The sequence below is a fragment of the Paenibacillus woosongensis genome (assembly GCF_009725165.1).
Taxonomy (GTDB): domain Bacteria; phylum Bacillota; class Bacilli; order Paenibacillales; family Paenibacillaceae; genus Fontibacillus; species Fontibacillus woosongensis.
Map to the genome: position 1 here is coordinate 1 of NZ_WNZW01000020.1, position 57,671 is coordinate 57,671.

Consider the following 57,671-nt stretch of genomic DNA (forward strand, 5'->3'; position numbering starts at 1 on the left):
ATTGCAGCAGCGATGGCCGCGACGCTGCAGACGAAGCCTCGCCTGGATCAGCGACATTCTGTCTCGCTTTCTCCATGAAGCGCTGAAACCAGCTCTGAATCGTCCCCTTCAGGGTAAACGTCGCTGACTTTTTCACCCCGGTCGCCTTTGCCGAATCCTTCTCTGCCTTTATGTAAGTATTTTCCGCATAACGTAAAGCCTGAACCTTCCTCCTCATCTGCTCGTCAATCCGCTCGGCCAGCTTGTCAATTTCCCGCAACAGGCCGCTAGCCTCACGCGCCGCGGAACGCACGTAGTGCTCGGACGGATCGGAATAGGCCGCCTCCACATCGCTTATGAGTCGGTTTAATTCCCTGGACATTCCCGTGATTCCGTTCTCCATCGTGCGCTCCAAACGCTCCAGGTCGCGTGCCAAGCCCCCGACCCGGCCAGGATCCACCTTATTCAAGCTTGTCCAACCTCATTTCAGGAAAATATTAGTGTCTGATATTTTACCAAAATGCCTACTTTTAAGGAATAAACCGGTATACCTATAAGGGACAGGATGGCGATAGGCTAATGAAATCTATATAAATCACTAATATGAAATAAATGGCAGACGGGAACCGCGAAAGGTGCCTTTAATCATAATCCGCCTATGAACTGCCTAGGAGCCCCCTATGAACATTTCCAACTTTAGGCCTTAAGAATTAGGCAATTCCTCCAACTACAGACATGCCGGCCATGTTCAAACCTAAGCAAAAATTCCACCCAATGATAAACAGCAAGCCAGAATCAGCATCATCACCTCGCAAGCTCCCGCACAAGCTTGATCCCTGACCTGATCCGGGGACGCCGCAGCTTCTTCTGTACGTAGCGATAGTCCACCAGTTCCACCTGTGCATCCTGCATCGCGTAGGCAAAATCATCGTCAAGCAGCAAACGAAACTCCCATACCCGCTTCTCCCATTCCGGAATATGCGCCAACATCCATGAATTCTCTCTTCCCGGGTGAAAATACATCTCGCTTACGCCGGACGGAAGCCTGTAGAGCTTGCCAATGATCGACTGCTTGAAGCTGTCGTACGTCTCCCCAGCCTGCAAGCCAAAGGAATGCGATAATAAATAGTCCGGGATCGGCACTCCCAGCGCATCTGCAAGCGCTGCAGCAAGTGCGACCGGACGTTCAATGCCGGACAACGAACTCAACAGCGGGTCATCAGGAACAATGCAGCGAAAAAACCGCGCAGGCACTTTCCACCGCGATGCCTTCCAGAACATGAGCGGCAGCAGACTGCGTCCCGTTGCTATGCCGTACAGGCTGCCCATGTGATTATCGATATGGCTGATCGTTATTCCGGCTTTCTGAACCCGCTCGTATTGGGCGTCCAATTCTTTGGCTACCGCTCTGGTTCGCGCCTTTTGCTCAAACTCCCTTATAGTCTTATGCATACGGCCGCTCTCATCCTGGAGCGAAATATCGCCGGTTAAGCTTCCCCAGGGCAGCGCCTCGAATTCGCTCGTCAATGTTAAGTGAAGGCCGATATTGGGCTGCCCCCGGCGGGCGCTCCAGGCTGCGGCTTCTGTAAAGCCGGGGGCTGCGGCCATGATCGTCGCCGATGACACTTTGCCTTCCTCCAGCAGGTGCATGATCGCCTCATTCATAGCCGCGCTTTGTCCGAAATCGTCGCAGTTGATGATCAATTTTCTATTCATGGCTGCCACGGCTCCCTTCCGTATGATTTTCCCGAAAATCGAATTTTATCGTATAAGATATGATGACGGATATGAGCAGCAGGCATAGCGGTACGACGCTGATTAAGCATTGAAACGCCAGCGCCGGTTCAGGCCCCGGACGCTCTCCGCTCTCATACCCGAAAATAAGGCCCACCACGAAAAAAGCCAGCGCCGAGATCAGCCCGCTCGAACGCGTTATGAACCCGCTCACCGCCGTATAGATGCCTTCCCGTCTTAAGCCGGTTTTGGCGGCATCCTCATCAATAATTCGGCCTCCCACCAGCGCCGGAGTCACCAGGAAGCCTGCGAGCCCAAAGCCAAACACGATGCCTGCCAGCAGACCGCTGGCCAAATTATGGCCGAACCAAAGCGGGATAACGGATAAGCCGTACGCAATCAGCGACAGCCGCCAGGCTCTGACACCGTCCATGCTGCGAATGATCCAGTACCATAGGAACACCATCGGAATGACCGATACGAACACAGAAGCCAGCAGGATCGATACGGAAGCCTCTGGAATCCCTAGTACGTATTTGGCGTAAAAGGGAATGATCGAGCTGACCAGCCCGTTCACCGTTTGGGCAAAAGAATTGGCGATATTGAACACCCAGAACTTTGTATTCCGCAGCGTCTCCCGAAATGCGGCCAGCAGCCGCAGCGGCTCTCCTTCGCCCGTTTCTCCCTGTTCCCGCACGCTCATCATGCAGAGGAACATAAATACAGCGAATACGCCCGCATACAGAATAGCCATCTTGGAAAAGCCAACTGCTGTAAAAATAAGAGGCGTTAATGCCGTACCGACAAGCAGCGCCGCAACCTGGTAGCCCTGCTGAATTGCAGAGGCTTTGGCGCGGAGGCGGTCTCCGCGAAACAGCTCCGGGAACAGGGCCCCGTAGTTCACCCACAACACCGTAGCCACGGCCTCGAAGAGAACAAGCATAATAAGAAACCAGCTAAACAGCCCTCGCTCCGCGAGTCCATCTGGAGGGGAGAATAGGAGTACGAAGCACAGCATGAACAGAGGCATCGCCCCGAACACCCATGGCCTGCGGCGGCCGTAACGGGTATGCGTCCGGTCCGACCAGTACCCGAATAACGGATTATTGACGGCATCCCAGATAAGAAAAACCATTCGCGCCAAAGTAGCCAGCCCAATGCCCAGCCCCAGCTTCTCCACATAGAAGTAGCTGTAAAACGAGCTGAAGGCCTGGCTCGGCACCATCATCGCGAACATCCCCAGCGCATAAGCATACGGAGAATTGATCCACTTTCCTTTGGCGCGCATGTCTCTCTCACACTCCCGCAGAGCAAATCGCCCCGTTAATTACACCTTGAGAAACCAATCAAGCGATCCTGAGGCAGGATCGCTTGATTGGTGAATGATTCCGTATGGAGTATGCTTCATATTTATGCGTGCCATTTTATTTCCAGAACCGGACAATCCCATCAAATATCGTATAAAGGCACATGAGGGCTGGGCGGCTCCCCGTCATCCCGAGCCAATACCCGGTCAAGAATGATCTGTTCAAAATGGGCAAAGCCCGCATCCCGAGGGCGCGGCCGGGCCAGCGTAATTTGCAGGTCCAGCGCAATCTCCCCCTGCTCGATCAGAATGACCCGGTCCGCCAAAGCCACTGCCTCGCTCACATCATGCGTAACCATAACGGCTGTAAAGCCCCGCCGCTTCCATAAATGCTCAATCAGGCGCTGCATCTCGATACGTGTCAACGCGTCCAGCGCGCCAAGCGGTTCATCGAACAGCAGCAGGCGCGGATTCCCGACCAAGGCCCGGGCCAAAGCGACCCGCTGCCGCTGGCCCCCGGACAGGACGGACGGCCATTCCTCAGCCCGATCCGCCAGCCCGACCAGCTCAAGGGCTTCATAGGCTCGCCGCCGCGGATCGTTGGAACCCGAGCCGGTCAGACCCAGCTTCACGTTGTCCAGCACAGTATTCCAAGGCAGCAGCCGTGAATCCTGGAACATGAACCTCGTTGCAGGGTGAATGCCCTGAACCTCCTGCCCCTGCAGCCTCAAGGATCCGCCGCTCGCCTGATCGAGCCCCGATAGAAGGCGCAGCAGCGTGCTTTTGCCGCAGCCGCTCTGGCCGACGATGGCCACGAAGCTGCCGGGCTGCACCGACATTTGAATGTTCCGCAGCACCTGCTTGCTGCCGAATTGCTTGGACACCGCGTCCAGCTCAATCGATACGCCGTTAGTCGCAGTGTTATCCTGCGCAATTTGCTCCCGGTTCTCGTCCGCTTCGGCCTGCAGGGAGGGTTCCTTCGGCGGCGCATCGAGGTATGGCTCCCGAGGCGTATCCTTTCTTAGACGCTCTTGAATCGCGAGCCTTCTTTGGCGAAATGCGGATGCCATCGCAGCCACCTCCTTTCAAACCCTTTGGCCATCAGATCTGATAATTTGCCAAGCAGTGCATACAGTAAAATACTAAGCACCACGACGTCCAGCTGGAAGAACTCCCGCGCATTCATTGCCATATATCCGATGCCGGAATTGGCCGCGATCGTCTCGGCCACGATTAGCGTCAGCCACATGATGCCGAGAGCGAAACGGAAGCCCACCAGAATCGACGGCAGCGCGCCTGGCAGTATAACGCGCCGGTACAGCTCCCAATGGCGCAGCCCGTACACCTGTCCCATTTCAATCAGGCTTGGATCGACCGAGCGGATGCCATGCAGCGTATTAATGTAAATCGGGAAAAATACGCCCAGCGCGACAAGAAAAATTCTGCCCTCTTCCCCGATGCCAAACCAGGCGATCACGAGCGGAATCATCGCCAGATGCGGTACGTTTCGGATCATTTGGATCGTGGAATCCGTCAGCTTCTCCGCCAGCGGGATGACTCCATTCAATAATCCCAATACGAAACCCAGCAAGCCGCCGATGATAAAGCCGATCAGCGCCCTCCACGTGCTGATGCCGATTGCCGCCGCCAATTCCCCGTTCGTCGTGAGCTTCCAGCCGGCCTGGAACACCTCCACCGGCGACGGCAGCGTGCGTTCGGGCATCAGCCCCGTGCTGCCGAGCACCTGCCAGACGATCAGAATGAACAGGGGGATGTACCAAGGCAGGGCCTGTAAATGCCAGTTCTTCTTTCCCATTCGTATCGACTCCTCTTAATGTGCCGATGCCTTCGGCGTTGGCCGCACATTGTTTGCTATAAGCTCGCCAAACGGACTGATGGATGACGGCCCCGCCGCCTCGCTTCTTTGCTGCAGCGGCAGCAGCGGGAACAGCAGCTCCGCCACGCGGTAGGCCTCCTCCAAATGCGGATAACCCGAGAATATGAACGTCTCGATCCCGAGATCCGCATATTCCTGCATCCGCTCAGCGACGATGTCCGGACTGCCGACCAGCGCCGTGCCTGCGCCGCCGCGGACAAGGCCAATCCCTGCCCATAGATTCGGGCTGATCTCCAGCTGCTCCTTGCTGCCGCCATGCAGCGTGGACATCCGCTTCTGCCCGACCGAATCGAAACGGGCAAAAATTTTCTGCGCCGCGGCGATCGTCTCCTCATCTAGATGCTTGATGAGATCATGGGCCGCAGCCCAGGCCTCGTTCTCCGTCTCGCGAACGATGACATGGAGGCGGATGCCGAACCGGATCGTGCGTCCCCGCGCTTCGGCCAGCCTGCGCATCCCGGCAATTTTCTTCGCTACTTCGGCCGGTGGCTCACCCCAGGTCAAGTAGACGTCGACATGATCCGCAGCCACCTGCTGCGCCGCCTCCGACGAGCCGCCGAACCAGAGTGGCGGATAAGGCTTCTGAATGCCGGGATATAGAATATGCCCGCCTTCGACCCGAAGATGCTTCCCTTCATAATCAACGGTCTCCCCAGAGAGCTCCCGGCGCCAAATATCGAGAAATTCACTCGTCAGCTCATAACGCGCGGAGTGATCAAGAAACAAGCCGTCCCCGGCCAGCTCCACGGGATCGCCACCGGCCACCACGTTCAGCAGCAGCCTGCCGTCCGAAATACGATCCAATGTCGCGGCCATCCGCGCCGCAAGCGTCGGCGAGGTCAGCCCCGGCCGGAGCGCGACGAGAAACTTCAGACGCTGCGTAACAGGCACTAACGACGAAGCGACTACCCACGGATCCTCGCAGGAGCTGCCCGTTGGAATCAATACGCCCTCATAGCCGAGCCGGTCGGCCGCGACGGCAATCTGCTGCATATAATGAAGATCCACCGCACGCGCGCCTTGACTGGTACCTAAATAACGCCCATCTCCATGGGTCGGTATGAACCAAAATACTTTCATCACTTTTCTCCTCCTCATCTATGTCCGTGTCCGTTATACGTGTTTATTTTAAAATGGCATCATGGATGTCCAGCTTATCCGGGATCAATCCCAGCTCATGGAAGGTATCGGCAATCGACTGTTGGGCCTGCACCAGCTCCTCGTCGATCCGCTGAATGCCGTAGGCTCTGCGGCCTGCGGCCAGCTCCAGAGATTCGACATCAATTCCGAGCTGGGGCGACAGCTTTTCCGCGAGCTCTCGCGGATGGTCTTTGGACCAAGCGTCGATCTTATCCGCCTCTTCCAGCAGAATCTCTACGAGATCCGGATACTTCTCGGCAAATTCACGGGTGGCCAGGTAGAATTCATGATTGGAGATAACGCCCTCCCCATTGGCAATCACCCTGCCCCCCGTGGCGGTCTCCGCAGCGGCGAGGAATGGATCCCAGATGACCCAGGCATCCACGCTTCCCTTCTCGAATGCGGCGCGGGCATCAGCGGGCGGCAGGTATTTTACATCGACATCTTTATAATCTACACCGTTCTCCTCCAGCTGCTCTACCAGCAAATAATGAACATTAGAGCCTTTGTTGAGCACAACGGTTTTCCCTTTCAGCTCGGCGACGGATTGAAGCGGCGAATCCTTCGGCACGATAATCCCCTCGCTTCGGGGACTGGCCGGCTCATGCGCCAGATAGACGAGCTTGGCACCCGCAGCCTGAGCGAAAATCGGCGGCGCCTCTCCCGTATGCCCAACGTCGATGCTCCCTACGTTTAGCGCCTCAAGCAATTGCGGCCCACCCGGGAACTCCGTCCATTCGATTTTAATGTTGCGTTCTTCCTCCAGGCGGCGATCCAGCGCTCCGTCTGCTTTCAGAATATTGATCGTCCCGTATTTCTGATATCCGATGCGGATCGTAATATCCCTCGTCTCGGACGGCGCATCCGCTGTCGCTGCTTCTAAGGAGGGCGTGGCTGCTGCTCCCCCCGAGGCCGAGCGGCCCTCCGCCTGGCCTCCGCTGCCGTTTGCACTGCAGGCGGACAATGCCACCGCCAGCAGCAAAGCCGAAGCCGCCGCGATAACTCCCTGTGCTGCCCGTTTGGACTTTCTCTTTTCCATATCAAGCTCCCCCTTCTCTTCCTTTCACCAATCCTCAAAAAGTCCCTAAGAAAACACAAAGGTCCCCCTGATCGAAAGGCATATTACATGCCACTGTTCGATAAGAGAGACCCTCCGGCGGTCCGGTGAAGTCAATTTAATTCTGTTAATTCACATCAACTAACTTGGATTATTTTGTATATTATCATCGGGGCAGGATGGTGTCAAGAATTTTTCTCTACGCTATAGCGTTTCACTTTCGCAAGTTGAAGTATTCTTTATCCACTCTTAATTGCTGTTTTAGTATACGGTTAAACAACCCCTTACCAATTTCACCCGTACCTTTAGATACGGCAGACCGTAATATCTGACCGTCTGGCAAAGTTTTCTGATAAATTTTATCACGGCCCGTTTGCCGAATCATCACCCAGCCGTCACGTCTTAAAAAATTCTCTAAATCACTCCAGCTAGGCATGGAACATTTGCTTAACCGACTCAATATCGTCTTCCAGCAGTACACGCAATACATACGGGGCATGCTTACGCCGGTTCGGCGTATTGTAATATTGCGAATAATTATTCTCATAGTCCAGAGCATATTCAATTAACTGTCGCGCTAATTCACCTCTAAGCTCTTCGAGTGTCTCGCCATCGGCAACGATATCTTCGATTTGCTCGATTGAACCAGCGTATCTGCCATCTTCATCTTGTTCGTACTCAAAGGTCAATTCATATATAGACAGCAATTCCTTCGTTTGTTGTTTGGAGAATGCCATGATCACATCTCTGTTCCGTTTAATCGCCTGAGGCTTCTCACGCACGATAGTATCTATAAATCCACCAAAATTCGCTCTAACATCGGTTGCATTCAGAACAGTTTGCATATTCATCCCTCCTCACCCCCATTGTACAGAAATATGTACAGAATGTACACTCTGTAGTGTACTCATGAATCAATTAAAATATTCTTTCAATTCAAAAATACACTAAATACGGTGTCTTTACCTCCACCCCTCATGACACCCCCTACATGTTAACGCCATATGATAACGATAAGATAGGCAATTATAAATTAAGAAAGGGCTATTATTTCTATGATTTATACCGCTCTTGGCGACTCGATTACATTCGGGGAGAATGCTTCCTCTTTCACTAAAGCTTATCCGCAATTAGCCGTGTCCATGGCCAATGCATCTGGCTCCGGGAGGGTGGCCGGATATGTGCTGGCTCAGCCCGGCTGGAGCACCTATGATTTGCTGGATGCAGCGGTATGGCAGGGTTCTTCCATGATCAGCCATTCTGCCGTCGTCTCGGTCTGGATCGGTGGCGTGGATTTGGCAAATGCAGCTCTGTCTGCGCTTACCAGCAAGCAAACTCTAGATCCAAAACCATTTGTAGCTCGTTATAAACAAAATTTGCACGCGATTCTGACTCAGATTAAAAATACCAGCCATGCTCGAATTCTCTGCTGTACGCAATATAATCCTTTTCCGAGCAGCCCGCTGGCCGCCAAAGCGATCAGCGGCTTGAATCAAACGACGAAAGAAGTCGCGCGAAGCTACAATGCGAAAGTCGTCCCCACCCATCTTTGGTTCGAAGGCAAGCAAAGCCGACTGATCTACGGCTACCGCAAAGGGAAAATTGAGGATGCCTTGGGCGGCTTCCTGCCCATTCATCCCAATGACCGGGGCCATCATGTGATCGCAAAGGGCTTGACGCCTTATCTCGGGGCGGGGAAGTACGCCTGAAACGGTATGTGACTTTTCATGTACGACAGGCTTCAGGGTTCGAAAGTCTAATATCCTGATGCTGCTGGTTGACGAATAACGATAACAACGATATTGCTAAACGCCGTTTTCTCACGGCGTTTTTTTCATATGTTAGCGACTGTTCCCGATACTATTACCTAGTAAATAATGCGAAGTAATAGGTTTTTTTCTCAACCTGGATAGTCGCCCTTGCAAAATGAACCGCGTGTCATTATTATAAAAATAAATGACACACGGTTCATTTTACAGAGAGGAGCATGATGATGTCACCTAAAATTTCAGACAGCCAAAGAGAAAAGCGCAAGCAGCAAATTCTCGATGCTGCCAAGCGAGTGTTCTCGGAGAAAGGATACGGGGCAGCGACACTGAAGGACATTATCGAAGAAACCGGCATGAGCCGGGGCTGGATTTATTTATATTTCCAGACGAAAGAGGAGATATTCGAGGCCCTGCTCGACCATCAGGACGCAGAGCACGAACAGTACATTGAGGAATTGCTCGAAACTTCGGCTAGCATTTGGGACGTCATCACAACCTTATATTCGCAGCAGCAGGACGAACTGCTCAAGCCGCCCCGCGGAGGGATGCTGCCGGCCTTTTACGAATATTTCCTGATTGGCTGGCGGGATTCGGAACGCAGCGAGCTGCTGCTGCAGCGTTACGAGGAAGGGATTGTACGGTTCGCGGCGCTGCTGCAAAAAGGGGTAGATCAAGGCGAATTTTCCCCCGCCATGAGCGTATCTGACATTTCGAAGCTTGCCGCCTCTTTCCAGGAAGGCATTCTGACGCATACGATCACCGTCGGGCCGGAGACGGCCAATACGCAAATGCAGCAAGAGGCGCTGATTCAATACCTGCACCGCTTGCTGCATTCCTGAGCTTGACGCAGACCATATTAGGAGGATTGATGTGATGATCTCACTCTTTCGGAATAGAACATTCACCAAGCTATTCCTTGCCGCATTCGCCTCGCAGCTTGGCACCGTCGTGGGCAACATGGCCTTTGCCTACTATTTGGTAGATCTGTACAGTGAACGGCCCAGCTTTGGCAACCACGGCGGAGCTCATGTATTCTCTGCCGACCCTTGCAGTATTCTGGATCGTCGGTGTCATTGCCGATCGGCTCGACCGCAAATTCATCGCTGCTTACAGCGACTGGATTCGAGCTGGACTCACACTGCTGCTGCTTCTATTTGTCTATTACGATGTATTGTTCGCGTGCTTCTTGATTCTATTTCTGCGCAGTGCGATATCCAAGTTCTTCGGACCGGCAGAAATGGGCCTGCTGCAAGGCAGTATCCCTCAAGATCAATATGTGCAGGCCTCTGGCCTGAATCAGATGATGATGGGTATGTTCATGCTCTTCGGCATGAGTCTCGGCGCGGCGGCTTATCATTTCATCGGAATTGAAGGAGCAATCATGATTGACTGTGCAAGCTTCCTATTGTCCGGTCTGCTGATTGCCAAAGGCGATTTTCCTGAACATGCCCGCATGCCCAACGGCCGAAACCGTATCAGAGACATCCGCATCCCGCTGCTTCTCAAGGACTTTTGGCTGGGACTCCGTTATATTATGGGCAACCGGCTGCTTCTGGTTCTCATTTCCGGTTTTCTATTCTTTGGCATCGTGAACGGCGTGTTTGCCGTCCTGCCGATCTTCTCCATGAAATACAAGCTAAGTCCTGACAATTACGTGGTCCACTCTTCCATGATTACGATATTCCTCGGTGTGGGCTTCCTCCTTGGCAGTGTCATCGGCCCCAAGCTAATTCGCCGTTATACAAGAACCCCGATCCTCATTGCCGGGTTGTTCATCTCCAGCGTTCTTATTGGGGGCCTGGGTTTCACCGACCGGATCGAGGTCTATCTTCTGCTTGTGTTTATTGAAGGGATTGCCATCGCCCCCATCAACATTGCTCTCGGCAGCTGGATGCCGGAGCTCGTTCCCCCGCAAAATATGGGCAGGGTAAACGCCCTGATCGAACCTGTCATGATGCTCGGTCATTCATTAGCGTTAGGGTTTGTAGCCCTAGCCTTCCCGGCCTGGGTCTCCATTACCTGGCTGCACTATCTTCTAGGCATTTGTACGCTCGGCGTAAGCGCCTATTATCTGCTTGCTCTGCCTTCCCTGGTGCGCAAGCGTTCCAGGCAGGCGCACGAGCAGGAGCAGAAGCCAAATCCAACAGCATCTCACAGCTGACACGGTCGATCCAGCCGCGTCCATCGCGTTATTTTTTCAAGTGATAAGGCACGGTTGTGATGATGACATCCTTGCGGTAGAGCAGGTAGGTGCGGATCATTAAGCTGGTCTGGTTATGCAGGAAGTTGTGCCATCCCTTCTTCGGAATGAACTGGGGAATGATGACCGTCACCTGGTAATCGTTCTCGCTCGCTTTCCGGTGTACCGTGTCGATGAATTTGCCCAGCGGCGTAATGATGCTTCGATATGGGGAGTACAGCGTGACCAGCCTGATGTCCGGCCGCCAACGATTCCATTTCTCCTCAAAACGGGCGATATCCTCTCTCTCGAACGGAATATACACAGCTATGATCTGGTCCGGCGATAAAGATTTTGCGTAATTCAGGGAATGGTCAACGACGTGCGTAATTCCCGATACTGGCAAAATAATGACGTTCCCCGTAATCGGCACCGCCGGCTCGCAGGTTGTCAGCCGCAGCTGATCGCCCACCGCTTCATAATGCTTCTTGATCCGATAAAACAGCCAAACGATTAATGGCAGGAAGATCAGCACCGGCCAGACTCGTGTAAATTTTGTCAAAAAGAATACAAGTGAAACCGTTAAGGAGATCAGAGCGCCGATGGAGTTAATGATCAGCTTAGGGACCCAGCCCGCCGGTCTCTCACGGATCCATTTCATCATGATCCCTGTCTGCGATAGCGTGAACGGAATGAACACGCCGACCGCATACAGCGGGATAAGCTGCTCCGTCTGTCCCTGGAAGGCAATGATTAAGAGGATAGATAGCAGTCCCAGACTGATAATGCCATTGGAATAACCCAACCTGTCGCCCCGTACCGTGAACATTCTTGGAATAAACCGGTCGTTAGCAAGGTTCACGGCCAGCAGCGGAAAAGCCGAATACCCCGTATTGGCTGCCAGGATCAAGATCAAAGCCGTCGTGCCTTGGATAAAATAGTACACTACATTTCTGCCGAACGTATGCTCGGCAATTTGCGAGACAACCGTCTTCTCCGGATGAGGCGTAATCCCGTAATAATAAGCCAGAAATACGATACCTGAGAACAGAACGGCGAGCAGGGCTCCCATCGCCAGCAGCGTTTTGGCTGCATTGTCCGGCGCGGGCTCCTTAAAATTCGGGATAGCGTTGGAAATCGCCTCTACCCCGGTCAGAGCTGAGCTTCCCGAGGCAAAGGCCCGCAGGATCAAGAACAAGGTCATGCCCGCCACGGGTGTGCCGATCGGCGCATGCAGCTCCGGTGAGACATGGCCCATCGCAATATTGTAAAGCCCTACGGCCATCAGTATGAATAAAGCCACAACGAATAAATAGACAGGATAAGCCAGAATCGTAGCCGACTCAGTAACTCCCCGCAAATTCAGCAAGGTGAGGAGAATGACAAAGACAACTGCGATGATGACCTTATGCTCGTGCAGGCTTGGCAAAGCCGATGTGATCGCATCCGTACCCGCGGACACGCTGACGGCAACGGTCAGAATATAATCGACCAGCAGGGAGCCGCCGGCAATCAAGCCGGGGAAGATCCCCAGATTCTGCTTGGAAACGACGTAGGCCCCCCCGCCGTGCGGGTATGCAAAAATAATTTGCCGATAGGATAAAATAAGAGCAGTCAATAATACCAATACGCCGACCCCGATCGGGATCGAATACCAGAAGGCCGCTGTACTAACGGTAACCAGCACGAGCAATATTTGCTCCGGTCCGTAGGCTACCGACGATAAAGCATCGGATGAAAGAATGGCCAGCGCCTTCTTCTTATTCAGCTTTTGTTCCCCTAATTCCGTCGATTTCAACGGCCGCCCAATCAACAGTCTTTTGATTGACATCCTTATTTCCACCACCAGTTTGAGATATGGGACATTTTGTATCGTACCCTCTTGGTTTAGCCATTATCCGTTCAAACCAGCAATGCTATCCCATGCATTCGCACGAAAAAAGCCGCAGGAAAGATGGCCTTTCCCGCGGCTGCTCAAAAAAACCTGAGGCACGCGACAAATTCCTCTTTCGTAACGCTTACGAGGTTAGCTGACGGATTCGGGCCTGAAAGTAGCCCTACACTTGACGTTTACCTGATCCAGATCAAGCGATTCACCCCTGGGACATACGCGCACATGCGCATCCCTCTGGTTCCCCCGTTTCTGACTGCAGAATTCAGCGATAAAGGATTATTCAATGTATAAACCAGTTCGTCATGAATGAAATCTTACTCCCAAAAAAAGTATCTGTAAACAAATAAGGAATCCAGATTTAGCGCAAAAATAACCCTTCCTGCCTCAAAAGTGCGCTTACATTTCCCACGCTCTTGGAGTGGCTCGTTTTTTTGAATATAACCTCGTCGGTTTGACTACGTGGCAGAACTAGGAGTAAGGAAGCAGCAGCACGGGTCTAAAGTATATGGCTAGGATGGTGAAACGGCTTCATAAATGGGCCTATCAACCGTAGGATAAAATGCAAAAACGTATTAATATGGGATGGGTTTGGAAATACGTGGAACGTGGAGAAGGAGAGACAAATTCATGAAGATCAGCAGATTGATGTATTTACTGTTATCCATGCTTGTATTGATGGGGGTAACCGCCTGCCAATCCTCCAAAAGCGAGCCGGCACATCAACCGCCGGATACAGAAGCCGTACAGAACATGACTGCCGGAGCCCAAGACCATGATGAGCAAAGACCTGAATATTTGCCGGCGGATTTCCCCCTTCCAGACGATGCCAAGATCAGCACTTCCCACTCTGAAATAAAAGACGGCAAAAAATCGATGCTGCTGATTTTCTCAACCGAGGAAGACATGGCGGTGATCACCAAGCTATACAAGGATTATTTCAAAACGCAAAACTTGGATGATAGCGGTCAAAACATTGACGATAAGAACATTATCATTCAAGGCGATAATCCCGAAAAGAACGAGAGCTGGTCCATGATTGGCGGACGATTGTCTTCGAACGAAGGGGTCATTGAGTTAAACGTGACATGGACGGAACTGTAAGAATAGTAATACGAAATGGAATTTATGTATCTAATTATGCTCTTAATGCATGCTTCAGGGGATTTGATGGATTTGATGGATCTAAAATCAAGAATCCAGCCGTGATTAGCCAATTCTCTTATTCTAATGACATGAAATCCATCTAAATCTATTCTTCCTTCTATGCCGCAGAGATTAACTGCTATACATCCATTTACTCTAAGTTGAGCAATCCAACAGAAGCTGGCTACAAGTCCGCATAGTTAAAAAAAGAATTAAACGCATGAGCCATTATAACTGGTCCATCGTTTAATTCTTTTTTGCAATTAATGATTCAGTTCAGCTTCTGGCCGCAATTCGGACAGAAGTTCGCCCCTTCATTCTTGGCGCCGCAGTTCGGACAGAAGTTAGGGCGTTTGCCGCCTTCGGAAGCAGGAGCCGCCGGGGGCTGCTGGCTGTGCTGCGGATTGTGCTGCTGGTGTTGCTTCTGGCCTGGATTCTGATTTTGATTTTGATGCATGTTCATGTTCATGTTCTTCATCATTTCGTTCGCCATAGTCATGCCCATCATCATGCCCGCCATGTCCGAGGCCATGCCGCCGCCCTGCACTTTGCCGGATGCGATGCCGTCCGTCATGCTGACCTGCTGGTACTTCTGCAGATTGCCGATCATTTCATGGGATGCCGTCTTCGTGATCATATCCTGGATTTCCTGCGGATAGTTGAAGCTCATCACCTGGAAGCCGGTAATCGTCATTCCGTTGCCCAGCATTTCCATATCCAGGTCTTCACGAATCCCTTTGGCAATTTCCGACGCATTGGCCTGCAGATTGAACATGTCCTTGCCTTCCCGGCTGATCCATTTCATGAGCAGCTGGTCCAATACAGAGGTGATGCGGATTTTGACATCCTCCACAAGATAGCTGCCTTTCATCCCGGCGATATTATCGATCAGCGACACGTAGTCGCTGACTTTAAAGTTAAACGTTCCGTTCGCGCGAATCGGCATGCCTCCCGGCAGCTGAGGCGTCGGAATCAGAATCGGATTCTGCGTTCCCCATCTAACCGTAAATTCCTTCGTATTGACGAACAGAACCTCTACCCGCATACCGCTATTGAAGCCGAATTTGAAGCCTTTTAACGTGGATAAGAAAGGGATGATCTCTGATTCGATGTTGTATGAGCCCTCATCCTTGAAAATCCCCTCAACCTTGCCATTATTCACGAAAATCGCGTCCTGGCCGGCGCGGATGATCAGCTTACTGCCCTTCTTGATCTCCCGGTTGCTCCACTTCCAGAAGATCATATCGTCTCTAAACTCTTCCCATTCTACGACGTTGGCGAATTGATTTCTGAAGAATCCCATCTTGCTCTCCCGTCCCTTCGATTAGAATTTCCCTCTGCTGCCGCTATGCGAATGGCCGCCGCCGGTAATGCCGCCGCCGCCCCCGCCGCCCGAGCTGCTGCTCGTGTTCCGCTCGATCTTCCGCTTCGTCGTCGTCGTGCGCAGGTATTGATCCTGACGATCTACGATCCCCGAAGTGCTGGCATCCTCATAGGTGCGCCGGTTGACCGTTACGCGGCCGCCAGAGCGGTAAGTCATAATGCCCACGACGATTCCTCCAACGACTAGGGCTGCAATCAACTGGAAGCCAAAGTTGAACAGCGGGTTGTCCGGGTCCACTCCCGGCTTGAAGCCCATGTATTTGTGGGCGGTTTTAATATATTTTTCAAAAGCCAGCTTGTAGTCACCATTGGTTAAATTCGGCGTAATTTTCTCGCGGATCCGATCAAGCCTGCCGTCATCCAGGAGCTCCTCTGCCTTGTAGAACCCGGCCAAATAGACGTCCCGGTTCCTCATATCCATCGTCAGAATCACCGCGTTGCCATGGGGTTTATCGTAGCCTGGCGCCTGCTCATCATAAAAATCCTGCGTCATCAGCTTGACATCGACGTTGTCCGGATTGTTAGAAGTAATAATGATCATATCCGTTTCCCGCTTGGCTCCGTACTCATTCGCCATCGCATTTAGCTCCATGTATTCCTCTTCGGTGAGCAGGTTTGCTTCGTCATAGATCAGCTTTTTCGTTTCCGCAGCTGCCGACGTTCCAAAGGGAATGACCAAATATGCCGCAAGACAAAGTAGTACCGTTAATATCGCAAAATTCTTTCTCACAGGAACCCTCCCCCCATCATCCAGGAAATCAGCTTCAGGGATAGCAGGGTTACGCCCGATACGCCCGCAAACCAGGCGGAGACCTTCGCTTTGCTGAGCGGCGGCTTGCCGACGACCTTCCCGGTCTGGCCGTTCATCGCGAACAAGTACTCCGACCGGTTGTAGTCATACTTCACCATCCAGACCGGAATCAGGCAATAGTCGGCCCTCTTCGGTGTCGTATCAATCTGTTTATTGGTGAAGCTGACAGAAGTATACCCTGACACGGACGATGAAATGGAGGATTCAATATAGCTGCGAATCTTCTCCTTGGCCCGCGGAAGCAGCTCCCGATCATCATAGCTGTATTTGTCCGCAGTATAACCGGCGAGGTAGGGGCTCTTGAAGCCCTTCAGCCGCTCGTACGGAAAAGGCTCCAGCTTATCCATCAGATCATCGCTCATTTTATGCGAAGCATCGATCGGCAAATTGACGTAATTCAGACGGAGCTTGCGGTATATCGCAAAATGCTGCGTTTCTGTATATTGATAGTCGCCCCGCGTATAAGTCCTTACTTTCGTAGCCTGGCCATGAACCTCCACGCGATTATGCAGCTCATAGAGCCAGAAAGGAACATACACTCCGGTGATCCCCTTGACGCGATCCGCGGTCATAAATCCGTCGGGGGTAAGCAGGCCGTTCCTGCACCATTTCCGAAAAGCAGCCATCGCCTCTTCCTTGCTGATCAGAAAAGGAAGCACCTTGGCCGGGGCGAGATTTCCAGTCAGCCGGTCGCCGAGAACGACGGCCGTACCGCAGAAGCTACACACCGTCGCGGTCATCTCAGCATCGGCCATCACCTCGGCCCCGCAGCTGTTGCAGTGATACCCTCTCCCCCGACTCTCGGAAAATGACTGCTGCGTAAGCGGATCAGGAAGCTGTTCAATATTGTCCTGTCTCCCGCAGCCTTGACAGGTCAATGCTCCGGTTCTACCGTTAAAGACCATGCCGCTGCCGCAGTTGGGACATTTGTAGTCGATTACCGGCATTTGCTCACCTCAGGTACCCAAAAAGTAGCTTGCATCACAATTCCCTCTTGTTCATTCTTGCTTTGATTGCTGCTAATTCATCTTCGACGCTCGCAGAAGTGCTGGCGCCAGAGCTTGTGCTAGAGTTTATGCTAGAGTTCATGCTATTGTTCGAGCCAGCATTCACATCCGGTTTTACGTTGTCGTCTTCCAAATGAACCGCCGAATCAGCAGCATTGTCCAGTGCTTCTCCAGCCCGAAGCTCGGCCAACGCCAGTGCTTCTTCCGCGGCGAGATACGCTTTCTCCTCCAGTTCATCGAAAGTGCCGGCAGATAGGCTGCTGCCCGCACCGGTGCCTTGCTGCATTCGGGAGAAGGCAAGCTTCTCCTTCAGTTCGGATTGCCGTGCCTCCAGCTGCCCGAGGTCGGATATCAGCTTCTCCTGCAGCTGCTGCATGCTTGCCGCCTTGGCGGCAGCCAGCTCGTGAGCCGTCTGCAGCTCATTCAACTTCGCGGCCTGCTGCGCTCTCTGATCCAGAAATTTCAGGGCATCATCCTCATTGCCCGCTTCCACGGCTTTCTCGGCGTAACGCTGCAGCTTTCTGATCTCAGCTTGACATTCATCCAGAGAAGCCTTGGCCCTTCGCTCATTCGCAAGCACCGCTGCCGCTTCCGCCTTCACCTGGCCCAGATCGCTGTGCAGGTCCCTCATATATTCATCCATGGCCTTCGCCGGATCCCCCGCCCGATCTACGAACGAGTTGACGTTGGCTCTCATAATATCCCGAAATCTCGACAAGATTCCCATATAGAGTTCCCCCTCGCTAGTTGGCATTTACCTATAATACATGAATTCCTGCCAAAAGGTTTCATTTCATGCAAAATCCACAGCCTTATTCGGCTGTGGATGGACGGGCAGAAAATTTAATTAGCATGGCGACATTCCCCCGGATGATATCCCCTTTACAGAACTTCATGACGAATCTCCCTGCGCTGTACAAGAGCAGATACAAGCTGCGATGAGCCCCGTCTGGCGCACACACAAATTACCAAAATGCGACAAATGTAGTCATTGCCAACCACGATTCTAGTAAGTATTATATTAAATAACATAAAATTCTATATTTTAATAATAAATGTATTTTTAAGGAGGGAGCTATGTTGTGGAGCATGAAATTGAGAACAAGCTTAGCCAAATTATCAACCAGGTGAAGGGTACCGATGCCGAATTTTGCGCTGAAGACAATTTTATTGAACAGCTGAGCATGGATTCCATGGATATCATTCAAGTTATCGTGGCCATACAGCATGAATTCGGCCTTGATTTCTTTGGCAATCAAATCGACATCGACATCTTGAATGAATTTGGAAGACTGGCAGACTACATTAAGCAAAATGCCGTTCAGGCGCCGTTAGGGAGTGAGCTATGAGTCCCGCTACGGAAAAGTTCCCAATAGTGAATCCGCAAACAAACACAAATTCTTTCTTCTCGGAAGGCCATCTGCTGCTGCGCCAGAAACTGCAAGCCTTCATGAAGCAAGAAATTCTCCCCCACGTAGAAGATTGGGAACAGCAGCGCCGGTTCCCGCTAAGAAGCATCCTCAAGAAGCTAGGGCAACAGGAATTGCTGGGCCTGCGCTATCCCTCCCAATATGGCGGACAGGATCAAGATATATTCTCACATATCGTATTTGCTGAAGAGCTGGGCAGAATCCCCTCCGCCGGGATCAGCATGGCCATCATCATCCATAACGACATGGTCGCCCCATTAGTGGCCGACTATGGAACTGCAACGCAATGTGAAGAGCTGCTGTCCCCTGCACTTCGGGGCGATTTGGTTTTTGGCCATGCCGTATCGGAGGCTTCCGCCGGATCGGATGTGGCAGCAATCCAAGCCACAGCGGTACGCGAGAGCGACTACTATGTACTGAACGGCGTCAAGAATTTCGTCACGAACGGACTGGATGCAGATGTGTACTGCGTGCTTGCAGCCATGCCAGACCGCAACCCGCTGACGGGCATGGTGCTGCTATTCGTCCCCCGCTCGCTGCCCGGCATCGAAATTAGCGAAGAAATCGGCATGATGGGTCATCGTACCGCCAATGTTGCCAGCGTATCGTTTCAGGACGTCAGGGTACCCGCGGCCTGCCGGATCGGCAACGAAGGCGGAGGATTTCTCGCCCAATTGAACCAATTCGCGCAAGAGCATATTATCTCCTCCTGCCGGGCTACCGCAATGGCTGACGAGATGCTTCGTTTAACTGTCCAGCACTGCCGCTCCAGAGTCACCTTCGGCGAACCCCTCATCAAGAATCAATGGATCCAATTCAAGATCGCGGAATTACGCACGGACATCGAGCTGAGCCGCCAATGCAACTATGTCGCAGCTTCCATTTGGCAGGAGCAGGGAGACATTTCCCTGTTATCCGCAATGGCCAAATTGCAGTCCAGCAGACTGGTCCGCAAGGTCGCCGACGAATGCCTGCAGCTGTTCGGCAAAGACGCTTATCTCGATGACCATATCATAGGGAGATTCTACCGGGACAGCCGCCTGTTCTCCATTTCGACCGGTTCTGATGAAATGATGCTGACCAAAATTGCGAAAGTAAGCAAAATAAGCTGAACTGCAGGTGATGGATACTATGAGTATAAACCCGTTTACGCTGGAGCATGATGCGTACCGAAACGGCCTCCGCCATTTTATCGATCAAGAGATCAGGCCCCATTTAAGCGAATGGAGAGCCGCTGGCCATCCTCCCCCGATCAAACAAATCCTTCGCCAATTAGGCGAAGCTGGTTATTTGTCAGCAACGTTCACTGAACAATATGGCGGGGCAGCGCTGGACTACTGGTATAACGTCATTCTACATGAAGAGCTAGCGAGACTGCCTAATGGAGCGATCGGAATGTCCGTTGCCAGCCATCTGGATATAGCGACAAGCCTGGTCGCCAAATACGCCCGCAAAGAGCTGGCGGCGGACTGGGTCCCTTCCGCTATTCAAGGCGAATCGTTGTTGGCGCTGGCCCTAACGGAAGAGAATGCCGGTTCAGATCTGAGCAATGTACAGACGACAGCTGTGCAGGAGGGGGACGGCTATATCCTTCAAGGACGGAAGACCTTCATCAGCAATGGCGTATCGGCAGACGCTTACTGCGTCCTTGCCCAGACCGCCAATAAACAGGGAGATCCTGTGCCTACTTTGTTTTTTGTGCCTAAATCGTCGCCTGGCGTTGCTGTAGTCAGGAACCTGCCAACCTTGGGCAATCGGGGGGATATCGCAGAAATTGAGTTTGACCGGGTTAAGATCGCCCCTCAGCAGGTCATAGGCGGACTGGGATTCGGCCTGTTTATTCAAATGAAGCAATTTTTCCAGGAACGGACGATTATAGCGATCCGGATGGCCGCGATGGCACGCTACCATGTTGACCTCACCATCGAACACTCCAAGAAACGCCGCACGTTTGGCAAGCCTCTCAGCTCTAACCAGCATGTTCAATTCACTCTCGCTCAATTGATCACCGAAATTGAATCCGTTAAACAATTCAGCTATGGATGCATACGAAAAATGTCGACGCCAAACGAGAATATGGCCGATGCCGCAATGGCCAAATACGCAGGCGGGAAGCTGGTAAGGAAAGTCGCCGACCAGTGCCTGCAATTGTTCGGAGGAGAAGGCTATTTGGACGACCATCCTATTTCGCTGTTTTTCCGCGATGCCAGAGCCCTGTCATTAGCCGGGGGAACCGATGAAATGATGCTGAACATGATTGCCAAAGTAGAGTGCTAGGATATGTTATTCATCCAAAAAAATCAAAAGAATAGTGAGGGATAATCTATTATGTCTAACCGTCAATTGCCTGAAATGATCTTCGATTCGAGCGTCCAATTTCATGAGCTTGTCCATGCATTGATTGAATGGCCGGAATTGTATTCGCATATGAAGCAAAATCCCGAGGATGCGAATGAAGCCGTAAAGCTTGCCTTGCAAACCGTGGAAGATTACAAAGCGGGCAAGGAAGCTGCTTATTATAGCCTGCACCGGGCTCTGGATCTTCTGTACAGCCTAAATATTCATCCGATGGAGCAAAAGCCGGTGTTCAACCAGTATGATCCTACGCTGATGCGCATCCAGAAAGAATTGGAGGAAGCTTGGGAAGCTTACGAGGACAGCCGTTTTCCCGATATCGATATTCCGACGGATACCAAGGAATTTCAGCGCTGGTTCATGAGGACGATCCTGGATCATGAAGCAGCCAATCATCAGTTGTACGCCTATTTGGAGGAAAGCTGCTCCAAGGAGGAAATGAGTTACTTCTTCTCTCAAGAGATTACGGTAGACAGCCGTTTCGACGATCTCGTTGCCCTGGCGCAGATTGGCACCAGCGAAGTGATCAAGATGGAGCTTGCCGAAAATTACTGGGATGAAATGGGCAACGGTGAGATGGATAAAGTCCATACCGTCATGTTCAATTATTTGCTGGACGAGCTGGGGCTCCTGAATGATACGAACACCTTGTCTTTAGTAGAAGGCGCTAGCTGGCAGTCCCTGGCGGTAGGCAATACCCTTCTGTATTCCGCCCTGTACCGCAAAAATCTGTATCGGGCCTTGGGCTGCCTCGGAGCGGTCGAGCTAGTTGCGCCAAAACGCTTCAGCAGACTGGTCAAGGGATTCAAACGCCTCGGCATCAGTGAAAAGGGCCGGGAATACCATACTCTGCATATCCAAATTGACACCCGTCACGGGCATGGATGGGTCAAAAACGCGATTGTTCCGATCATCAAAGACAACCCTGAGGCCAGAATCGAGATCGTAAAGGGAGCCTTCTTACGCTTAAACACCTCAATGGACTACTGCAATAAAATTTATGAGCGCTTCTCCAAAGTAAGCGTATAAATGTTTGACCCGGCAACCTGATCCTATTCATTAGGTTTAAACGATATAAACATCCATTCTATGAAGGTGGGAGGTCTCTTCCGTGCTGGATGCATTGACAGGAAAGCCTGTAGATTCGCTGGGCGGCCGCATTTCATACTATGCCGGGAAGCAGCCGAATAAAATGGCTGTCCAGGACAGCCGGCATTCACTGACATACGCTGAACTGGACAAGCATAGCTTGGCTTGCGCTGCCGCTTTATCCCAATGGGGAATCACCCGCGGAGATCGGATCATCTGCTTCGCCCAAAAGGAAGTCTCACTGGTAGCCGCCATCATCGGCTGCCTGCGTATGGGGGTGGGGTATGTCCCTGTAGACCCTAAGAACCCGCCAGGCCGCTTGCAGCACATCGCGCGTGAAATCGCCCCCAAGGCTGTAATTTTACCAGAAAAAATGCTGGCGGAGGCAGCCGGCCTGGATCCGGAGATCCGGCGGATTCCCCTGGAGTCGATCTCCCCTTTCCATGCAGGACCCTGCCATCTAACGGAAGATTCTATATCAGGCCATGTCTGGCCTGATATAGATATCTCTGATATGGCTTATTGCATGTATACGTCAGGATCGACGGGCCTGCCCAAAGGGGTGGTGATCGAGCATCGAAGCATGCTGGCCTTCTTTGCGGCGGTCAACGAATTCATGAACATCACCGAGGAATCGGTCTGCATGAACACCTCCCCTTTTTATTTCGATGTATCGATTGTGGATACCCTGCTGCCGCTGTATTGCGGAGCAAGCGTATACTTGTACGACGAATTCATGATTCCTTCCCTGGTGCTCCAATATATCGCCAGACGGAGGATTACCCACTTTGCGGCAGTAGCGCCGATTCTATCCTTGCTGTCTGAGGAGCCCCATTTTGGCAAAGAGGATTTATCCAGCCTGAAACGGATCATGACGGGAGCAGAGGTGCTTAACGTCAAGTCGATCCAAAGATGGCTCCAGGAGGTTCCAGCCTTGACGGTCATCAACGGATATGGGCCGACGGAGGCTACGTGCGTGTGCCTGGCTCACCCGATTACAGCCGCTAATGTGAATGATCATCATTTATTTCCCATCGGCCGGCCTTTGACCGGCATAAATGCTCTGTTGATCGATCAAGCGGGAGAGATCATAGAGGCCCCGGGGGTCAGCGGAGAGCTCCTAGTTGCCGGAGACCAGCTCATGCGCGGCTACTGGTCGAATCCCGAAGCAACGAAATCCCGGCTCGTCGCAATCCATGGGGAGGTTTATTACCGGACCGGGGACATTTGCCAGCAGGATGAACAGGGCTTATACCACTTTATCGGCCGAGGCGACGATGAGGTCAAAATACTCGGCTACCGCATTAACTTAAATGAAATCAGAGGGGCGCTCGGGGAGATTCCCTTGGTAAGGGATTTCATCCTGAGCATCATTCATGAGGAGGGCCGAGGCAAAGTATTAGCGGCCGCAATTATTCTAAAAGACGGCGATCTGGAACTCGGCAAGCTCGCCAATGTTCAGAGAGCGCTTAAGGACAAGCTCTTGGATTACATGGTTCCGCGTTATTTGCTGCTATGCACCGGATTTCCCAAACTGCCGTCCGGCAAAACGGACGCGAAAAGGATCGCGCGGTATATCGAAGAACAAATCGAGCATAACAAAGCGTCCTTGCACTTGCAGTCCGCAGATTGGCCATAACTGGAGGGGATGAATATGTTGAAGCCTTTATATATCACAGATTTGGATGGTACTCTGCTTCGCTCGGACTTGAAATTATCCGATTACACCCGAACGGTCATGAACAGAGCGATTCATGAAGGGGTGAATTTGACGTACTGCACGGCTCGCACGTATACGGCAGCGAGAAGTCTATTGAGCGGGATCCAGTTCCGCCTCCCTGCCATTTTATTAAACGGTGCCATAATGGTAGATCCTACCGAGCATAAACCTATCATTTGCAACAATCTCGCATTCGAGATTGCAGCGGATATTATAGATAAAGGAAATAAATATAATTTGTTACCAATAGTCCTAAATTATGATAATATACAAGAGACTGTAATGCATTTCGGGCTGCAGAATCAAGCCCAATGCAATTTAATAAAGCAATTGAAGGCGTGGCACCACCCCGTTTCCCAACAATCAAGGCTTATGCCTTCCGACACCTTATTGAATTTATTCTTCATCGCTCCCTACGAACAACTGCTTCCCTTTCAAGAATGGATCGATTCCACCTATAGAGACAGCGTAGACGTACTCATATTCGAGGACTCCTATAATAAAGGATTCTTCAATCTCCAAATCTCCAATCCAAGGGGGAATAAGGGACTTATGGTTCAGGAACTGGCTGCTTTCTTAGGAATTCCTTTATCCGCAACGACCGTATTCGGCGACCATGTGAACGACCTCTCCATGTTTGCTGTAGCTGGGCGCAAAATCGCTGTAGGCAATGCACATGAAAGCGTCATGCAGATCGCTGACGAATCTATTCTCAGCAACGACGAGGACGGCGTTGCTAAATATTTGGGAGAGTTAATCAGTTGAGCGCGGTTCTGTTGCCCATCCAGCCGCCGATGATCACCGGTTACGTCCATCATGGTCATGTGCTGAGCATCCTCGCCCATTATCCCGAGAGCTCGGACTGGTTCTACAGCAATTATATTCAATTATATTGCCATCGTAATTTTAAGGACAGCAGTGTACCTTTCAACTTCTTCATTTACGACGAACTCATCTATGAAGCTGACAAGCAGCGCTATACGACAGGATTAAGCCATTACCTGAATTCTATTCCCTGGCTGAGCGCTGAGAAAATATCCCGGCAGAGGATACTCCAAATGGGACGGGATTGCGTCTCTTTCTTGAAAGAATGCATTCATGCGGAGTGCTACGTTTTTACCTATATCGATGAGTTTTTTATCCCTTATACTCCTTTCTTTCAGAAGAATCGATTCGCGCATCAAGTCTTGATTTTTGGCTATGACGACGAGGCCGGGACTTTTCAGGTAGCAGATTTCATCCAAGACCGGAACCAGACGAAATATACCCAATTTGACGTGCCCTATGAACATATGGCTCAGGGATTCAGTCAAGTCGAATTGGCCGGAGAGCATCGCCAGTATACCTACCTGCTGCGCTACAGGCCGCATATCGTGTATCCCTTCGATCTGCAGCACGCCTGTCGCCAGCTCTCTGCTTACGTGAATTCCGGGAATTCCTATCAAGACATGCGAAATATGCAGCCGCCCATTGATCTGGCTTATGGCATGGAATCTTATAGCTGCTTGCAGAATTACCTTGAGCAGCTGAGGCAGGACCGCATCGCCTTCGACATACGCCCATTCCATATTATGTGGGAGCACAAGACCTGCATGCAGGCAAGGCTGGATCATCTGATCACCCGATTGGGGCTAGAGGATTTGCGGGATGTCGCCGCCGAATACGCCCAGGTCGAGAAGGGGATGAGAACGGTGCGCCTCATGCTCATGATGTATCAGCAGAATCAGGATCCTGCGCTCATTTCCAAGATGATTGCGGCTCTTCAAGAAACGGCGCCCCTGGAGCAAAGCTTGCTCGAACGGATGCTGGCTGTGATGAGCTCTTCCGATGCGTATTTGAAAGGAGGAATACGATGAAAGCCAGCATTATTATGCCGACCTACAATAACGTCGAATTAATTATTCCTTGCCTGATTACGTTAAACCATCAGGTTCTGGAGGAGGGGGACAGCTTCGAGGTTATTGTCGTGGATGACGGATCGAACGACGGAACAGGCGAAGCCATACATGAACTCATCCTTAAATATGCCCTGAAATATTTTTATATCGACAGGTCTCTCGCCTCATCCCGGGCGGCCGCCCGGAACCTCGGCCTTACGGAGGCGGACGGCGAGGTCATTATATTTTTGGATGGCGACCATCTGGTGCCTCCGCATTTCATCCAGGAGCATTTGAGATATCATCGGGAGCGGGATGACCTCGTTGTAATCGGCTTCCGGAATTACTTGACGTCGAATGATTTCGATGTGGAGAGTCTGAAGACGGAATTCCGTGAGGATCTGCTGCCGGAGCAGCTGCCGGCGGACCGGCTGCTTGCCATTGACGCATTTTCAGAGAAAATGAGTAATTTGGAGACCGTCTGGTACTTTTTCTTTACCTGCAATGCCTCCGTGCGCCGCAAGAATATGCAAGAAGCCGGGCTGTTCCACGAAGGCTTCAAAGGTTGGGGACTCGAGGACTGCGAGCTGGCCTACCGGTTGTATCAGCAGGGATTAACCTTCGTTTATGCGAAAAATGCGCTCATTTACCATATGTACCATCCTAGCGAATATGACGAGAACCGTTATCAGAATTGGCTGAGAAATCTGCACACCTTCCAGGAGCTGCATCCGTCCGTCGATGTTCAGCTGCTCCAGCTGCTGAAGCTCTTCTTCAATCCTGAGATCCGTTTATTCTGGTTCGACAGCTACCTCCGGTTTGAATATGCCGTTCGCGCAGCCCATGGCAATTTGCCCTACAAGGGCCCCGTAAGCGTCTACACCGTTCACTCGCCCCTCGACGATGCTTCTCTGAATGAGCTGATCCGGGAGGCGGATGAAAGGGTTGTGTTCGTCATCGACGAGTCCGGAGATTTTCGGACTTCCCTGTCATTGTTATGCGCAGCAAGCAGGTTCGACCTCATGTACTACGCTGCCCCGAGCTGTCCTCAGAAGGAAATGATCTTCCGGCAGATAGCTCAATATGGAGTATGGAGGCAGGTTGATTACGGCAAGCCGATAAAGGAGGAACATCCATGAGTTCAATGAATCAATGGAATGCAGATTTGTACGACGATAAGCTAAGCTATGTCTCGCAATACGGCAAGGGGATTCTTTCGATTTTGAATCCGCAGCCGGGCGAACGCATTTTGGATCTCGGCTGTGGTACCGGCGATCTGGCTAACGAAATATCAAAGGCCGGCGCTCAGGTGACGGGCATGGATTATTCCGAAGAGATGATCCGGCAGGCCAAGAGCAAGTACCCGGATATTCCGTTCATTACCGCCAATGCCGAGAACTACCGCCCGGAGGAGTCCTTCGACGCCGTATTCTCCAATGCGGCTCTGCATTGGATGAAGAATGCGCAGGACGTGGTTAAGACGATCTACAGCTGTCTCCGCCCAGGCGGCAGGTTCGTCGCGGAGTTTGGCGGCAAGGGAAACGTAGGCATCATCACGGAGAATACGATAGCCGTCCTTGAAGAGTACTTTGGCCTCCCCGATGCCAGAGACCGGAATCCCTGGTATTTCCCCAGCATTTCTGAATACACCACCGTGCTGGAACACCAGGGCTTCCGGGTGACCTATGCCGAGCATTTCGACCGGCCAACCCCTCTGGAGGACGGAGAGAACGGCCTTCGTCACTGGCTCGCCTCCTTTACAGGGGACTTCTTCAGCGGCTTGTCCGAAGGCGAGAAGCAGCAGGCCTACGCGTTGATCATGAACCGGGCGAAACCGCTTCTATTCGACGGTCAGATCTGGTCTGCAGACTACAAAAGAATTCGTATCGCTGCAATCAAGCATTGAAGCGAGAAGGAGGAAGCCTTTTGCACAAGCTAAAACAAATATGGGCTTTATTCTCGATCCCGAACTACACTATTCTCATTATTTCAACCTTGCTGCTAGGGATATGCATCTCCTTTACCTATCCCTTCCTGTCCTTATTTGGCGTAGATGAGGTGGGCATGTCCCCCTCCTATCTAGGCTATTTCATGACCGTTACCGCCGCATCCAGCGTGCTGATCAGCACAGTGCTTGGCAGGCTGTCCGATCGGTACTGGGGGAGGAAATGGGTGATCATCCTCTCGGTTAGCGCGGCGATCATCGGCTACATACTGTTCATTTACGTTAGGAATTATTACGTTCTGCTTGCCGTTTCCTTTCTATGTCTCGGCACGGCGTCCTCTGCGTTTCCGCAGATGTTCGCTTATGCGCGTGAAGAAGTGAACCGGAGCGGCTCGAAGCAAGCAGACATGGCCATTAACACGTTAAGGATGTTCTTCTCTCTCGCATGGGTCATCGGCCCGGCAATCGCTGCTATACTGCTTGCCTCGGCCGGCTTTCAGGGGTTATTCCTCTCAGCCGCCGTGACTTACGGCATTGTATTCCTCTTCGTTCTGATTTTTCTGAAGAACTCGAACCGCCAAGAGACCGCTCAGAAGAACGAAGCGCCCGTGAATTTAAGGAAATTTCTCCTGAAGCCGCGCATTGCGGGAGTATTGGGCTCCTTCATCCTGCTCAGCGTAGCCTCGACCATGAGCCTGGTGAACCTTCCGCTATATGTAACCCGGACGCTCCATGGCAGCCAGTCCGATGTAGGGGTGCTGTTCAGCGTAGCGGCGGCCGTGGAGATTCCCCTGCTGATCGGAGTGGGCATTCTGGCGGCAAAATACCGTAAATCCAAGCTGATCAAGATCGGGGCGGTCTTTGCGATTGCTTACTATGCCCTGGTGGCCGTCACGCCGATCGTATGGGCTATCGTTCCCATGCAGTTCCTAAGTGCAGTCGCCGTGTCGATCGTTATGGGGCTGGGCATCAGTTACTTCCAGGACCTGCTCCCGCAGGAGCCCGGAACCGCAACAACGTTATATTCCAACACCTCGGTTATCGGCAATATGCTTGGCGGAATTATCGCCGGCAGCGTCGCGGAGTGGTTTGGCTTCCGCATCGTATTTATAGTCTGTGCCGTCATGGCAGCCATAGCTTTTCTATTGCTGCTAACAGATCGGGAGTCCTCAGTGCAGGCGATAGAGGAGCATAATTCCGTCTCGACATGAATCCTGCCTCATGCAGCGAACGCATAAATGAATGACAAAAATCCGGGATGATGACATCATCCCGGATTTTTGGTGTCCCTTGGTCTCTATTCATATTACGTTGCCGCGGTTCAAATCAGATTAAACTCAATCCATCCAACTTGCAGGCCTGGCTTGAGGAAGTCGAGCGTCAGCTCGTACAGGCCCGCTTCCAGCTCGACCTTCACCAGCTTCTGGCGGATCCATTTGCCCTCCGTGCCGTTCGTCTGGATGGTCACCATCGGCTGCCCGTTCAGCATGACGTTGCATACGCTCTGCGCCAGCTCCGACTCGGGAGACATAATGTTGACAATAATCCGATACTGTCCGGCCTGATCCACCTTCATGTAAGCCGCGCCAGTGGCCGAAGGCTTGATCTGCGCATCGCGGGACAGTTCCTGCACCTGAACCTGCGCCAGCTCTGGCGTCGAAGCTGGATTCGCCTTGAAGGCATGCACCGTTTCGACGATTTCCTGTTTCCGGTCGAATACCGGGGCCTGCATGAGAAACGCGCAAATATTCATCGCACAGCGCTGCAGCTCTCCGCGGGTCAACGTGCCGTTGCTCAGCGACTCGAGCGTATTGTCGTCATACGCATTGACCTCGGCGCCGTAGTTGGTGACGACCATATACAGGTCGTTCTGCGCGCGAACCATCCAGTTCGTATATTTCCGGTCCGCCTGGCCGCCATGGACGACGTCGTTCATGACCGCCCACCAGTCCGTCATGACGATGCCTTTAAAACCCCATTCCCCGCGAAGAATCGTCGTGTTCAAATCGTAATTGGAGGCGGCCCAATGCCCGTTAACCGGGTTGTACGAGGTCATGATCGAATTGGCCCCGCCTTCCTTCACGGCAATCTCAAAGCCCTTCAGGTAAATTTCCCGCAGCGCGCGTTCAGACACGACCGCATCGACCTTGCTGCGGTGCTTCTCCTGGTTGTTGCAGGCAAAATGCTTCAGCGTCGCGTAAGATCCGCCACTGATAATCCCCCGGGTGCAAGCTGCGGCGAAAGCCCCGGAAATCAGCGGGTCCTCGGAGAAATACTCGAAGTTGCGCCCGTTCAGCGGGCTGCGCCGAATGTTAAGCCCAGGTCCAAGCAGCGTATCAATATTATTTCTTAGCAGCTCCTGCCCTTCCATGACATAGAGCTCTTCAACCAGCTCCACGTTCCAGGTCGCGGCCAGCAGCGTGCCGATGGCGACTTGGGTCGCCTTATCCCCGCTGTCCATCCGGATGCCGGAAGGGCCATCCGCCGTACAGCCGACCGGGATACCGTAGCTCAGCAGGCGATCGCTGACGCCGCCAAAGGCCGATGCCGTACCCGGCGTTACCAGCGGGCTGACCATGCCCTCGCCCCGGACGATCGTCGCCAGGTCCTCGTCGCTAAGCTGAGCAATGAAATCCTCCATGCTTACTTTGCCGTCATGGACATCTCTTAGCTTATAGCCCTGGTCTCCCGTTTGCTTCAGGCTCTGCGGCAGATTCTTCTCAATCCGCTCAGCCAGGGAAATCTTCTGCTTCGGCGCTGCCACGAAGGCAAGCTCATAAGAGCCGTCTTCCTTCCGGGCGCCCGGCTTCATGCGGGTGAAATCCTCCGTCGGCGCGAGCGCCTCCTCCAGCTGCTCCACCACTTGAAGGGCAGCCATTTCGTAGCCTTCCTGCCCCTCAACCGTAACATGCGCTGCATTCTTAACGCTATTTCCGACATAGAAACGGTACACTCCGGCTTCCAGCACATAAGCGGAAGGAGCACCGGTTACGCCGCCATCGTCATAAGAGGCCATGGCATGGACGGGGAAGCTCAGCGTCAGGCGTTGCGATTCACCCGGCTGCAGCTCCTTAGTCTTGCCGAACGCAGCCAAGGCTCTGGCCGGCTGGCCAAGCTGGCCTTGAGGGGCTTCATAATAGATCTGAACGACCTCTTTGCCCGCATAGACGCTGCCCGTATTCGTTACGGTCACGCCGATTTCCACGCAAGACTCTCCTTCCCGGGCAACAATCTTTGCTTCCTCCGGCTCAATCCGGAATTCCGTGTAAGACAGGCCATAGCCGAACTCGAACTGCACCTTATCCGGGCAGAACGTCTCGAAATAACGATACCCTACATAAATGTCTTCCTGGTATACGTTCTTGAATTCGTTCCCGTAGTTCCGGGTCGAAGGGTAATCCTCAATGGAGTAAGCGATCGTATCGGTTAACTTGCCGCTCGGCGTCACGTCGCCCGCCAATACGTCAGAAATGGCATTGCCGCCTTCCATGCCGCCCTGCCAGGCATAAATGACGCTTGAAATCGGATGCGCGTAATCGGCGTCATCGATCCAGCTCATATCGATAATATTAGAGACGTTCAGCACAACAATGGTCTGCTCGAAATGGGCGGTGACCTGCTTCAGCATGGTCTTCTCCTCCGGTGTCAGCTGATAGCTGCCCGGCTCATCGGCGTTATCCTGATCCTCGCCCGCTGTACGTCCGATGACAACGATCGCCTTATCCGATTTGCTTCTCGCTTCGCGCACCAGCTCATCGGTGAGCGGCATCTCCTTCTGGTGCCAAGGCTCTGCCGCCCAGCCGCCTCCGCCATTATCGAACGGGTTCTGTTCGATCCATTTCTCGTATACGGCCGCCAGTTCCTCGTTGACGGCTATGTTCTTCTTGCTGCGAAGGCCATCCAGCAGATTGGTCGTATAAGCAACGTTTACGCTGCCGCCCGAGCCTGTACCGCTGCGATAATAGTTGACCTGGATCCGGCCAAAAATCGCCACGTTTTCATTGTTTTTCAGCGGAAGAGCTTGTCCTTCATTTTTTAACAGCACGGCGCCTTCCGCAGCTACTTTTCTACTAAATTCAGCAAAGCCTTCTAGTGGAATTCCCAATTTGCTCGTCGTCACTTTTTTCTCTCCCTATGTCTTTTTATAAACTTAACAATAAATTCGCATGATTGAAGCGGTTACAACCTTCTCCGATCAAGGCGGTTATTTACCGGCTCTGACATTCTCCATCGTTACCCGTTCCAGCTGAATATCGGAGAAATCACTGACCAGCCCTTGACCGGTTGGCGATTGGGACACGATTCCCACCTTCAACGTATCGGAAGCCTTCAGATTGAATACTCTGACCATCCGGTAGTTCTCCCTGTCCGTAGAGTAATGCATGGCGAATGCGTCGCCTTTTCTGCCGATTTGCAGCCATACGCTTTTATCGTCCAGGTTCACTCCGTTGGCATCATCCGACACGCCGTCCGTCACGACACTAACCACAGTATATGTATCAAAATCACTGTATTCATGGCATAGCTTCGCCCAGCGGTTATCGCGGTCCATGATAAAGAGCGCTGCCCCATCGTAGGTAGAGATGAAATCATGTCTTACTTTTGCGCGCAATACAAAGTCCCCTTGAACCTCGGTATATAGAAATGGCGCATTGTTCTTGACTTCCCCGGACTCCGGATTAATGAAATAATCGGTATTTCCTGGTGCGGGAATTTGAAGCAATTGATCCTTCTCAATGATTTGGGATTCATTCAGCCACTTGTCGAATGGGTGCATATGCTCTCTCTCCTAACATGTAATTTTCTTTAGTATAACGCATATTTGGAAGCCCTAACAGACGCTAACTCAGCTTCAAGCTGCTTGAATTTTATTGAAGAGGAGGTCCATATGGCGAAGCCATGATCTGCCGGGCCTGATGCTAACGGACACACAGGTCGCTATTCCGGCTTTTTGACCGAATTTGATATGCTGTACGGACCCTGGTTCCGCTATTCAGTCTATATGAACGCGTTTTGCCCCAATTCCCCTTGGATAGCGGAACTGCGGTCCGTTAACTTCGGAATTGGTGGTTTTTTGGGAAAATAGCGGATCTACGGTCCGCTAGATCGCCGGAGCAATCGAGGGTAGAGTGATTGTTCCCCACCTGTTACCGTCCTCAAATTCATAAATCTCTATCCGCTCTAGAAAGATACAGGCCCCCTATACAATAGCTTCGAAAACTTAGAGGTGCTTCATTCAGTCACATCCGCTCGTACTAAACGGCGACGCCGGAAGCCCTCACGTTTATACAAATTCGCAGATGCAGATCGTTATATTCCCCGACATCAATGGTTACAGCCATCGCGGTATTCGGCACCTCCAGGCTTCTGCGCCGCTCCTCCCGCAGCACCGCCCAATTCCCTTGAGCATCGTCCTCCTCGCCAAAATTGGCCAGCTGCACATAAATAAACGGCAGGTCAGCGCTTCCCCAATTCCGCCGCCAGTCCCTAACCAATGCCGCGAACAACTTGCGGTACCCCGCAGGCTGCCCGGTGTTGGATTCCCCTTGATACCAGAGAATGCCCTTAACAGGATATTCCCGCAAAGGAGCAATCATGCTGTTAAAGACGCCGGAAGGCTTGTAATGGGAAAAAAGTACTCAGCTCCAGCCGGCTGCCCGACCAAGCGCCTGGAACCTCAATCAGCTCCCAATCCGCCATATCGCACACGGCATTGAACCAGCCTTCCTGCAGCCCCAGGTCGGTATCGTTCAGATGGCTGTACCAGAGGCGGCTGCTCTCTTCATCCTTGCGCAACGTCTCCTTCACGTAGCCATCGTCCTTGCACTGCTCCAAAACAGCTTCATAGCCGCCGACCTCCCTGAGCGTCTCCTCGTTCATCCAGGCTTCAATCGGTGTCCCGCCGACCGCTCCCCTTCCCTAGGTGAAACTATCATCGCCACTCCCCTGGGAACCTTTCCATAGACACTCTTCCATACCACTCTTCTATAGGTACGCTTGATTCGATCTTACTTCATTCGTATGCCCAGGGAAATGGCTCATTTTAAAGATCAAGCCCCAAAATTTCAAGTTCATTCATAAATTAGACGCGAGGCGGCCAATTCTGCAGCACCGAATTCACCCGACAAACAATAAATCCATACCTCTAGGAGGCATGGATTTATTGTTGAGGCCAGGGAAGTACGCCCCTATGGCTCCTCCCTCGTTGCTTCTATTTCGTGCGGATTGAGACCGAGCCTTGAATGCCCGGGCTGTACATATCGGGCGTGATTCCAATTAACACAGAAATCGTGATTTGATCCTTCAGTTCGGCTCCTAGCAGCGGAACCTCCAAATTCTCGGGCCAAGGCAAGAATTGCTTCAGCTGCAGCCTGCCATCCACATAAATTTCAATATCACCGCTAATCGAATGGAACCAGAGATAAGGCCGCCCCGATTTCTCCACATCCGATATCGGTGCCTGGTTGCGGTAAGTGACATAGCCGCTGGCGCCACGCAGCATCTGAAGGGCGCCGAAGCTGACATCGACCATCTCCCACGAGTTCATGTCCGTAGGATGAATCATCACGTTCGGATCCGGGCGCTCCGCAGCAATCTCCTGCGTGATCAGCCAGTTGTTGATATACCGTTCATCTACGGACGGGACGAAAGGCGGCTCCTCAGCAGGTTGAACAGGGATAACATGAGATGCGGGCTGCAATCCGTCACCTTCGATCGTCAGCACAATGTCCTCCTCTCCAACCTTGCTTTGGACAATAAGCTGGCAGCATCCGTTGAACAAGCTGCGTTCCGCAGCATAGTCCGGCTCATGGCAGTTCGGGTCTCCATTGCCTACACCAAGGATGACCCCGCTTCCTTTGATGGAGAAGGACATTTTGCCTTGCTCCGTAGGAACGAACCGACCCTGCCCATCCACCGCATAGACATTGACCGCCATCCCATCCCTGCCGTCGCCGGATAAAGCCAGCTTCTGAGTCTCGACGCGTACAGTATGAGCCTTACCCGCCGTTTGGATCTCCGCTGCTTTGACGAGCTGGCCGCCCTTATATCCCTCCATCCTGAGGGTCCCCGGCTCATACACGACATCCCATTCATATTGCTCGTAAATATCAATAGGCTGCCGGTCGATGAAGACATCGTTCAGGTACAGCGCGACTTCGTCGCAATTTGTATGCGTCATGATTTTGACCTGCTGTCCCTCTTGGCCGGGCCAATTCCAATGTCCTACAATGTGCAGCACCGGCTCATCCAGCCAGAAGGCTTGATATAAATAGTACGAATCCTTCGCGAATCCGCAGGTATCCATAATTCCAAAGTGCGTGCTGACACTCGGCCATTCATACGGCGACGGCTCACCGCGGTAATCAAACCCCGTCCATACGAAGGTGCCCATGACAAAATCACGAGTATTAATGGTCTTCCACGACTCTCTTACACTATTTCCCCAACTGGCCTTCTCTCGATCATAGCTGTCGAATATTTGCCGGTTGTCATCGCTGATATAGTTGCCGCGGGTCGAAAAGGCGCTGACCGTCTCAGAGCCAATGATTGGCTGCTTCGGATGCTTCTCCCTGAACTTGTCGTATCCGCCATTCATATAGTTGAAGCCTACGATGTCAGTAACGTCAGCAGCCCCCTCGTCCTCCATCACTCCGCCATGCATGGCGCCCAGGATCGGCCGGGTAGGATCCAGCTTCTTCACGGCGCGAATCATCCGTTTCACCATTTTCCGCCCAATCGGCGTCCCTTGCAAAGGCTCCTCATTAAATAGGCTGTAAAATACTACAGACGGATGGTTGCGGTCCCGAGTCACCATGTTCTCCAGCTGCCGCAGCCCTTCCGGGGAGCTGTCAAAATTCCTGTTCTCGTTCATGACTAGCATCCCCAGCCGATCACAAGCATCCAGAAGCTCCGGCGCCGGGTTGTGGTGAGCGCAGCGATACGCATTGCTGCCCATCTCCTTCAAGCGCCGGATGCGATACTCCTGGATTCCGTCCGGCAGGGCGACGCCTACCCCCGCATGATCCTGGTGATTGCACGTGCCTTTTATTTTGAGCGGCCTGTCATTTAAATAGAAGCCGGTATCGGGACAAATGCGGATGGTGCGATATCCGTAATTCGTAACGGCCGTATCCAGCTCTTCCCCATTCACGACAAGGGTAGAGTACAATTTGTATAGATGAGGGGCGTCCACGTCCCACAATGCCGGATGCTCGATCGGAAGATCCTGCGTAACTGCGAGGGATTGTCCCGCTGCGCAGCTGCCGCTTGCCAGCTCTTCCGCCACGATATCGCCGTCTGCTTGCTCGACTCGGGAAATAAGCTGATATTTTACAGCAGCTTCCGTTTCATTCCTAATCGTCGTCTCTACATTCGTAAGCCATCGACCAGCCTCCTGCCTTATTGGATTCACCCATATGCCGCGATGAGCTATATGAACGGGCGCGGTCTTCGTTAACCAGACATGCCGGTATATTCCCGCCCCCTCATACCACCAGCCCTCCGATACGGTGGCATCGACCTTCACGACGAGCAGATTCGGCTGATCTCCAAAATAGGCGCGATCGGTAATATCCACGGTAAAGCTCGTATATCCGCAAAAGTTCCTTTCGAGGATGCTTCCGTTAAAATAAACCGCAGCATGTGTGGCAATCCCGTCGAACTCCAAGAGAAGCTGCTTCCCCTGATCAACGGGATCCAGTTTGAATTTTTTGCGGTACCAGCCTATCCCGCGGGGATAATAACCGAAGTCTGGAACCCCGTTCTCACGGTCGAGGGGCTGCTGATAAGACCAGTCATGCGGCAATTGCACCGTGTCCCACTCGTTGTCGTTCCACTCCATTCCCGCAGGCCCCCGGATCCCGCCCGCTTTGGCAAGACCGTATACCGCCTTATGGCTGCTTTCCTTCGCTTGGACAGGATCCCCTAAATGGAACCGCCAGTCTCTATCCATGCTCAGTCTTTCTCTCATGTTCTCAAATCCTTCTCCCTATGATATCCCCATTCTATGAAAATTTAAGGAAGGTAAGTTAGGACAAAAACGGACGGAAAATAGTATAAAATGAACATCCCTCCGTTTAGCTATTGTTCTTTTCCTTAACTAGGATTAAGAATATAAATAGTAGACTAATAGACCTATTATTACATCGATGAATTGGAGAAGACACTATGCTGATGCCTTTTCGACTGTTCCCGAACCCCTCTTCCCACCCGCTGCCTCTGGCGCTCTATAGCTGTGGACTGCATGAACAGAACTATCAATACAGGCCGATGGGATATCCGACCTTGCAATGCTTCATTAACTTTGGCGGATATGGTACATTTCACTTTCCCGATGGTAAAGAGCTCGTATTGACTCCCAATCATGCCCTATTGCTGCCAGCTAAGGCTGCCCACGAGTACTATCCTGGCTCGGGCCAGACCTGGCTTCTGGGGTTTATAAGCATATACGGTACGGCGGTAGAGCCTATGATCAACGGCTTCGACCTCCCGTTCATGACCAGTATTCCGCTGAAACCCGCAGCCCTTGATGTAATGAGCCATAAATTAACAACGATCTGGCAAGCTTGTATGAACGACTCCCCGGGTATCCAGGGGCAGCTGTCTATCCAATTATATGAATTTTTGCTCCTCTTATCCGAGCATGTCATTAGCCATAAGAATCCTATTCTGCCGAACCAGCCCAAGGCGTCGCAGGATGCGCTGCAGCAGGCCGTTCAATTTATGAAGCAGCATTATGACGAAAATCTGCATATTTCTAATATTGCCCATGCCGTAGGCTACTCCGTTCAGCACTTTCAGCGTATCTTTCGCGATGCCTACGGGATCGGTCCCCACGCCTATTTGCAGCGCGTCCGCTTGGAGCAGGCCGCGGCTTGGCTCGAGAGCAATCCTGAATATTCTGTTCAGGAAATCTCTCATCGGCTGGGAATGGAAACCAGCTATTTTATACGTATTTTCAAGAAGAAATACGGGGTAACACCGAGAAACTACAGGAATGCATATGCCTATAGACATCAATTGCAATAACCCTATTTCTGTTCCATTAGGAGTGCAGCTATGTTATTCAAAATCAAGAAAAACAGCATCATGGTCAAAATGATCACCATGTACACTATTCCCTTTATCCTGCTGTCCCTGATTCTCATCTGGAACAGCCAGAAATCAACGCAAAATATTCAGGACAGCTTCATTTCAAATATGTCCCACGCCTTCGACCAAGCTTCACAGGAAATCCAAAGCCGGATTGATATGACGTATGACTTAACCGAGATCGTCAGCAAAAATAGCAAAATCATTACGTTCATAGGTGACCCCTTCCTAGGAGATGACGCGGATTTCCTCAGCCAATACCTGGACAGCGTGATTCCAATCATTAAATATGCGACTGCATTTACGGAAACCGACGACTATTCCATCCGCATCTATATGATGAATGATCAGATTCCAGAGTCCTGGCCTTACTTCTTGCATCTGAAGAGGCAGGCCTCCAATGCGAAGCTGCAAGCCTTTATGGCACAGGAGAATGAGACGCAAATGTGGCTCAAGCCGGATGACCTCCAGCTCGGGCCAAGCTCCCTGAATTCCGACCGCAGCAAATACACGCTCCTTACCAAGCTGTACTCTCCTTCACGTGAATTATTGGGACTGGTCGCTGTCATGGTAGCCGAGGATCGTCTGCTCAGCACAAATGAAGGCGCTTACCCCTCGGATATTACACAATTTCTGTATCACGAGCCTAATATTACGCTAGCCGCTACCGATGTCGATGAAGCCGCCGAAGCCGAGATTCTGCAGCAGCATTTGACCGAATCAGATGCTCATTTCATTTACGATCAGCATCTCTATTTGTACCGGACATTTGATGCCATACAGCAGACCTTCGTATACAAGGTATCCCTGGAGCAGCTGAATCAGTCGATTCACAAAAGCATGCTGAACCAATTGCTGCTCATCATTTTCAGCGTAATGCTGCTGATCGTAACATGCTACTTCATGTTCAAGACGATTTTTCTGCGGCTGAATCGCATTGTATCCACGATGAGGAAGGTCATCAACGGCAATCCCCATTTGCGAATCAGCGATACCAAGCCGGATGAGCTGGGACAGCTCGCGCAGGATTTCAACGGGCTGATCGAGACGAATAATCACTTAATCGAACGCATCGTCATGAAGGAGCGGTTAAGAAAAGAAGCGCAAATCCAAGCGCTGCAATATCAGATCAACCCGCATTTCATCTACAATACGCTGGATATTTTTCGCATGAAGCTCATCAAGGAACGCATGTTCAGTACAGCCGACCGGATGGCCGATTTCGGAAAAATACTCCGGTACAATCTCAGCAGCAATACCCTGCATACTACGCTCAAGGAGGAAATCGGGCTGATCCGCAAATACGTCAGCCTCCAATCGCTAAGCAGCAGTCAGTCGATCCAGCTCGAGGTTGAAATTACCGAGGAGCTGAAATCGTACCCGGTGATCAAATTCCTGCTGCAGCCGATCGTGGAGAACAGCATTAAATATGGGAAAACCGTGCAGAAGGATTCACTGCAGATTCAAGTTCGCTGCTATGTGCTGAAGCAGCAGGTTCGGGTCGATATTATTGACAATGGCGCGGGGATGAGCGAAGAGAAATTGAACATGCTTAACGAGCATTTTCAAGCTCCGCTTCATTATGAAGAATCCGCTCCCGCTCCGAATGCTCCCGAACGCTCCATCGGACTATATAATATCAACTCCCGGCTGCGCCTGTATTATGGGGAGTCCTACTATCTCACCATCGAGAGCAAAAAGAACGATTATACTCAAGTACAGATCAAATTACCCTATGAATGAGAGGCAATATGGAATGTATAAACTGCTTATTGTCGACGATGAAGAAATCGTGCGCGAAGGACTTCGGGACATTGTCGCCTACCTGCAGGTTCAGCATATCGGGCAAATCCTGACGGCCAAAGATGGCGCGGATGCGCTGTCCATCATTAATATAGAGAACCCGCAAATCATACTCACCGATCTGAACATGCCGGTGCTGGACGGGATTGAAATGATCAAGCAGCTGCAAGGGAAGCATGAGCATAAAATCATCGTGGTTAGCGGATATGATGATTTTCATCTGGTCAAGGAGAGCTTCAAGCTGGGCGTGCGCGATTACTTGCTCAAGCCTGCGCATTCAGAAGAGCTGCTGGAAGTATTGGATAAGATTGTCCGCGAGCTCCGCCAGGAGGAGCAGCAGTACCAGAAGGGCGAGTCGGAGAAAATGTTAACCCAAATGGAGAGAGTCAGCAGAAGCATGAATTGGGTGCTCCAAAGCGCCGAGCAGGATGAGCATGCTCTGGAACGCATATTCGCCGAATTGGGCCTCAGCCTGCCTTATCCGGATACGGCGGCAGCGATTCTCTCCCCCATGCATTCCGCCTCAAACGCCGAATCATTGGGCGCCGACTGGGATGCCCTCTTAACTAGGCCGGACACGAATCGTTTACCTATGAAGCTTTATTCGTTCTACAATAGACAAAATGATCTTGTCGTATGGATCAATTACGATAGATTGCGGGACCGAAGCTCCGCGGTCAAGCAGGTTCTGGAGCAATTCCTGGGGAGCACTCCAGAGCTCCCTGTTGTTATTGCCGTAGGCATGACCGTCTCGGCGGCGACAGGGCTGGCTCTAGCCTACCGGAGCGCATTAGAAGTACTGAGCTACAAGCTGACCGCAGGACCGCGGTCCATCCTGCTTTACGACGAGATTCTGACAAGGGAGGATCGCCATATCGCCCCTGCGGATCTGAGGATTTTGACCGAAATCATCGATATGGGCCGGAAGGATCAGGTGCTCCCCTATATTCAAAAGTATTTCAATGATGAATCATTAAGAAGAAGCACCCTGGACAGCATCCGGAGCAATTATGATGCGATTCTGCAAACCATCCGCTGGATTCCCCGTCAGAAGCAGGATTTCTCTGCCTTTGAACAGAGCGAGCAATTGCGCTTATACCTCATATCCCGAATACTGCAGACGATCGAGGCGCGCCAGAGCTTGATCCGCAGCTATGATATGGTGGAAATCGCCAAGAAGTACGTCGAAGAGCAATTGCTCGGCGAGATTAATATGGCTGTGATCGCCAACTACTGCAATGTCAGCTACGCGTATTTCAGCAAGTTATTTAAGGAGAGTACCGGGATGAACTTTCAGGATTATGTCACGATGCAGCGGATGGACTATGCCAAGAAAGCTCTGAACGGCATCAATGTCAAAATTTGCGATGTCGCTTCCGCATTGGGGTACAGCAATCCAAAAAATTTCACCCGTGTATTCAAAAGTTATTGCGGTATGAGCCCGAAGGAATACCAGAAGCTCATGAAATAAGCGGTACTATATGAAGCTTCATGGTGCTTGACGTTCTTCATAGAGGAATTCCAGCCTTCACGTTCGTTATGCGAATGCGAAGGCTTTTGCACGTCGGTAGATATTTTTCGGATGACGAAAAATGATACCTTTTCGCAAACCCGAGTCCTGTTTCCCCTTAAATAATGCGCTTACAATTTAGTTATACAGCAAAAAGAGAGGGGTTTAGAGAGAGATGACAGACTCGGAGGCTTCTACAGCGAAATCAAATCTGGCTTTGGCACGAAAGAAAGGATCCTCCCGCAATCGTGACCAGCTTTCACTCCAATCGATGATCATCCCGGGCATCCTGTTTATTCTGATCTTCACGTTCATACCGCTTTACGGCGTCATTATCGCCTTTAAGGACTACAACATCATTACGGGAATCCAGGGGATTTTCTCTTCGGAATGGGTCGGATTGGCGAACTTCAAGGAATTCATTTCAGATATTAACTTTTGGAACATGCTGCGCAATACCCTCGGGATCAATTTACTAGGTCTCTGCATCACCTTCCCGGTCACGATCCTGTTTGCATTGTTTCTGAATGAACTCACCTTTCCCCGCTTCAAGAAGCTGACGCAGACGATCACTTATCTGCCGCACTTTATTTCCTGGAGCATCTTCGGGGGGTTAATCATCAATATTCTATCGCCAAGCAACGGCGTATTGAACTACCTGCTGGTGAATTTCGGCATCATCTCCGAGCCGATTCATTTTCTCGCCGAGAAGGATTACTTCTGGCTGCTGGCGGTGCTTACGAATTTAGTCAAGGAACTGGGCTGGGGCGCCATTCTATATCTTGCGGCGATTGCCAGCATCGATCAGGAAATGTACGAAGCGGCTTATATGGACGGGGCCTCGCGGTTTCGCCGCATCTGGCATATTACACTGCCGGCGATTACAGGCACGATCGTCATCCTGCTTGTCTTCTCGATCAGCAATATTCTGAACAGCGGCTTTGACCAATTCTTCGTCCTGCAGAACCCGCTAAACATTGACGCCAGTGAGGTCATCGATACTTACGTGTACAAGGTCGGATTACGGGAATTCCGCATGGAGTATGCAACGGCCGTCGGATTAATGAAGACCGTTATTGCGTTATTCCTGCTGTACCTGGCTAATTTCATAGCTAAGAAAATAACCGGGAAAGGGATTTTTTAGGGAGGAACCTATGGTTAGAGATCATTCATGGCCGAATCGGCTGTTTAATATGTTCAACGTATTCATCATGGCTTGCTTAATCGTACTCACCCTGTATCCCTTCTGGTATTCCGTCATCGGCTCATTCAATGATGGCCTCGACTATGCCAAGGGCGGCGTGTATCTATGGACAAGGCAGTTCACATGGGATAACTATAGCGCGCTGTTCAGCGATACCGCATTAGTGAAGTCCTTCGTTGTAACCTTATCCAGAACGGTGATCGGCACCGTCACCCATGTACTTTTTACGGCCTTGTTCGCCTATGCCTTCTCGCGGAGGAACCTGAGATTTAAAAGGCTCTATTCAACACTAGGGCTAATGAGCATGTATTTGAGCGGCGGACTGATCCCTTACTTCATTCTGATTAATGCGCTGGGGCTCTACAATAACTTCCTGGTCTTTATTATTCCGACGCTGTTCAGCTTCTGGAATGTGATTCTGTTCCGGTCTTATTTTGCCGAGCTTCCCGAAGCATTGATCGAATCGGCCAAAATTGACGGCGCAGGCGAGTACACCATATTCTTCCGCATTATTCTCTCGCTGTCCAAGCCTGTTATTGCTGCCATTTCATTATTCACGGCGGTCGGACACTGGAATGCCTACTACGATGCCATGATCTTCACCCAGGGCGACAGCCTGCAGACCGTGCAGCTGTACATCCTGAAATTGATTCAGAGCACGGAGGCGGCCCTATTGCTTGCGAATATGTCAGGCTCCCTCGGAGCGGCACAGGGTTCAGTCACCACCACCACCCTGCAGTTAGCCGCCATGGTTGCTGCATCACTGCCGATTGTGCTGGTCTATCCTTTCGTACAGAAATTTTTTATTAAAGGAATGCTCATTGGTTCTGTCAAAGGCTAGGCGGTATTTGAGGATTGATGATATTAGATTTATTATTCTACACATAGGGGGAAATACCATGAACAAAGCATCATTGCGATTATTGGCGATTGCGCTGGCTCTAACGGTCATGATCACCGGCTGCTCCAGCGAAAAAGGCGCAGGCAACAGCACACCGGCCAAGTCTAATTCTTCTCCAGAGGCAGCAGCCTCCCAATCCAACAGCGAGCCTGGCTGGAAATCGAACACCTCGCCCGTGTCCCTGTCCTGGTACACCGGAGTGGCGGGATATTCCAAGAAGTGGGACGCCAAAAACAACTACGTGGATAAGCTCATCACCGAAGAAACCGGGGTCAGCGTGGAGTTCATTCATGCGGGCAACGATGTGAACGCGGAGTTCAACGTTATGATGGCGACCAGCAATTTGCCGGATATCATTACGCTCGACCGCTGGAACAGCACTTCGCTCATCCAGACGTTGATGAATAGCGGAATGGTAGCTCCGCTGAATGAGTTAATGGAGAAATACGATCCTTACCTGTCTACAATTCTGCCGGAGACGATGGTTGATTGGTATACGCAGGCAGACGGGAATCTCTACGCGATTCCGAACTACTATGTGTCGCCGGAAATGCTGGAGCAATATCCTGACGTCAAGAAATTCTATAACGAACGCTCGAACGGCCAGATTATCGTCAGACAAGACATCATGGATCAATTAGGGATTACGGTAGAGGACCTGCAGCAGGAGGACTCCTTCATCGCAGCCCTGAAGAAAGTGAAAGAGGCGAATATTCAATACAATGGCATGACCGTACTGCCGCTGTATTTCGATGACAAGGACAAATATATCAATGACTCCCTAGGCGTGCTGGCCGGCTCCTTTGGTGCGGTACCTGAAGCGGAGGACGGCTCTTACGTTGACTTCCGCAGAACGGAGGAATTCAAGCATGTGCTGGAGTTCGCCAATCGATTATATTCCGAAGGACTGCTGTCTCTGGAGAACTTCACCAGCGCACGTAATCAAATTGAAGAGAAAATGACGCAGGGCGCCGTCTTCATGAAGATCGGCAGCTACGCCGATTATACGACACCCGTCAGCCAGCTGTATCTCTCGGATCCAAATGCGAAATACATTACGATCGATGCGATCAAATCCAACAAGGGTACACTGCCCCAGTATGGCAGATCTCTGAACAAAGGCTGGACGCTGACCTTCGTGAACAAGAAGTCCAAGCACGCAGACCGGGCAATTCAATTTTTGGAGTACCTGTACAGCGAGCAAGGCCATGCAGCCAGCTTCTTTGGCAAAGAAGGCGAGACATTTACGATCACCGCCGATGGCAAATATAAGCGCAATCCAGAGATCGATCAAGAGTTTAACGCGGATTGGAACGCCGCTACGAAGAAGTGGGGCTTCGAGTCAATCTGGTGGTTAACGAACGAGGTATGGCTTAAGCATGTTAGGGAAGCCGAAGAGACAGAGCAGACCCAATACATGGACGGCTTATTCTATGGATCGGCCAAATACATGTACAGCAACGACGTCCTTGATTCAGGCAACCTCTTCGACGCCTATGAGCCGGGCTCCAAAGAAGCGAACGCCGAAGCCAAGATTACCGTCTTCTGGGCGCAGATCGTTCCCAAGATGATTTTAGCCAAGAACGCCGCAGAATTCGAATCTCTTTACAACGAAGCTATGGCTACCTTGGATAAGCTGGGTCTGGGCAGCATTGAAGCTGCTAAGAATGCACGTGTCCAAGAGTTCAAGCAAGCAACGGGCGTCAATCTGGTATCTCCGAAATATACAGGCGAGTATAAATAGAACAAAACAGCTCCATACCTAAGCAGGTATGGGGCTGTTTTGTGGTGAGCTTACTTTGTACGACAAAGCTTGTATCCCCTCTACCGCCGGCTTACCGTCTTCTTATCCTGCGGATGCAGAGAACTTGCCTTGTATGATCATAAATACCGGCCGGTATGCGAGCTTGCATGCTTCATGACCGCTTCCGGTGTCCCTTCTGCGATGATATGACCGCCCTGCCGTCCCCCTTCCGGACCTAGATCAATGATCCAGTCCGCAGTTCTGATCAGCTCGCTGTTATGCTCGACAATGATCACGGTATTGCCTGCATCCACGAGGCGATCCAGCAGCTTGGACAATTGCTTCACATCACTCGGATGCAGCCCGGTCGTCGGCTCGTCTAATAAGTAGAGGGTGCTGGTCTGCGATGTCCTCATCAGCTCCTTCGCCAGCTTCAACCGCTGCCCCTCCCCGCCGGAGAGCGTGGTCAGCGACTGCCCCAATTTTAAATAGCCCAAGCCAATCTCCACCAGCAATGCAAGGATTGAACGGATTTTCCCTTCCTCCTTAAAAATATCCAAGCTATCCTGTACAGAGCTCTCCAGAATTTGATTGATGGAATACCCGTTATATTGAACGGCCAGTACCTCCTGCTTGAAGCGCTGTCCATGGCAGACCGGACATGTCACCTCCAATTCCGGGAAAAACAGCATGTTCATCGGGACATACCCGAGCCCCTGACAATTCTCGCAGCGTCCGCCCTCCGTATTGAAGGAGAAATGCTTGGCCGTCAGCTTCCGCTGCTTGGCTTCCTTCCGTTGTGCGAAGGCATTGCGGATTTCGGTGAATACCTCTGTATACGTTGCGACATTCGAACGCTTCATCCTGCTGAGAGGCGATTGTCCGACGATGACCATTTGGCCGAAGTGCTCCAAGCCGTCCACCCGCTCAAAGCCTTCATGGATTTTATCATTTCCCTTCGCCAGCACATCGAACACGAGCGTGGATTTTCCAGAGCCTGAGACCCCCGTCACCGCAATTAAACAGCCGACCGGAAAGGACACCGTCACATCCTGCAAATTATGCAGGCTGGCCCGATGCACGACAATCGCTTGTCCCGTACCTTGGCGGACATTTCTTCTTGCTGTGTGTTCATAGCGCAAGTATTGGCCGGTAATGGATTGTTCCTGGTGAACGAGCTCGGACAGCGTTCCCTCGCCGATGACCATTCCGCCATAAGCTCCCGCTCCCGGCCCCATATCGATAATATAATCCGCCTCTCTCATCACATCGACATCATGCTCGATGACAAGGACGGTATTCCCCAGATCCCGTAAATCCTTCATGACGCTAACCAAGCCCAGGGTATCCCGCGGGTGAAGGCCCGCCGTAGGCTCATCCAGAATATACAGCACGCCGGTCAAGGCCGAATCCAGGATGGAGGCTAGCCGGATACGCTGGGCTTCGCCGCCGGAGAGGCTGACCGTTTGACGGTCTAAAGTCAGATACCCCAGCCCGGTTCGGATCAATCGATTGAGCTTGGTGGCCATATCCAGAGTGAACATCTCTACCTGCAGCAGGGAATTGTGATCCAGCGATGACTCGACCCGCTTCACCCAGTCCAGCATTTCCTCCAGGGAATGATGGACAAGCTGGGGGATTGTCGTATCCGCAACCGTAACGGTTCTGCTGATTTCATTTAACCGGCTGCCCTGACAGTCATGGCATTGCTGCGAATAGAAGTAAGCTTCTCCCTCCGCCGACGCGCCTGACTTCTCAGAGAAGCGCCGCCACATGCCCGTCAGCACGCCTTCAAACTTTCCGTCGCCTACCGCCTTCGGAGGGGCAATATGAGGAAACCATTGCTTCACTTCCTGACTCTCCACGCCATGGTACAGAATCGCTCGTTGCGCCGGGCTGTAATCCTTTAGAGGAAGACCGTCCTCGATCGGTACACCATAGTGCTTCATAGCCGTCTTAACAATCGACACCTGATAATCCGCATACCGCCCCTTCCACAGGTCAACAGCGCCACCTTCGATCGGATTCTCCGGATGAAAGACGGATGCCTCATGAATTTGCACTACCTCGCCTAACCCCTTGCAGGTCGGACATGCGCCTTCTATCGTATTGTAGGAGAAATGGGTGCGCGTCAGCTTCTCCATGCGATGCTGGCAATGCGGGCACTTGATAAACTCCTTGAAGCTGCCCGCTTCTTTTTCGATGTCCTCCTGGTTCAGCGTTGGCAGAATCTCCTGATGGCAATTCGGGCAAGGGCGTTTCCCCAGCTTCTCAAAGATCATGCGCAAGCTCGTGTACATATCGGTGACTGTGCCTACGGTGGAACGGGGATTGCGGTTGGTCACATGCTGGCTGACGCTGATGGCCGGGGATAGGCCGACGATGGAGTCCATCTTGGGTTTATTGATCCCCTGCATGCCCATCGACTCCAGATACTGCCGTTGGCATTCCCGGAATAAAGTGTCGATCGCTAAGGTTGACTTGCCCGATCCAGATGGTCCTGTCAGTACAACCAGCTTGTTCTTAGGGATGGACAGGGAAATATTGCGCAAATTATGCTCCCTCGCACCCTTAATAAATATCTCGTTATTCAAACGATCTCCTCCTCGAAAAATTTCTCAGCCTACCCCGATATTACAACATTCGTGCAAGTGTGAAGGTTTAAGAAGCGGCTGCTGTATGCAGCGGTGTAATCAGGAACAAAAGCCGTCCACGCTACTTTAAGGTTTTAAATGAAGCTAGGCTTTCCCCAGATGGGGATGGATGGCGCTGAAGCTATTCCGGCCGCTGCAGCCTTTGATCTGCTGGCAGTGCTGACTTCAGCTCCTCCAGGCGCTTGGCCGCCTCCTGCACTAAAAGGTGTTCCTCCGCAGACAGGCTCATATGGGACAGGCTGATTTGGCTGACTTCATCCATGAATGACAGCGCGGCTTCATTCTCATCCAGTAAATGCGCAATATCCGCCCGCAATATTACGGCTCTGTACCTAAGAGGAAGCGGCGCCTCTTCCATTCCTGGCAGCACCGAATCCAGAACCTTGGCAGCATGCGCAGGATCATCCTTGGCATAGGCCAATTTGTACGCCGTTTCAAATGCATTTCTAAATTTTGAAGCATGCACGGTGACATCAGCCTCAGCCTTGGATTGGGGCGCAGCACGCTTTGTGCCAATGAGCAAGCGATTTCCCGATGGATCGACGAGATTAAACCTGCGGTCCTCCGCAAGGCTATTCGGCTTCGTTATTTTCGGATAACCTCTAACGGGAATGCGGTTCGTCTTTCTTTTTAACGATTCGCAGAAAGTCTCGTACACGGCATCCACATCAGCTACGTGTATATAACACATGCTGTAATTCTTCGCAGGATCCAATTGTTTAAGCACAAAGAAATGCAATTCTGCTATAGGATGACGCATGCAAGCATAATGGTTCGGCCTTGCCTGCTTATACGTCATTTTAAAACCTAACGATTGGTAGAACTCAAGCTGTTCATTCACAGACCTGCAGGGCAGGATCGGGATGATCTTTCCAGACATTTGCTCCGTCATTTCAATAACCTCCTATCGTGAAATCGCTAAATCTACCTCGATATTACAACATTCGTGCAAGTGTGAAGGTTTTGGTTTATGATGCTTTGTAGAATAACCAATCAAGGTCGTAAATAAGACCATAGGCCGTCACATTACTCTAATGTTTTAATTTAAACTACTTTCGCTGTATGGGGAGGTGACTGTATGAAACTTAAACCCATTGAAATTGCGAGGAAATTAGATGTCGGTACGAGTGCATTGCGGCATTATGAAGATTGGGGGATTGTTCCAACTCCTCAGCGGGGTACCAATGGCTATCGCATTTATACGGAAGAACATGAGGCTTATTTTAAGTGTATCCGGGCGATGTATCCGGGCTTCGGCATGGCCTTGGTTCGGAAGGTGATGCCGATGCTTCAGCAGAAGAAATATACGGATGCGTTGTGGGAGATCAACCGGGTACAAGCCGAGCTATATCAGAAGAAACAGCAAGCCCTGCAGGCATTGGAGATTCTGAAGCCGGATCAAATGGAAAGCTTCCTTGCCAGCCGGAAGAAGCAGTGGTATACCATCGGGGAAGTCGCGAAGGAAATAGATGTGCCTGCTACCACATTACGGCACTGGGAGAAGGAAGGCTTGATTGCTCCTGACCGCGATCCCGGGAGCGGTTATCGGCGATATCATCGCGACGATATCCGCCGGTTATTAATTATTAGAACCGTACAGTCCTCTGTTTATTTGCTGGAGACGGTCCGCGGGATCATGGAGAAAATCAATCAGCAAAGCCTGTCCGAGGTTCGAAGAATTACCATGGATTCATTGGCTTATATGGATGTGCAAATCGAACAACAGCTTCGCGGCGCGCATTATCTCTATAAGCTCATTGAGCTGCTCAAACAAAACAGCGGATAGCAGCTTCCCGGCTCTATCATATCGGTTTGTAAAAAGACTCGAAGCCCCGGTCCTAAGACTGGGGCTTCGAGCTTGTTATTGGATAAACCCTTGTTATTTCAATTACTTCGCCGCGCTAGGCTCAGGCTCGCTCTCCAGCTTGGCTAGAGCCGCCTTGCTGACGTCTACGCGCTTGACGAACAGCGTAAGCACTAGTGCAACCACGGTCGTCGCAGCCGCAATCAGGAAGGAGTATTGAATCCCTTCAAGCAGGGCCGTTTGGCCGATTTGGGCCTTTACTTGATCCGTAATTGTAGTTGGATCCATGGCAGCAATTTGGCTGGCCGCGCTCGATTTCGTTTTCGAGTTCATGATCGATACGAAAATCGCGGTGCCAATCGCCCCGGCAACTTGCTGAATCGTATTGTTCGCCGCCGTACCGTGCGGATTCAGGCGCGTAGGCAGCTGATTCAAGCCGTTGGTCATAATCGGCATCATAACCATGGAGATCCCGAACATACGCAGGGAATACAGCATGATGATGTGGCTATATGTCGTTTCCAAATCGAATTTGGACATCATAAACGTAGCAATAGCGGTAATGGTCAAGCCGACAAAGCCAAGCACACGCGGTCCGAACTTATCGAAGAGCTTACCCGTGATCGGGGACATGATCCCCATGACGATAGCGCCGGGAAGCATCATCAGACCGGAATCCAGCGGCGTAATGCCGCGCACATTTTGCACGTAGGCTGGCGTCAGGATCATCCCCGAGAACAACGCCGCCGCATTGACGGCCGAAATGATGGCAGCCATCGAATACATCGGATATTTATAAATGCCCAGGTTCAACAGCGGAATTTCAAGGCGCAGCTGGCGAATGACGAACAGCGCAACTCCGATAACACCGGCAACGATGCAGGTTACGACGACAGGGTCGCCCCAGCCGGCGCTGCTTGCGTCACTGAAGCCGTACAGCAATCCGCCAAAACCGATTGTGCTAAGCACCACGGACAGGTAGTCCAGCTTGGTCTCCTTCGTTGGCATCACACTGCGGAACTTCCAGATGGCCAGCAGCAGCGCGATAACCGCAAACGGAAGAATCATCTCGAACAGCAGGCGCCAATCGTGATATTCCACGATATAACCGGAAAGTGTCGGTCCGATGGCTGGAGCCACGATCATAACCAGACCGAATACCCCCATAGCTGCGCCGCGCTTCTCGCGCGGGAAGCTGATGAGCATGATGTTCATCAACAATGGCGACATGACTGAGGATCCAGCAGCCTGGATCATCCGTCCAGCGATCAGCCAGCCGAAGTTCGGCGAATAGGCGGCGATCAAGGTTCCTAATGTAAAGATGGATAATGCCGTAATAAACAAACTGCGGTTCGTGAATTTCGTCAGCAAAAAGGCGGATACGGGAATCAAAATCCCGCTGACCAGCATATATCCGGTGGAAAGCCACTGAACGGCAGAATAATCAATGCTGAAATCATGCATAATCGTCGGCAAAGCGACATTAAGCAATGAGTTATTAAGAAAAGCAACGAAGGTTGCAAAAAATAACAAGCCTATCATTAAATAGGGCGGTTTTTCCAACTGTTTCACAGTATCGCTCATCCTGAAGTTTCTCCTATTCTCTATTTAAAATTTAAAGTTACTTGATGATTTTATATCATCGGTACAATAAAATCAAGTTTTTATACCCAGGGTATAATTCACATTGTATTTTTGAAGCATCGTGGATATACTTGTTGGTATCAAGTTGTACGGAGGAACTCATGAATCGACGTAAAATGCAAGTGGTTGACCATGCTTTTGCCCTGTTTATTGAAAAGGGAATCATGCAAACCTCTATTCAAGATATTATTGAACGCGCAGGCATTTCCAAAGGGACATTCTACAACTACTTCTCCTCGAAAAATGATTGCGTCAGCGCCGTATTAGAGAAGCTGCGTTACGAAGCGCGCATGAAAAGAAGCGAGCTGCAGATCGGCAAAGACCCCAGCGATATCCATATCTTAATCGAGCAAATCGCGATGATCTCGCAAACGAGCCAAAAATACGGGTTGTCCGCTTTGTTCGAGGAAATTCTGCATTCTCACGATAAAGAAATGAAGCAATATGTCATGTACCACCGGATCATTGAAATCGGTTGGCTCGCCGATCGCCTAGTTGAAGTATATGGCGAGAAATTGCGCCGTTCTGCCTTTGAGGCAGCCGTGATTTTCATGGGGATTCAGCAGCACCTGCTGTTTACGGCCAAAAATATCAATCAAATTCTCGATCCAAAGGATGTCGCCAGTACAATATTGCTGCACTATATGAGCCATATTATCGAATGCCTGGTCGAGAAGAACACCTCCGTCATTGATGACGAGAAGCTGCATGTGATGAAAGGCCAGCTGATGCAGGAAGAGGTCAAGCAGGAGGATATTTTGCAGGCACTGGACGATTTCGCATGCCAGCTTAGATTCACGAAGTCGCAGGCCGAACTGTCGGCAGCGCTGCGCTATGAAATCGATCAACAGCCTTTGCGCGAATCCGTCGTCAACGCACTCCTGAAGCCCTATGTCGAAGCCTTCAGGGGCTCTGACGGCTATGACCAATCTAAGGATATTATGACCATGATCTGGAGATATATGAGGCAGTAGATGATGAGTTGGTGAAAACAAGATACGTTATTTTGGATAGACCCCAATTGGATTAATCCTTTTGGGGCTTTCTTTTTCCTATCGTTTATAATATTGGTAAATAAGGTATTTATGAGGTGATTACTTGAACAAAAAACCTTTTCAATTGTTAAGGTATTTTTTTACGGTATTAATATTTGTCTTTTTTATATGTATCGTGTTCAGTACTCGAAAATCATTATATTTAGGATATTTAACCCTCACATCCGGCATCGCTATGTTTATGTACATCATTGAAGTGAAGAGAGGAGAAAGTCAGGATCGTCGCCTGATTTTATCAATAATTTCATGTATTCTATTTTTTGTCGTATCACTCTATATTTTCAGTGTGAATTCCTAACCCCCTCCACAATTCTCTCCATAGGCCATATATCAATCGAAAGGTAGGGCAGCAAGTAGACTTCGACTTTCTATGAAACCCTGTACATCACAACAATTAATCGTTTGTTGGTGAAAATGGCGCTGTCTTGAAAGTTTTTAAACGCGGCGTCTGCTACTTCCCCTGGAACGATCAAGCTGTTCAAATTAGGACTATTCTAGCTCGTATAGTAGGAACGCAAGTTGGGGCCAATAAAAAGGAGTGAAAAAATGAGCACTTTTGTTTTAGTTCATGGCGCATGGCACGGAGGATGGTGTTGGGATAAAGTTGTCCCTCTGTTGCGAGAGGCCGGAAACCGGGTTCTTACCGTAGACTTGCCCGGACATGGAACGGATACAACGGCAACTTCTCAAGTTACTTTGCAAGACTATACGGATCATCTATGCCGTGTTTTGGACAATGAGTCTGAACAGGTTATTTTGGTGGGGCACAGCATGGGTGGACTTGTGATCACACAAACCGCTGAATATCGCCCTGAACAAATTCAATTGCTCGTTTATTTATGTGCCTTTCTGCCGGAAAATGGACAAACCTTACTGCAAATTCTCGAAAGAGACAATAAGGAATCTCCTCTCCCCATCGTAAAAAGCGAGGATAACACCTATTTAAAGCTCCATGAGCCATTTATAAAAGATGTTTTTTTTGGTGAATGCTCTGAAAACGATGCTTTAGAGGCACAACAAAAGCTTTGTCTTCAACCACCGCTACCTTTTGTCACACCTGTTCGAGTAACGGAAGATCATTTCGGAAGAGTCCCGCGTGCGTATATTGAAACCCTCAAGGACAAGGCGATCTCCCCAGGATGTCAAAGAGCAATGTACACGCGAACACCTTGCAAGTACATGATTACCATGGATACAGACCACTCACCATTCTTATCACAACCGGAAGTTTTATCGTCACATTTAAAAGACTTGGCTGAGCAAATGGAGTTATAGTAGATTGCCATAGGCACTCATTGTTTGTTTTAATAAAGAACAGGTCAATCATGGCGAGCTTAACCATAATTGACCTGTTCAATACATATTAATCTTGGGTGATATCTCTCGGATTTTTATAGCACCATTCATCGTCAAATGGTCTACTTTTTATTTTTTCTAAATCTTCAATTGTATAAAACCAGTTGTCCTCAATCCATATTTTTGCAGATGGATATACTTTTGGAAGTCCATAAAGGATCTTAAATAGTAAATCTTCATTTTCATAGAAATCCTCGGATACCATTGCCTTGAAATATTGGTTTTCAGACTCATCCCAGTTGAAATCTATGGTCTGATAGTTATAAGGCTCATCGTACAAATTCCAAGATATTTGCCTTGAATAATTGTCTTCAAAAGGCATATCACTAAAATAAATAGAGCAAGACTTTAATTTGCCAGTTTCATCATACTCATTATAATCGTTCGAAAAATAGAGCCCGTAAGTAGTGCATACTTCTCTAATGTTTATTAATAACTCGCTTGCTGAGATGCTTTCTCCGTGCCACAAACTCAACTTCTATACCCTTATTCGTTTTTATTATCAATGGATCATTGAATTCACCCTTCCCCTCAACAGAATCCATCTTCCCGCCACCCGATCCTGAATCAGGCTTGGGCTTAGAGAACTGCGGCTCCGTCTTCGGCATGTCCATATCCCGGACAGGGACTGTAAGGCCATCGGGTGTAGTCAAAGAGGCTTGCGGCCGCGTTTGCGCCGCTTCTTCACATTCTTCACGAGCTCCTTCACGGTCTTGCCGGAGAATTTGGCTCCCGCTCTGGCGGCGCCTTCTACTACTGTCAAGGCGAAGAAGGCTTCTTAGATTCTACTCCATGTTCAAACTCTTTCTTGTATAAGTTGAAATAAAACAGGCCAATCATGGTGGGCTTAACCATAATTGACCTGTTCAATACATATTAATCTTGATTGATATCTCTCGGATTTTTGTAGCACCATTCATCATCCTTGATCACGTAAGTGCCTAGTTCCGTAAATACTTGAACCTAGCCGTTCTCATCTATACAATCTTCAGCAGATTTAATGTCATCTGCTAAATCTATATTAGGATATTTATTTTCTAATCTCTTCAAACAGTCGATGAATGCTCTACTATTTACTTTGTAAGAAATATCTTCGAACACCTCACTTAACCAATAAATTTATCTTCCTCAGGTAATTTCTTCTTCGCCCACTCTTTTATTTCTAATAGTTCTTCTAAAACAAATGGAAAATCTTCTTTAACTAAATCAATACCAACGTGAAATACCCTCGTCCATTTTAGTCCTAACTCTTCGATTGCTGGCTCCCAGCATTTATTAAAGAAAGACTCAGCAGCTACAGGAATAAAAAATTTCTCTTCAAACTCATCTTGTGCATCTAAAACCATGGCACTAATAGACATCACTTTTTCCCTCCAAACAATGGATCAAACATGTTGTTTTGACCAATATTTGTTTATCCGTAAATTGTTGAGGTGCTTGAGCTAGAAGTCCAGTAATAGGATTGATGATGACATCAAACCCCTTTGCTGTTTTATCCTCATTTTAAATTATTTAAGATACGTAAAATTAACCATTTAAGTTTTTCTTCATTCATGTTTCTCATACCATAGCTTTTAACAAATTTCTGAACCACATTCCAATTATCCAGTTGAAGAATCTGCTCTAATTCGAATCTGAGCTGTTGTCTATATTTCTGATTTTCAGATGAATTGAATTCATTTATTAGTCTATCCAATTCATCATAGTTGGCACTTACATTAAAATAACATTCAAGAAAATACTTAAACGTTTCAAGGTTCAATTCACCGTTCATGCTATCCCTCCCTATCACATCATTTAATGATTGGAAATAACAGCATCTTTTATACGTTTTGAACTTCAAGTCAACTATCTATTAAAATCCGTTAGTTTCACCATAAATAGTTCAATCATTTGTTCTATTTTTTTATTTGATAAATTTCTTCTACCATGTAAATAAACAAAGTCTTTTATCTCTTCCCAATTTCTAAGTTCGCGGATTTCCTTAATTTCTTGAACCAGACCATCTACATGTAATGATGACTCGCGCTCTTCATATTCCTCAATTAACTTACCTAAATCAGTATAATCCATACTCCAATTAAAATAACTTTCAATAAAATACTTTAAGTTCTCATATTTTTCTTGTTCATTAGTCAATATACTCTTCTCCTTATTCGAAAACTGGATATCCTGTAATAATTCTATAACCTGCAGGCATTGAAGGATCTTTAACCAAGTAGAGCTGAGAGGCAGTTAAATTATCGGTCACTTGCTTCGAAGCAGAATTCCCCCCATTTCTAACATCTACGCCTCTCCCAACCGAATATTCATGCTTAACTTTAGTAATCAAATAGCCTCTTGAATTCGGGTCATTTAACCAATCGGAAATTTGCTCTGCATTTTTTCTGATGTTTTCTTGTGTTGCTTTTAATGCAGTACTCTTATTATAAAAGGTAGTTGAAGGTACTCCTTCTTGAGCAGCACGCTTGAGTAAATCTTCATTGGTCTTACTTACATGTTTATCAAGTAAGTGGCCACCCTTAGACTCCATATCATCTAGTATATCGTTACTAACACTACTCCTTATAGTAGAAGCACTAGATTTACCCGCCCCCTCCACAGAATCCATCTTCCCGCCACCCGATCCTGAATCAGGCTTGGACTTAGAGAACTGCGGCTCCGTCTTCGGCAGGTCCATATCCCGGACAGGGATTTCAGGGCCACCGGGGGTAGCAAACGATATTTGCGGCCGCGTTTGCGCCGCTTCTTTTACGCTCTTCACCAGTTCCTTCGCGGTCTTGCCGGAGAATTTGGCTCCCGCTCTGGCAGCGCCTTCTACTACCGTGATCGCGAAGAAGGCCTTCGTCACAGCTCGTCCGTATCTTACGCTCTCTTCATAGGTAGCTTTGCCGGAAAGAACCTTCGGCTGCAGCTCAATGATATCCTGGAATGGAACCACGAACTCCTCTGCCGCGGCGTCGCCGAGCAGCTTCTTCATATCGTCAATCGTCAGTTCACCGGTCGCAATCGCTTCCCCTATAGCGTAATATCCCGGCACGGTGTCTGTCCAGAATCCCAGGGTTGCCGGGTTGGAATTGATGGCGACTTCGGCCAAGTCCTTCACATCTTCAAACAATTGACTGACGATGCCGTCCCCTACGCCTACGATCGTTACGGCAGCGGTCAATCCGCCGGTTTTCAGGTTCGGATTGTTGCGCATGCCCGAGCTGCTTTCCGCCCAAGCTAAGTCCAGCAGCTCCTTCGTGATCTTCCCGTCTACCTCGAACAGCTCCCAGCCGAACCAGTCACGCCGAACTGCCGCCATGGTGCTCACCGTGTTCGCGATATGCTGGTAGCCGGCGACGGCGATCAGGAATTCCTGATTATATTCGCCCGTAATTTCGCCTTGGTAGATGTTCATGTCCTTCAAGTATTGCTGCATGTTGCGGATATCCTCCGCAGGAACCGCCTGATTGTATTCATCAAACAGCGCCTGCATTTCCCTACGCCGCTCTGCCGCTTGACGCACCGCGGCCGCAATCGCGTCATAGTGAAGTCTCGCCCATTCCCGGTAGAGGGGATTAATCATACCAGCTGCAATTATCAAGCGCAGCTCGCTCTCTTTCGGCATCGCGGACAGATCCTGCTTCAGCGGGTTATATTCGCAGGCATCCAGCGGAGAGCCTTTATAGAACACGGCCAAGCTGACCCCGGACTTATACCATTCCTCAGCGACGCCGAGCTTCGCCAGCCGCTCCCTTTGCTGCTGGGCGGACCTATGTGCGTATCCCATGTACAGCTCGTTATTGTAAATGGCATATATTTTATAGGCCGCTTGGTTACGGGCAATTTCTTTGAAGCTGGAGGCGATCGCCTCAAGTTCTTCACGCGCCCACGCCTGCTCCTTCGCTGTCCCGGTGTCCAAAATTTGCAGCAGAGAGGCGATCCGCTCGTCCTCCTTTACCGGGTCCAGGCGCTGTACCAAAGAGGCGTCCTGAAGCTCCAGCAAGCTGCCCTTAATCCATTGCAGCAGCGATGGCCGCGACGCTGCAGACGAAGCCTCGCCTGGATCAGCGACATTCTGTCTCGCTTTCTCCATGAAGCGCTGAAACCAGCCCTGAATCGTCCCCTTCAGGGTAAACGTCGCTGACTTTTTCACCCCGGTCGCCCTTGCCGAATCCTTCTCTGCCTTTATGTATGTATTTTC

General features: G+C 50.6%; 51 protein-coding genes and 1 riboswitch (1 of these 52 running past the window's edge). Of the genes, 23 read left to right on the plus strand and 28 right to left on the minus strand.

Annotation, left to right across the window (positions count from 1 at the left end; translation table 11 throughout):
* From GNP95_RS24470 to GNP95_RS24510, 9 genes are all read right to left on the minus strand, one after another.
* Positions 1–448, minus strand: a 448-nt coding sequence (locus tag GNP95_RS24470) for a hypothetical protein (RefSeq protein WP_155613434.1), incomplete at its 3' end; no start/stop codon positions are given.
* Positions 449–783: 335 nt separating this feature from the next.
* Positions 784–1,695, minus strand: a complete 912-nt coding sequence (locus tag GNP95_RS24475) for a polysaccharide deacetylase family protein (protein ID WP_155613435.1) — start codon at positions 1,693–1,695, stop codon at positions 784–786.
* Positions 1,688–3,001, minus strand: a complete 1,314-nt coding sequence (locus GNP95_RS24480; protein ID WP_155613436.1) for an MFS transporter — start codon at positions 2,999–3,001, stop codon at positions 1,688–1,690. The genes GNP95_RS24475 and GNP95_RS24480 overlap by 8 nt, the downstream gene beginning before the upstream one ends.
* A gap of 161 nt (positions 3,002–3,162) precedes the next feature.
* Positions 3,163–4,089 (minus strand): ATP-binding cassette domain-containing protein, encoded by a 927-nt coding sequence (locus GNP95_RS24485; RefSeq protein WP_155613437.1) that lies wholly within the window; start codon positions 4,087–4,089, stop codon positions 3,163–3,165.
* A complete protein-coding gene (ssuC, locus tag GNP95_RS24490) occupies positions 4,041–4,835 on the minus strand; it encodes an aliphatic sulfonate ABC transporter permease SsuC (protein ID WP_155613438.1) in 795 nt (264 codons plus the stop codon). Before ssuC ends, GNP95_RS24485 begins: the two co-directional genes overlap by 49 nt.
* Positions 4,836–4,850: 15 nt before the next feature.
* Positions 4,851–5,996 (minus strand): FMNH2-dependent alkanesulfonate monooxygenase, encoded by a 1,146-nt coding sequence (ssuD, locus tag GNP95_RS24495; protein WP_155613439.1) that lies wholly within the window; start codon positions 5,994–5,996, stop codon positions 4,851–4,853.
* Positions 5,997–6,039: 43 nt separating this feature from the next.
* Positions 6,040–7,095: a sulfonate ABC transporter substrate-binding protein gene (locus GNP95_RS24500; RefSeq protein WP_155613440.1), complete on the minus strand. Its 1,056-nt coding sequence runs from the start codon at positions 7,093–7,095 to the stop codon at positions 6,040–6,042.
* 232 nt (positions 7,096–7,327) lie between these two features.
* On the minus strand, positions 7,328–7,549 hold the full coding sequence (locus GNP95_RS24505; RefSeq protein ID WP_155613441.1) for a type II toxin-antitoxin system HicA family toxin: 222 nt from the start codon (positions 7,547–7,549) through the stop codon (positions 7,328–7,330).
* Positions 7,542–7,958 (minus strand): hypothetical protein, encoded by a 417-nt coding sequence (locus tag GNP95_RS24510; protein WP_155613442.1) that lies wholly within the window; start codon positions 7,956–7,958, stop codon positions 7,542–7,544. The genes GNP95_RS24505 and GNP95_RS24510 overlap by 8 nt, the downstream gene beginning before the upstream one ends.
* 210 nt (positions 7,959–8,168) lie before the next feature.
* Here GNP95_RS24510 and GNP95_RS24515 point away from each other — a divergent pair, with 210 nt between their 5' ends.
* The 3 genes from GNP95_RS24515 (at position 8,169) to GNP95_RS24525 (ending at position 11,043) form a co-directional block, all read left to right on the plus strand.
* A complete protein-coding gene (locus tag GNP95_RS24515) occupies positions 8,169–8,822 on the plus strand; it encodes an SGNH/GDSL hydrolase family protein (protein ID WP_155613443.1) in 654 nt (217 codons plus the stop codon).
* A 278-nt stretch (positions 8,823–9,100) separates the two neighbouring features.
* Positions 9,101–9,721, plus strand: a complete 621-nt coding sequence (locus tag GNP95_RS24520) for a TetR family transcriptional regulator (RefSeq protein ID WP_155613444.1) — start codon at positions 9,101–9,103, stop codon at positions 9,719–9,721.
* A gap of 152 nt (positions 9,722–9,873) precedes the next feature.
* Positions 9,874–11,043 (plus strand): MFS transporter, encoded by a 1,170-nt coding sequence (locus GNP95_RS24525; protein WP_330163608.1) that lies wholly within the window; start codon positions 9,874–9,876, stop codon positions 11,041–11,043.
* Between the two features lie 28 nt (positions 11,044–11,071).
* Here GNP95_RS24525 and GNP95_RS24530 read toward each other — a convergent pair whose 3' ends face one another.
* Positions 11,072–12,892: an APC family permease gene (locus GNP95_RS24530; protein ID WP_155613445.1), complete on the minus strand. Its 1,821-nt coding sequence runs from the start codon at positions 12,890–12,892 to the stop codon at positions 11,072–11,074.
* Between the two features lie 168 nt (positions 12,893–13,060).
* Positions 13,061–13,233: riboswitch (cyclic di-AMP (ydaO/yuaA leader) on the minus strand.
* A gap of 349 nt (positions 13,234–13,582) precedes the next feature.
* Here GNP95_RS24530 and GNP95_RS24535 point away from each other — a divergent pair.
* Positions 13,583–14,056, plus strand: coding sequence for a hypothetical protein (locus tag GNP95_RS24535; RefSeq protein ID WP_155613446.1), 474 nt, complete (start codon positions 13,583–13,585; stop codon positions 14,054–14,056).
* A 313-nt stretch (positions 14,057–14,369) separates the two neighbouring features.
* Here the strand turns inward: GNP95_RS24535 and GNP95_RS24540 are convergent, their stop codons facing one another.
* Genes GNP95_RS24540 through GNP95_RS24555 form a run of 4 tightly spaced genes read right to left on the minus strand, consistent with a single transcriptional unit; the run spans position 14,370 to position 18,026 of the window.
* Positions 14,370–15,401: an SPFH domain-containing protein gene (locus GNP95_RS24540; protein ID WP_155613447.1), complete on the minus strand. Its 1,032-nt coding sequence runs from the start codon at positions 15,399–15,401 to the stop codon at positions 14,370–14,372.
* Between the two features lie 21 nt (positions 15,402–15,422).
* A complete protein-coding gene (locus GNP95_RS24545; protein ID WP_330163609.1) occupies positions 15,423–16,211 on the minus strand; it encodes a TPM domain-containing protein in 789 nt (262 codons plus the stop codon).
* A complete protein-coding gene (locus GNP95_RS24550) occupies positions 16,208–17,239 on the minus strand; it encodes a TFIIB-type zinc ribbon-containing protein (protein ID WP_155613449.1) in 1,032 nt (343 codons plus the stop codon). Before GNP95_RS24550 ends, GNP95_RS24545 begins: the two co-directional genes overlap by 4 nt.
* 34 nt (positions 17,240–17,273) lie before the next feature.
* Entirely contained in the window at positions 17,274–18,026 is a 753-nt protein-coding gene (locus GNP95_RS24555) for a PspA/IM30 family protein (protein ID WP_155613450.1), read from the minus strand.
* Positions 18,027–18,381: 355 nt separating this feature from the next.
* Between GNP95_RS24555 and GNP95_RS24560 the strand changes: the two genes are divergently transcribed.
* The 10 genes from GNP95_RS24560 to GNP95_RS24605 all read left to right on the plus strand — a co-directional run bounded on the left by GNP95_RS24560 (position 18,382) and on the right by GNP95_RS24605 (position 28,926).
* Positions 18,382–18,648, plus strand: a complete 267-nt coding sequence (locus GNP95_RS24560; protein WP_155613451.1) for an acyl carrier protein — start codon at positions 18,382–18,384, stop codon at positions 18,646–18,648.
* 26 nt (positions 18,649–18,674) lie between these two features.
* On the plus strand, positions 18,675–19,841 hold the full coding sequence (locus GNP95_RS24565) for an acyl-CoA dehydrogenase family protein (RefSeq protein WP_196427309.1): 1,167 nt from the start codon (positions 18,675–18,677) through the stop codon (positions 19,839–19,841).
* Positions 19,842–19,860: 19 nt separating this feature from the next.
* On the plus strand, positions 19,861–21,006 hold the full coding sequence (locus tag GNP95_RS24570; protein ID WP_196427310.1) for an acyl-CoA dehydrogenase family protein: 1,146 nt from the start codon (positions 19,861–19,863) through the stop codon (positions 21,004–21,006).
* 51 nt (positions 21,007–21,057) lie between these two features.
* Complete coding sequence (locus GNP95_RS24575; protein ID WP_155613454.1) at positions 21,058–22,113, plus strand: iron-containing redox enzyme family protein; 1,056 nt, start codon at positions 21,058–21,060, stop codon at positions 22,111–22,113.
* Positions 22,114–22,195: 82 nt separating this feature from the next.
* Entirely contained in the window at positions 22,196–23,812 is a 1,617-nt protein-coding gene (locus tag GNP95_RS24580) for an amino acid adenylation domain-containing protein (protein ID WP_155613455.1), read from the plus strand.
* Between the two features lie 15 nt (positions 23,813–23,827).
* The gene (locus tag GNP95_RS24585) at positions 23,828–24,658 is read left to right on the plus strand and encodes an HAD family hydrolase (RefSeq protein ID WP_196427311.1); all 831 of its coding nucleotides are present in this window, start codon (positions 23,828–23,830) and stop codon (positions 24,656–24,658) included.
* Positions 24,655–25,749 (plus strand): cysteine peptidase family C39 domain-containing protein, encoded by a 1,095-nt coding sequence (locus GNP95_RS24590; protein ID WP_155613457.1) that lies wholly within the window; start codon positions 24,655–24,657, stop codon positions 25,747–25,749. The genes GNP95_RS24585 and GNP95_RS24590 overlap by 4 nt, the downstream gene beginning before the upstream one ends.
* Positions 25,746–26,909: a glycosyltransferase family 2 protein gene (locus GNP95_RS24595; RefSeq protein ID WP_155613458.1), complete on the plus strand. Its 1,164-nt coding sequence runs from the start codon at positions 25,746–25,748 to the stop codon at positions 26,907–26,909. The genes GNP95_RS24590 and GNP95_RS24595 overlap by 4 nt, the downstream gene beginning before the upstream one ends.
* Positions 26,906–27,676 carry a class I SAM-dependent methyltransferase gene (locus GNP95_RS24600; RefSeq protein ID WP_196427312.1) on the plus strand — a complete coding sequence of 257 codons (771 nt, stop codon included), beginning with the start codon at positions 26,906–26,908 and terminating at the stop codon, positions 27,674–27,676. The genes GNP95_RS24595 and GNP95_RS24600 overlap by 4 nt, the downstream gene beginning before the upstream one ends.
* Positions 27,677–27,696: 20 nt before the next feature.
* Positions 27,697–28,926, plus strand: a complete 1,230-nt coding sequence (locus GNP95_RS24605; protein WP_196427313.1) for a sugar efflux transporter — start codon at positions 27,697–27,699, stop codon at positions 28,924–28,926.
* A 110-nt stretch (positions 28,927–29,036) separates the two neighbouring features.
* Here GNP95_RS24605 and GNP95_RS24610 read toward each other — a convergent pair whose 3' ends face one another.
* The 5 genes from GNP95_RS24610 to galA form a co-directional block, all read right to left on the minus strand.
* Entirely contained in the window at positions 29,037–31,835 is a 2,799-nt protein-coding gene (locus tag GNP95_RS24610) for a glycoside hydrolase family 3 C-terminal domain-containing protein (protein WP_330163610.1), read from the minus strand.
* Between the two features lie 84 nt (positions 31,836–31,919).
* The gene (locus tag GNP95_RS24615; RefSeq protein ID WP_155613460.1) at positions 31,920–32,492 is read right to left on the minus strand and encodes a DUF1349 domain-containing protein; all 573 of its coding nucleotides are present in this window, start codon (positions 32,490–32,492) and stop codon (positions 31,920–31,922) included.
* A 478-nt stretch (positions 32,493–32,970) separates the two neighbouring features.
* A complete protein-coding gene (locus tag GNP95_RS24620) occupies positions 32,971–33,312 on the minus strand; it encodes a sialate O-acetylesterase (RefSeq protein WP_155613461.1) in 342 nt (113 codons plus the stop codon).
* Between the two features lie 4 nt (positions 33,313–33,316).
* A complete protein-coding gene (locus GNP95_RS24625) occupies positions 33,317–33,595 on the minus strand; it encodes a hypothetical protein (RefSeq protein ID WP_155613462.1) in 279 nt (92 codons plus the stop codon).
* Between the two features lie 331 nt (positions 33,596–33,926).
* Entirely contained in the window at positions 33,927–36,686 is a 2,760-nt protein-coding gene (galA, locus tag GNP95_RS24630) for a beta-galactosidase GalA (protein ID WP_155613463.1), read from the minus strand.
* Positions 36,687–36,883: 197 nt separating this feature from the next.
* Here galA and GNP95_RS24635 point away from each other — a divergent pair, with 197 nt between their 5' ends.
* The 6 genes from GNP95_RS24635 to GNP95_RS24660 all read left to right on the plus strand — a co-directional run bounded on the left by GNP95_RS24635 (position 36,884) and on the right by GNP95_RS24660 (position 44,969).
* Positions 36,884–37,744: a helix-turn-helix transcriptional regulator gene (locus GNP95_RS24635; protein WP_155613464.1), complete on the plus strand. Its 861-nt coding sequence runs from the start codon at positions 36,884–36,886 to the stop codon at positions 37,742–37,744.
* A gap of 30 nt (positions 37,745–37,774) precedes the next feature.
* Positions 37,775–39,550, plus strand: coding sequence for a sensor histidine kinase (locus tag GNP95_RS24640; RefSeq protein WP_155613465.1), 1,776 nt, complete (start codon positions 37,775–37,777; stop codon positions 39,548–39,550).
* Positions 39,543–41,081, plus strand: a complete 1,539-nt coding sequence (locus GNP95_RS24645) for a response regulator (protein WP_196427314.1) — start codon at positions 39,543–39,545, stop codon at positions 41,079–41,081. Before GNP95_RS24640 ends, GNP95_RS24645 begins: the two co-directional genes overlap by 8 nt.
* 214 nt (positions 41,082–41,295) lie before the next feature.
* Positions 41,296–42,264, plus strand: a complete 969-nt coding sequence (locus GNP95_RS24650) for an ABC transporter permease (RefSeq protein WP_155613467.1) — start codon at positions 41,296–41,298, stop codon at positions 42,262–42,264.
* A 10-nt stretch (positions 42,265–42,274) separates the two neighbouring features.
* Positions 42,275–43,165, plus strand: a complete 891-nt coding sequence (locus tag GNP95_RS24655) for a carbohydrate ABC transporter permease (RefSeq protein ID WP_155613468.1) — start codon at positions 42,275–42,277, stop codon at positions 43,163–43,165.
* 58 nt (positions 43,166–43,223) lie between these two features.
* Positions 43,224–44,969 (plus strand): extracellular solute-binding protein, encoded by a 1,746-nt coding sequence (locus GNP95_RS24660; protein WP_155613469.1) that lies wholly within the window; start codon positions 43,224–43,226, stop codon positions 44,967–44,969.
* 137 nt (positions 44,970–45,106) lie between these two features.
* Here the strand turns inward: GNP95_RS24660 and uvrA are convergent, their stop codons facing one another.
* A complete protein-coding gene (gene uvrA, locus GNP95_RS24665) occupies positions 45,107–47,563 on the minus strand; it encodes an excinuclease ABC subunit UvrA (protein ID WP_155613470.1) in 2,457 nt (818 codons plus the stop codon).
* Positions 47,564–47,744: 181 nt separating this feature from the next.
* A complete protein-coding gene (locus GNP95_RS24670) occupies positions 47,745–48,515 on the minus strand; it encodes a bleomycin resistance protein (RefSeq protein WP_155613471.1) in 771 nt (256 codons plus the stop codon).
* Between the two features lie 186 nt (positions 48,516–48,701).
* Between GNP95_RS24670 and GNP95_RS24675 the strand changes: the two genes are divergently transcribed.
* A complete protein-coding gene (locus GNP95_RS24675; protein ID WP_155613472.1) occupies positions 48,702–49,409 on the plus strand; it encodes a MerR family transcriptional regulator in 708 nt (235 codons plus the stop codon).
* Positions 49,410–49,511: 102 nt separating this feature from the next.
* Here the strand turns inward: GNP95_RS24675 and GNP95_RS24680 are convergent, their stop codons facing one another.
* On the minus strand, positions 49,512–51,011 hold the full coding sequence (locus GNP95_RS24680; RefSeq protein WP_155613473.1) for a DHA2 family efflux MFS transporter permease subunit: 1,500 nt from the start codon (positions 51,009–51,011) through the stop codon (positions 49,512–49,514).
* 161 nt (positions 51,012–51,172) lie between these two features.
* On the opposite strand from GNP95_RS24680, the gene GNP95_RS24685 reads away from it, so the two are divergent.
* Positions 51,173–52,045: a TetR/AcrR family transcriptional regulator gene (locus GNP95_RS24685; protein WP_196427315.1), complete on the plus strand. Its 873-nt coding sequence runs from the start codon at positions 51,173–51,175 to the stop codon at positions 52,043–52,045.
* Positions 52,046–52,494: 449 nt separating this feature from the next.
* On the opposite strand, the gene GNP95_RS24690 is transcribed toward GNP95_RS24685, so the two are convergent.
* Complete coding sequence (locus GNP95_RS24690; protein WP_155613475.1) at positions 52,495–52,608, minus strand: PH domain-containing protein; 114 nt, start codon at positions 52,606–52,608, stop codon at positions 52,495–52,497.
* 64 nt (positions 52,609–52,672) lie between these two features.
* Here GNP95_RS24690 and GNP95_RS24695 point away from each other — a divergent pair, with 64 nt between their 5' ends.
* Positions 52,673–53,401: an alpha/beta fold hydrolase gene (locus GNP95_RS24695; RefSeq protein WP_155613476.1), complete on the plus strand. Its 729-nt coding sequence runs from the start codon at positions 52,673–52,675 to the stop codon at positions 53,399–53,401.
* Positions 53,402–53,489: 88 nt separating this feature from the next.
* On the opposite strand, the gene GNP95_RS24700 is transcribed toward GNP95_RS24695, so the two are convergent.
* The 5 genes from GNP95_RS24700 to GNP95_RS26315 form a co-directional block, all read right to left on the minus strand.
* On the minus strand, positions 53,490–53,957 hold the full coding sequence (locus GNP95_RS24700) for a hypothetical protein (protein WP_155613477.1): 468 nt from the start codon (positions 53,955–53,957) through the stop codon (positions 53,490–53,492).
* A gap of 631 nt (positions 53,958–54,588) precedes the next feature.
* Positions 54,589–54,843 carry a hypothetical protein gene (locus GNP95_RS24705; RefSeq protein WP_155613478.1) on the minus strand — a complete coding sequence of 85 codons (255 nt, stop codon included), beginning with the start codon at positions 54,841–54,843 and terminating at the stop codon, positions 54,589–54,591.
* Between the two features lie 137 nt (positions 54,844–54,980).
* Entirely contained in the window at positions 54,981–55,256 is a 276-nt protein-coding gene (locus tag GNP95_RS24710; protein ID WP_155613479.1) for a contact-dependent growth inhibition system immunity protein, read from the minus strand.
* Between the two features lie 74 nt (positions 55,257–55,330).
* Positions 55,331–55,621, minus strand: coding sequence for a hypothetical protein (locus GNP95_RS24715; RefSeq protein ID WP_155613480.1), 291 nt, complete (start codon positions 55,619–55,621; stop codon positions 55,331–55,333).
* Between the two features lie 13 nt (positions 55,622–55,634).
* A protein-coding gene (locus GNP95_RS26315) for an RNase A-like domain-containing protein (RefSeq protein ID WP_330163612.1) crosses the window boundary here: on the minus strand, positions 55,635–57,671 show its 3' portion. The gene runs 255 nt beyond the window's last position; the window shows 2,037 of its 2,292 coding nt (coding positions 256–2,292); the start codon falls outside the window, past its right edge — the gene reads right to left on this strand; it ends in the stop codon at positions 55,635–55,637.

Coding starts and splice junctions, on each gene's coding strand:
- GNP95_RS24475 (WP_155613435.1), bottom strand. CDS start 1,695: ATGAATAGAAAATTGATCATCAACTGCGACGATTTCGGACAAAGCGCG.
- GNP95_RS24480 (WP_155613436.1), bottom strand. CDS start 3,001: ATGCGCGCCAAAGGAAAGTGGATCAATTCTCCGTATGCTTATGCGCTG.
- GNP95_RS24485 (WP_155613437.1), bottom strand. CDS start 4,089: ATGGCATCCGCATTTCGCCAAAGAAGGCTCGCGATTCAAGAGCGTCTA.
- ssuC (WP_155613438.1), bottom strand. CDS start 4,835: ATGGGAAAGAAGAACTGGCATTTACAGGCCCTGCCTTGGTACATCCCC.
- ssuD (WP_155613439.1), bottom strand. CDS start 5,996: ATGAAAGTATTTTGGTTCATACCGACCCATGGAGATGGGCGTTATTTA.
- GNP95_RS24500 (WP_155613440.1), bottom strand. CDS start 7,095: ATGGAAAAGAGAAAGTCCAAACGGGCAGCACAGGGAGTTATCGCGGCG.
- GNP95_RS24505 (WP_155613441.1), bottom strand. CDS start 7,549: ATGCCTAGCTGGAGTGATTTAGAGAATTTTTTAAGACGTGACGGCTGG.
- GNP95_RS24510 (WP_155613442.1), bottom strand. CDS start 7,958: ATGCAAACTGTTCTGAATGCAACCGATGTTAGAGCGAATTTTGGTGGA.
- GNP95_RS24515 (WP_155613443.1), top strand. CDS start 8,169: ATGATTTATACCGCTCTTGGCGACTCGATTACATTCGGGGAGAATGCT.
- GNP95_RS24520 (WP_155613444.1), top strand. CDS start 9,101: ATGATGATGTCACCTAAAATTTCAGACAGCCAAAGAGAAAAGCGCAAG.
- GNP95_RS24530 (WP_155613445.1), bottom strand. CDS start 12,892: ATGTCAATCAAAAGACTGTTGATTGGGCGGCCGTTGAAATCGACGGAA.
- GNP95_RS24535 (WP_155613446.1), top strand. CDS start 13,583: ATGAAGATCAGCAGATTGATGTATTTACTGTTATCCATGCTTGTATTG.
- GNP95_RS24540 (WP_155613447.1), bottom strand. CDS start 15,401: ATGGGATTCTTCAGAAATCAATTCGCCAACGTCGTAGAATGGGAAGAG.
- GNP95_RS24550 (WP_155613449.1), bottom strand. CDS start 17,239: ATGCCGGTAATCGACTACAAATGTCCCAACTGCGGCAGCGGCATGGTC.
- GNP95_RS24555 (WP_155613450.1), bottom strand. CDS start 18,026: ATGGGAATCTTGTCGAGATTTCGGGATATTATGAGAGCCAACGTCAAC.
- GNP95_RS24570 (WP_196427310.1), top strand. CDS start 19,861: ATGAGTATAAACCCGTTTACGCTGGAGCATGATGCGTACCGAAACGGC.
- GNP95_RS24575 (WP_155613454.1), top strand. CDS start 21,058: ATGTCTAACCGTCAATTGCCTGAAATGATCTTCGATTCGAGCGTCCAA.
- GNP95_RS24585 (WP_196427311.1), top strand. CDS start 23,828: ATGTTGAAGCCTTTATATATCACAGATTTGGATGGTACTCTGCTTCGC.
- GNP95_RS24595 (WP_155613458.1), top strand. CDS start 25,746: ATGAAAGCCAGCATTATTATGCCGACCTACAATAACGTCGAATTAATT.
- GNP95_RS24600 (WP_196427312.1), top strand. CDS start 26,906: ATGAGTTCAATGAATCAATGGAATGCAGATTTGTACGACGATAAGCTA.
- GNP95_RS24615 (WP_155613460.1), bottom strand. CDS start 32,492: ATGCACCCATTCGACAAGTGGCTGAATGAATCCCAAATCATTGAGAAG.
- GNP95_RS24620 (WP_155613461.1), bottom strand. CDS start 33,312: ATGATTGCTCCTTTGCGGGAATATCCTGTTAAGGGCATTCTCTGGTAT.
- GNP95_RS24625 (WP_155613462.1), bottom strand. CDS start 33,595: ATGAACGAGGAGACGCTCAGGGAGGTCGGCGGCTATGAAGCTGTTTTG.
- galA (WP_155613463.1), bottom strand. CDS start 36,686: ATGAGAGAAAGACTGAGCATGGATAGAGACTGGCGGTTCCATTTAGGG.
- GNP95_RS24635 (WP_155613464.1), top strand. CDS start 36,884: ATGCTGATGCCTTTTCGACTGTTCCCGAACCCCTCTTCCCACCCGCTG.
- GNP95_RS24640 (WP_155613465.1), top strand. CDS start 37,775: ATGTTATTCAAAATCAAGAAAAACAGCATCATGGTCAAAATGATCACC.
- GNP95_RS24645 (WP_196427314.1), top strand. CDS start 39,543: ATGAATGAGAGGCAATATGGAATGTATAAACTGCTTATTGTCGACGAT.
- GNP95_RS24650 (WP_155613467.1), top strand. CDS start 41,296: ATGACAGACTCGGAGGCTTCTACAGCGAAATCAAATCTGGCTTTGGCA.
- GNP95_RS24655 (WP_155613468.1), top strand. CDS start 42,275: ATGGTTAGAGATCATTCATGGCCGAATCGGCTGTTTAATATGTTCAAC.
- GNP95_RS24660 (WP_155613469.1), top strand. CDS start 43,224: ATGAACAAAGCATCATTGCGATTATTGGCGATTGCGCTGGCTCTAACG.
- GNP95_RS24670 (WP_155613471.1), bottom strand. CDS start 48,515: ATGACGGAGCAAATGTCTGGAAAGATCATCCCGATCCTGCCCTGCAGG.
- GNP95_RS24675 (WP_155613472.1), top strand. CDS start 48,702: ATGAAACTTAAACCCATTGAAATTGCGAGGAAATTAGATGTCGGTACG.
- GNP95_RS24680 (WP_155613473.1), bottom strand. CDS start 51,011: ATGAGCGATACTGTGAAACAGTTGGAAAAACCGCCCTATTTAATGATA.
- GNP95_RS24685 (WP_196427315.1), top strand. CDS start 51,173: ATGAATCGACGTAAAATGCAAGTGGTTGACCATGCTTTTGCCCTGTTT.
- GNP95_RS24695 (WP_155613476.1), top strand. CDS start 52,673: ATGAGCACTTTTGTTTTAGTTCATGGCGCATGGCACGGAGGATGGTGT.
- GNP95_RS24705 (WP_155613478.1), bottom strand. CDS start 54,843: ATGTCTATTAGTGCCATGGTTTTAGATGCACAAGATGAGTTTGAAGAG.
- GNP95_RS24710 (WP_155613479.1), bottom strand. CDS start 55,256: ATGAACGGTGAATTGAACCTTGAAACGTTTAAGTATTTTCTTGAATGT.